The organism is Azospirillum aestuarii (assembly GCF_016632405.1).
Lineage (GTDB): Bacteria > Pseudomonadota > Alphaproteobacteria > Azospirillales > Azospirillaceae > Azospirillum > Azospirillum aestuarii.
The window spans coordinates 1-55,019 of sequence record NZ_JAEPIV010000029.1 but is presented as its reverse complement, the minus strand read 5'-3'; the positions used below and the strand labels follow the sequence as shown (position 1 = coordinate 55,019).

The following is a 55,019-nucleotide window of genomic DNA, read 5'->3' as shown; positions in this document are numbered from 1 at the left end:
TGGACCAGCAGGCCGCGCTGATGCTGCACAAGACCCGCGATTTGCTGGTGCGGCAGCGAACGATGCTGATCAACGGGTTGCGCGGGCACTTGGCGGAATTCGGAATCATCGCGGCCAAAGGGCCAGAAGGCGTGAAGGCGGTGACCGCAGCCCTCCATGAAGCACAGGACCGTCTGCCCGAACTGGCACGCTTGGCGCTGCACGGCATCGTCGATCAACTTCGGCAGCTTGAGGCCGAAATCGACCGGCTGGAGAAGCGCATCCTCGCTTGGCATCGGGCCAGCGAGGTCAGCCGGCGCTTGGCGACCATTCCCGGCATTGGGCCGATCACCGCGAGCGCCATCGCGGCGGCCGTGCCGGACGGCACGCTGTTCCGTTCCGGTCGGCAGTTCGCCGCATGGCTCGGTCTGACACCGAAAGCCCACAGCAGCGGCGGCAAGGAACGCCACGTCGGCATCAGCAAGCAGGGCGACGGCTACCTTCGGCGCTTGCTCGTCGTCGGCGCCACGGCGGTCATGCGGCTGGCCCGCAAGGACAACGCCAGCCGCAGTTGGGCGACGAAGCTGCTGGAGCGCAAACCGGCAAAGCTGGCCGCCGTGGCTCTGGCCAACAAGACCGCGCGCATCGCGTGGGTGGTGATGACGCGGGGAGTGACCTACGCGGCGCCGAGCGCGGCGTAGACGGCATTCGCCCTGTCGGCGTCGGATGGCTCGGCGGGGCGGATGGGCAAGGGTGGTGAGACGTGATGACGAACCGGCAGGGCCGGGGATCGGCCAAACCCACGGGGACCAAGCGCCACCGAGCGCGATGAGCTGATTTGGGCGTCGATCCGCGGAATTCATCAAGGCCAGCAGCCAGTGGCTGCGACAACAGGCCGGACACATGGATGCATCCTTCTCGGCCAGTCAGTGCGGATTTCCCTCTTGCGCCGGAGGGGCCGTCCACACATGGTCCCCGTTTCCCGGACAGATTTGCGGCTGGGATAAGCTTGGTTCAGGTTCGTGTTATGCCGCCAATCATGCCGCCAATCTGATCCTGTTGGGTGTACCCTCGTAGGCCTCGTCCGGGGTTCTGCCGCCGAGCGCCGAGTGCGGGCGGTCGGCGTTGTAGTAGTCGATCCAGCGGCCGATCCCGGCTCGGGCCTCGCTGCCCGTTTCGAAGGCATGGAGGTAGACGCATTCGTACTTCATCGATCGCCACAGCCGTTCGATGAAGACGTTGTCCATCCACCGGCCACGGCCGTCCATCGACACCCGGATGCCGGCCGCGGTCAAGAGGCCGGTGAAGCGTGGGCTGGTGAATTGGCTGCCCTGATCGGTGTTGAAGATGTCCGGGCGGCCGTGCCGCGCCATCGCCTCCTCCACCGCCTCCAGGCAGAACTCGACGTCCATGGTGTTCGACAGCCGCCACGCCAGCACCCGGCGCGATGCCCAGTCCATCACGGCGACCAGGTACAGGAAGCCGCGGCGCATGGGAATGTAGGTGATATCGCTGCACCACACCTGGTCGGGGCGGTCGATGGACAGGTCGCGCAGCAGGTATGGCCAGATCTTGTGCTCCGGATGCGGCACGCTCGTCTTCGGGCGCTGGTAGACCGCCTGCAAACCCATCCGCGCCATCAGGCGGCGAACCCGCTTGCGGTTGATCTCATGGCCGTGCCGGCGCAGATGAGGCACAATGTCACCGACCCATTTGGGTCGGGGCGTTGTGGTGGTGCACCCGTGGAATCGGGTGGCTGCGAGCGAACGCTTCCCAACCGCCGCAGGGTGGTTCAGAAACGGACAGCTCTTGCCGAACAGTCATTACTCCCAATACTCGATCCCTTCGAGCAGTCGACGGTACAGCAGAATGCCGGAGACAACGCCGAAGCCGATCGTGACGCACCATTGACCGTACCAAGTGGCATACCAGGGCAGAAGGCCCTGCCAGAGGCCGTCGTGGTCAATTGTCGATTGGGGAATGCCGGCGGCTCTGTATCCCAAATCATCCAGCACAGGCCACCAAACCGTCCAGACGGCCGCAATCAGTGCGCAAAACCAAGCCTCAGCAACGGGTAATGGGGACCAACGCCCTATGGCAAGGCTGAATGTCAGCCAGACAGAAGCGAGGGCCAACATTGTTCCATGGCGAACCTGGGTAAACAGATCGAAACCTGGAGCGGTATGTCCCGTCACGCTTCCGATGACGGCGGAGCCGACTAGGCACACCAGAAAGATAGCCAGCAAACAGCTCTGCAACGCAACCCGCATCGCGCTATTCTCCCGTTTTGGCGAGAAAAGACTACTTCAGCGCGTAGGGTTTGGAAAGCGCTCGCTGGCCACAACCGTCCCACCGATCGGCGCCGTCTTTGATCTCGCCGGCGGTCTCGGAAACGGAGACTTTTGACTTTTCAGCTGTTCTGCGCCTGGGAGTTATTCCCGCGCCGCCTTCCGAAACAGCCAAGCCGATGTGAGCCATAGCGCGGTGAAAAAACCGTTCAAGAAAATGGCAGCTCCTGGCAAGTCCGGCTCGACGGAACCCGATCCAGTCACCAAGGCGATCATGCCGACCAGTGCCTGAGCAAGCGCCGTAGCGGCCAACACTCCCGCCATGCCAAGGGGCTGGAAGCGCACAATGAAGGCGCCGAGCGACCCGAACGCGAGCACGCCGGCATACATCAGGTTGGCTGGGTTCTCCTCAGACCCGATGATGCCGACGGCAAGGTTTATCCAAATGAGGATGAATGCCGCCACGACCGCAATGCCGATAGCGGCTCGGTAGGCGCCACTCCCCGTCATCCTTGTCGTCAAATCATAGACGCCGCAAGCGCCGAACAGCATGGCGCCGAAGATCGCGAAGTCGGTCACGTCCCAGACCACGTCATCGGTGAAGCGCATTGCGATCAAGGGAAGCAACAACATGAGCGCCGCGATTCCCCAGGGCGCCATCCTCCAAATACGCCCGCGCCGGCCGCCGCCACTGTCCGTGTTTCCCGTCAAGGCCTTGCCTCCCCGCGCAGCCGTGGCCTTTCCCGTCAGGGCCCCTTCTGCTCCGCTTGGATCAGCAGGGACGCCTGCACCGAGGTGAGCTTGGTGTCGATCAGCGACGACAGTTTGCTGTATCGCTGCAGCTGCTGCTCAATGTGTCGACGCACCTCCGGGGAGGCGAGCGCGTCGGCCACCAGCGAGGCCAAGTACGGCTTCACGGCCCGATGCCGCCGGACGAGGTCGGGAGACCCGGCCCGGATGATCGCGCGCACGCGGTCCGGATCGGCTCCGGCCTTCAGCGCCGCGACGGCGACGACGCGGTCGACGGCGTCCGGATCGGTCAGACCGTAATAGCGCGCGATGGCGGCCTGCTGCTCGTAGACCTGCCGGGCCTGCTCCTCGGCGAGCGGGCCGTTGTACCCCGCGATGCCGTCCAGCTCGCCGATGGGGTCCACAGCGCCTTCGTAGGCCATGCTCCGGCTGTCCTCGACCCCCTCCACGACATCCGCGGCCCGCTCCAGAAGCATCCGGCCGGCCGGGGCGAGTCCGCCGTCGTCGGCATACAACTTGACCGGTGGCCCGCCGGAGAGCTGCCTCTTCGTCCCGACGACCATGCCTCCGCGCTGCCAGTGCACGGCGCGCGGGTCCTGGCCGGCGATGGCCGTCACGAGCCTGGCGGCGGCGGTCAGGACGCGTGGCGCCGTGCCGAGCGGGTCCCCCTTGGGGGCCAGACGGACGAAAGCGTCGTAGCGGGCGGACCCCCGGACCACGCAGGCCGGCTCCAGACCCGCCGCGGACAGCTTGGCCAGGCCGGGCTTGGTGACGCGGCTGATCACGACGAGACCGTCCGGCGCCTCGGGTGCGATGCTCACGTCGTAGCCGCTGTCGCTCCACTCCCGGACGAGGCCGACGGTGAACGCCGCAGCGGGCAAGCGGCGGCTCATCCGGCGCTCCGGATGGAAAGGGTCGGCCAGCCTGACCAGGAGTTTCTCCACCCGCAGGGCCGCGACCTGCTCCGGCACGCCCAAGCCGGCTCCCGGCCGGCGAAAGGAGCGCGCCGACGCAAAAGGCACTGCGGTCTGTTCACTCCCAAACGCCCTGTCCATCCCCATCACCAGTCGTCCGCCAAAGCCTCTGCCGTCAGCGACGGCTCGATGTGTCCCGGGAAGGCGGCCACCACCTGCAACTCGTGCGGCGGCGCCACGCGCAACTGCACCAGCCCCATCGCGGCGAGCCCCGAAGCCGCCCGGGTGTGCGCAGCGGCCGACGTCAGGACGTCGCCGCTGTACCGCCAGTATGCCACCACCGTGTGTTCGCCCGCCACCTCACCGTTCGGCGCGGCCCGCGCCCCGGTCCCGAGCAGGAACGCATCGATGTCCTGAACCAGGGCGGAGGGCTCCAGGCGGTCACGGTAGACGGCCACGCAGAGGAAGTCGGAAAAACCGCTTCTTCGGCGCGCCTCGCGGGCCGCCTCGAGCGTGCTGCCGCCGTCGACGTGGTCGACCAGCCCCGTGCGGGCGCCCGGATCGAAGCCGACCACGGTCCACATCATGGCCGGGTCACGCGGCCGGAGCCACGCGGCCGGCCAGATCGTCGGCCATGATCCGGGGAGCGAAGTCCTTGCCGTCACGCCGCGTGGGCATGTACTGCAGGCGCGCGTCGGTGATCTCGACGCGCACGCCGTCGTTGACGAAGCCGTTCGCCTCGATGGCCGCCCGGTCCCACACCACGACCTCGTGGCAGGCCCGACTCTGTCTGCCGTCCGGCGCCTCGACCACGGTTTCCAGATCGAAGGCCAGATAAGCCGCCTTGTCGCCGCGGCCTTCGCTGAAGCGCGGATCGCCGTGGACGACGCCTTCCAGATGAACGCGGTTGCAGTCCTGGACCCCCTTGGCCTCGTCGTCCGGAATCCGGCCGATCGAGCCGAAGTCGGCGTCGACCTTCACCCGGACACGCTGCGGGTCGCGGTCGCCTTCCCCCGGCTCGTAAGCGATCCGGCCATGGACCCGGACGATGTCGCCTTCGCGGAACTCGTCGCGAAGGTCGGTGGCGAGATCCCCCCAGACGCTGATCGGGTGGTAGCCCCGGATGTCCCGGTCGGCGCCCTCGAGCTGGACCTGGGTGTGCACCGACAGCCAGAGCGACGCGACCTTGCGGCCCTGGCTGTAGGTCGGCTCTCCCGCGACAGTGCCGACCAGTTCGATCTCGCTGCGCCCCGGATCGGTCTGCGTCCGGTCGTCGGCACGGCCGCGGTCTCCACGACCTCGCCCGCTGCCGCGATCCTCTCCGCCGCGGCCACGATCGCCCCGTTCGTTCCGGTCGCGGTCGCTCCGACCGCGTGCGCCGCGATCCTCCGCGCTGCGGCCGTGGTCGCCTCGATCGTTCCGGTCTCCCCGCCCTCGGTCGGTCGACCGACCGGAGCGGTCGTCGCCTCCGCCGCGCGCGCTCCGGTCGGCGCCGGAACGCTCCCCCGCACGCCCGTCATCGCGCCGGTCATCTCCCCGGCGGTCACCGCGGCCGTATCCCATGTCTTGCCTCCAGCTCATAGAATGGACGATGGAGGCAGCGTAGCGACGCAGGGATTCGCCGTTCGAGCACCCGCGTGCACCGGTCAGCGGACACGCCCTTCCCGACGTTCCCGGCGTGGCTGCGAGGGTGTGCCGGCACGCTCCGGTGGCATCGCGGCGGCCATGCGTTCCACGCGCGCGCGGATGGCGTGCACGAGATGATCCGCGTCTCCGGCGGGGAAGGTCCGATCCACGGTGTCGGCCAGAACGGCGAGTCCGTGACGGCGGGCGGCGCGGTCGCGCAAGGCTTTCGCATCGGTCGCGCTTGCCCGGGCGGCCTCCCAGCTCAATTCCCCGGGATCGCCGAAGGCCAGCGGGCGATGGGCGGCGTACCACGCCGCCAGCTTCGGGTCTTCCGCCGCCATCGCGTCGCGGGACCGGGCGGCTGCGGTGGGATCGACGGGGTGACCGTCCCGACCGGCCCGCGCCCGCTCGATGTAGCCGGACCCCCACGCGGCGGTCCAGTTCGGGACGCGGCGCTGCAGGTTGTCGAGCTCCTTCATCAGCGGCGGCTCCGCGTCCGGGCGGTCGCAGCGCCGCTCGGCGCTGACGTCGAAGCCGCTGGCCCGGGCGTTGCGGGCAAGGGCCGCGCGCAGGGCGTCGAGGACCAGGCCGTCGCGATCGAGGCGCAGCGGAGCGTCGGGCGGGGTGCCTATCACCGCATGGACATGCGGATGGTCGGCGTGATCGGTGTGCAAGGCCCAGAGCACCGTGTTGTCCCACACCGCCAGAGTCTCGCGGATCGCCGAGGCCACGGCGATCTCCACGCGCGGGGCGTCGGCCGGGTGGTCGACGGGAACCGTGAAGACCAGATGGCGCGCGCGGACCCGGTGATCATCGGGGCCCTCCATGGACGGCCAGGACGCCAGAACGGCGTCGATCTCCTGCGGCGGGACCGGGCGGCTCCACTCGTCGAAGACGGCGACGGCATCGCCCGGACGGATCACGCCGCCATCGGCAAGGGCGGCCTTCTGCTCCGCGGCGAAGTCCTCGGGGGCCAGCCGGTCGGCGCGCGCGATGTAGTCCACCAGCCGCGCCACCGAGGCCCTGGTGCGGCGTCCGGCACCGATCGACTTGACGACGCAGGGCCGCAGGCCGCGCTGCTGCGCCCCGGCGGCGATGCCCGCCCGCTCGAGAAGGGCCGCGCGCAACGCGCTTTGCAGGTTCAGGCTCACGTTCGGTCTCCTGATCAGCGGTGCGGCGGACGCCGCACGTAATCGCGTTGCGGCTTCGGCGAAAGACCGCCGGCGCGCCGGAAGCGCTCGGCGGTGCTCGTCACCGCGCCCTCGGACGACGGTGGAGCGGGCGGTTCCGGTGGGCGGTCCGAGGTCATGGGCGAGGTGACGGGTTTCGGAGAGCGACGTCCGAGAAGGTGGGACAATGGCCCGAGGACGTCCCGCTCGATGGCGACCAGCACGCCCTCGATACGAAGCCCGCTCACCTCCGCCGAGGGCCGCGAGCCGCGTTTCTCCAGATGAACGTCCCGGACGAGCTGGTTGAGGTTGGAGCAGGCGCCCGTCACCTGGGCGAGGATGCTGCGCAACGCCTCGGTTGCCGCCGGGGCCAGAGGCGGCGGCGCCGAGCGTGCCGGCGCGGGGTTCGTGGCCGGGGATCGCGTGTCCATGGGCCCGTCCATCGCCGCGCAGTCGGCCTTCACGATCGCACGGAGGTACCCGCTGACATTGGGCTTCCCATCACCGTCTAGAAAGCCACGCCGGCACGCCGCGTCTTTGAGCTGAGCCCGCTCGCTCGGCGAGATCCGGAACTGCACCAGCTCGTTCCGCTGCTCGCCGCGTGGCAAGGGAGGCCCTTCGGGGCGGGCGCTTGCACGACTGTAATGTGTTGTCACGACATGCACCTAATCTTGCCTGCACAAATCGTCTGTCGCATCGACCGCCTTGGGGTTGGGCGTCCACGCCGCAATCCCGGGTTACGGTCACCGCACCCTAGAGTCCAACCTTCGCGCGCCAACGACAACCCAGTGTACGGGCGGCGGCGGAAAATGCATCCGGTCGCCACCCACGGCTCAGAAATCATTCGGAATCCAGACCTGCCCCTTGGTCAAAGGCACGTCCGGAGGGACGGCTTCCAGAGCCGGGTTCAGGTCGTAGATGCGCTCCAGCCGGACGCCGTGCCTTTGCGCCGCCCGCGCCAGGGTTTCGTCGTCCCGGATGTCGGCCACGCGCCGCCGGGCGTCCGCGCGCGGCTTGACGGGGGCCGCCTTGGGGCCGCTGGAAGCCGTCTTGGGCGGGTCCTTCGGCTTGTCCGGCGCGGGTGCGGATGCGGCGGGCAGCCCGGCCAGACGCTTGGTCAGTTCCGTCTCCGCCGCGCTCAGCCGCTCCAGCGTCCGGCCGGCCTGGTCCAGCATGTCGGCGAAGCGGCGCACGGCCTCGGGCTCGACCGAAGGGGGCGGCGCCGCCGGCACGGCGATGAAGGGAGGCGACGCTGGAGGAGAAGGCGGTGCGGCGTCCGGCGGCGGCAACGCCGGCGGTGGCGACGGCGAGCGGTCGACCGGCTTGGCGTCGGCCGCGGCCTTTTCCGCAGCCGGTGGCGGTGGCGATTGCCCTCCGAAGGCCGGCGCTGGTGACGCCGGCGCGGCGGGTGGCAACGAGGCCACCTCGATGGCCGCCGCCGGCGGTGTTGTCTGCGGAGCCGCGAGGCCGGGAAGCACACTGCGACCGGCATCGCCCTCCCCTCCGGCGGACGACAGCCCAAGCAGCATCGGCGCCTCCCGGCTGTCGGCTTCGCTCGGCGGCGCCGTGACGCCGTTGCTCTGGGTCATGACGACGCCGAGGATGGCCATGGCCGCGGTGCTGGCGATAAGGACCATCGCGGCGTTCCTGGTGCCGCGCAGAACCGCCTTGCAGAAGCGGTCGACCCTGCCGCCCAGCTTGGACTGCGGTGAGGTCGGCGGCGTTACGGGCCGATCGGCGCGGACATCGGTGCCGGCCCGGCCGGCGGCATCCGGAGCGGACTCCATCCCCGGTATATCCCCGGCACCCCCAAAGCGGGCGCTCGGCGCCCCATGAACCGGCGTCGCCATCGTCCGCACGGAGGGATGCTCCGCCGCCATCCGTTCCGCCTGGAGCAGGCTTTGCCGCGCCGCCTCCAGAACCCCCTCCAGCTCGGTGATCCGCGCGTGCGCCGCGCCGAGCGCCTGGTCGGCCACCGTCAGGCGGCGCTGCAGATCGCTCGCATGGGCGGCGTTCTCCTCGCCCCGGCGCCGGACGTCGGCGAGAGCCGCCGCCTTCTCCTCGCTCTGACGCCGGGCATCAGCGAGATCCGCCGCCATCTCGCCCAGGCGGCGCTCCAGCTCCTGCAGCGCGCCTGGCGGATGAAGTTCGACGTCGCCCGGCCCGTCCTTCAGCAGGGCCGTGACCAGCAATCGGACGTTCGCCGCCCCGTCGCGCACCAGATTGGCGGCACGCACGCTCAGCGGGTCGCCGACCACGGCCAACCCCTGATCGGCGGCGAGCAGGTCCAGCAGACCGGCGGCGTCAGCCTCGCGGTTCTCCCGCGACAGTGTGGCGAGGCGCTGCGCCATCTCCTTCGCGGGAGCCGTTCCCTTGAAGTTCAGGCGGTGAATGCCGCTGTCGCCGTCGTCGGGCGGTGGACGCGGCGCGTCCATGGCCTCCGGTGAACGTGATGATCGCTTTGCCATGTTGGGGCTGTCTGAAGAACCGATGGCAGTACGGTAGCCGGGGTCGGCATGGGCGTTCGAGCACCGGCGGGAGGCTGGGCGCCCAATTTTTCGAGCTGGGCGCCCACTGGGCGCCCGAGCATAGGGCCCAAATCGGAAAAACTGTTTCCAGTCAGTGGGTTGCTCTTGGGCGCCCAACATTCCGAAGCGGGCGCCCAGTGGGCGCCTGAATGAAGAGGTTGGGCGCCCAGCCTCCACGCACGGAAGGCTTTTTCAGGCTCTGCGACCAAGGGAAGGCGCCCGCCTTGGGGATGGATGGGGGAAACGGGCGCCCACCTTGGCCACGCCGTCGGCGCGGGGGACGGAGAGCAGGTCGCCGGGACGTCCCTTCGGCAACCCGAGCGCGAACACGGGGCGGCAGAAGTCTCCCGTCGACGCGGGCGGCGGAAGCGGAAGGCGCTGAGCGCGCCCCGGCGGACGGTTGAGGACGTCCTGCGGACGTCCGGCGGATGTCCGCAGGAACGGACCAGGCTTTCCAACGAGCCGTGTCGTGGAGCCGGTGGCGTGCCGGGCGGACGGGAAAGCCGCACACCGGGACGGCGGACCGGAGGGCAAGGCGATGCCGCACAGCCCAGGATAGCGGAAGTGGCCGAACGCCCGGGGCAGCCGGCGGCCCGGCCCAGGCAGTGCGGCAGCTCCATTTTCAGGGCTTTGGGACGCACGGGGATGGAAACGTTCCGGGCAAAAAGCACCCCTGGCGGCGTCGCGGAACGGCCGCGGGCGCCCGCCTCGCCCGGAGCCGACACAAGGGCGGAATGCGGGGCGCCCAATGGGCGCCTGGACCTCCCGAAACGGGCCGGCGACGGAGCGTTTCTCCGCCGACGGTCCGTCCCCCGCCCCGTCCCGCCCCGTGATTGGGCGCCCAACATTCCGACGTGGGCGCCCAGTTTTTCGACCTGGGCGCCCAAGCATCCGGCCAAGATCGCAAAAGGCGTTTCCGATCATGCGGTTACCTTTGGGCGCCCAATTTTTCGAGCTGGGCGCCCACTGGGCGCCCGAGCATAGGGCCCAAATCGGAAAAACTGTTTCCAGTCAGTGGGTTGCTCTTGGGCGCCCAACATTCCGAAGCGGGCGCCCAGTGGGCGCCTGAATGAAGAGGTTGGGCGCCCAACTTCTCAGTCTGGGCGCCCAACCCGAAACGCTGGGCGCCCAGCGTCGTTTGCCGGGCGCCCAGTGTTCGAAACCGGGCATTTTTACCGAGCGACGCCCGGTCAAGCATCCAAGCCGACCGCTGGGGCTCGATTGGCGGCCGCAATGACGGGCATGGTCGACGAAGCCACCTCACCATCCCGGACCCCGACGTGTCATGGTGCCCTTGACCGCCGCCTGCATTGCCGCCGTTGCATTCACCTACGCGCCGCTGCTCGGCGATCCCCCTTCCCTGGTGGAGCAGGACCTCTACACGCTCTTTGGTGCCGAGCGCGGCCGCGTCGGCGAGTGCGTTCCCAACAAGGACCGGAAGACCGGGAAGATCACGTCGTGGGACTGTGGACCGTTTCAGATCAACACCGGGAACGGCCCAGCCCTCGCCAGGCTCTTCGGCACGACACCGGAGGAGGCCATGCGCCGGGTGACGAACGACGGGTGCCTGAACGCGCATGTCGCCGGCTGGCTGCTCGTCGAAAAGCGGCGGGCGGCCAAAGGCGACCGGCACGACGCCCTCGGCCGCTACAACAGCGCCACACCGGGGATCAAGGAAGCCTATCAGGATCTGCTGGAAAGGAGACGCCGGCAGCTGTTCGGAGACGCGGCCATTCCCGCAGCACGGGCCGACGGGACCACGCCCGGTGCGGCCCGTTAAGCGGGGTGTATGGATCTGCGCCTCATGGCAGTACCTCGCCCTTCAGGATCTCGGTCAACCGCATTCGGCTGCGCGCTGATGCGCTCCACAATGCGCCGGGCGCTGAGCTGAGCGGTTCCCCCGGATCATCGGCCGGTCGGCGCCGAGCGGCACACCGACACGGCTGAAATCAGGGCCGACGTCGCAGGTCCGAAATTTAGGACATCAGGGCTTTTAACCAATCGATAATCCGGTTGACCGGATTGGGAGTGCTGAAACCGACCACGATGAGGATCGTCAGGGCGATCGAGAGGAACCAGCCGTACACGCTGGCCTTCACTCCCGCCCAGGTCCGTGTGCGTCTTTCGACATGGGTGATGATGTTGGTCTGCAGCGTCGCCAGGTTGCCCGACACCTCGTCCAGCTTCGCCCAGATCGCCGTGCGCTGCAGACCGGGCTTTTCTGCTTCGAGGATCTTGGAGCTGTACTCCTGCAACAGCGTCCGCGCAGCGCGGCGCAGATTGTCAATGGTGTTCGAGCCCGGGTTGCGCGATGCGCCCGGCTGAACCGGTAGACCGCGCTCGCGATCCTCGGTGATGCTCTGTTTATAGAGAGCATACGCGAGCAGCCCTTCGATGTCCTTCGGGTTATCCCCCACGAAGTTCCGAAAGGCTTGGCTGAACGTGTTGGGCGGGGTAGCGGCCGGCGAGCCGTCCTGGTATGCCGGCGTCGGGTGATCCGGCGCCGGCGTAGTCCGGTCGGTCATGCAGCTCGGTCGTCGTGCTTGAGCCTGATGGCGTCCTGATATACGTCGTCGCGCACGATGGTGCGCCGCTTGCCGTCCACCACGATGGTGCGAACGGGCGGCAACGGCACGTCGCTGGAGCGCTTCATCGGCTTCAGTTGGACCTCCGGCTTCTTCCCGAACAAACCCGTGATAAACCTCACCGCGATCTCCATCGGTCAATCGACAGCACTTCATCATACCATAACATATGGCGCATGACTCTGGGCAAGTCATACCTCTTACACGCAAGAGGAATGATGATCATGCTGGCCGCCCCCCGGACGAAGGCCCGGCTTGCTTCCGGATGTCGGCATGGGCGGCGCTCCGTCGGGCCCGGCCCATCGCCCACCATTCCTCCGCGGTCAAGTCACAGGGGCGCGCGATACCGGGAAGATGAGCCACGAGCATGCCGCACTTCGGACAACGCTCACCGGTATCAGGCACCACGCCTCGGGGCACGATCAGGATCAACGTGCGGAGGCAAGCGCGTCCGCTGGCGCTTCATATGGCTTCCAAGGCAATCGCGGCGACCAAACGAAGGCATCCCGAGCGATCCCACGCCGAATGGCAATGTCTCTCGCCTCATCAGCCCTTGCCTTCGAAGTGCAGGCAGCGGCCATGACCGTCCAGTGCCGGTTCGAGTTCCGCGGTTCCCAGACCTCGACTGTCTGGTCTGGATAGCGTAGGTTGATCTCCTCCGCATGCCGGCTAGCAGCATTCCTTGTCAGGAAAGATCCAACGACTGTCCAGTGCGGCTGTTCAGCGATTGGCTGTCCGCACTGGAAGTAGCGACCTCGATAGGTATTCCGGTCAGAAAATGCGACATCGTACGACGGCCGCGAGGCATCGACGGCGAGCACGCAGGTGGTGTCCCTTGTCCTCAAGGTTCCATTGATGTCTTGCGTCGCAGGAAAAGGGTTATGTGGACATTCCGGAAATTTATACGCTGACCACTGTAGTTCACTACGCTCCCCCAGGGCACCGAGGACCCCTTGGGGGAATAAGGCAAGGAAGACGCGCTCACGCAAGAATGGATCGACCCAAAAACGGAACCCCTTGGTGTGATCCTGATGATAGTCGTGGCCATAGTGCAACTTCTTGGGAGACGGCGAAGCCACGCCAGTTCTCCTTGGCCAAGGCAATCCATAGGCCTGCCACTGGTGATTGCCATCGATACTGCGCACCATGTCGAACAGCAGGGTAAAGTTTCCAGGGACGTCTGGATAAATCCGGTTGCCGTAAAGAGGTGAGCCCTCAATGCCCGACAGATTCCGGGCAAGCTTGTTGAGCTGGTCGTGGCCTAGCAAGGTCATCTTGGCCAGCGTCACTGAGTGGCGGAGAGGGGCGAACCGGTCTGGATCGATCCGACCATCAATCAGAGCCAGATCTTTTTCGACAAAATCGTTCACATTATTAAAAACCAACAGGCCTTTACCGGAAGAATCCCCTGAGAAGACTTCGACCAGCTTTTCACGCGTCGCGTTTTCCGGGGCCGACAGCAGGGTCAGGAAGTCAGCTGTTGACCGGTTGGTTAGGAACTCGACAAGAGTGAATTCCGCCTTCTTGAGCTCCGGTTCGAGGCGCTTCATCACCAACTTCTGGGCCTCGCGCGAAGGGGCCACGACCCAGCGCAGTAGTTCCGGAAGCGAATCAATGGCGCGGTCGAACTCTCCTTTAATTCGTTCGATACCTTCCCGAACCAGACACCCTGCTTGCCCAATTTCTTTAGGCTGCGCAACAAACACTTGACCATAGCAGCGATACCAATCCCAGTATTCGCTGACAGGGTTGCCGGAGTTCAAAAGCATGATCGTTCCAACTTTATGGCTAGACTTTATGTATTCCTCGGACGCCACGCCGATATCCGCCTTCCAATTTCTTAGGAAAAGCGTAACAAGATTGTAGCTGTCGATTGCCCGTTTGATCTCGTCGATGGTGGCGCCTACCACGTCGAGCTCTCGCCTGATGCGGTCAACGACCTTCTCGGCTTCGGCAACGGCATTGCGAGCTTCTCGCGTGGCGACCTCCTGAAGGTCGAGATCCACCTTTGCAGCGGAAACTGCCGCTTCGTATGTACCATCGGCGAGGCCACGGACTGCTCTGTCATGGGCATCTTTTAGGTTGTTGATCGCTGCTTGCGTCTCGTCACGCAGACGTTCGGCATGCCGTACGGCTTCCTGGGCTGCGGCTTCGGCCGCTTTGAGCACGTTCAACTGACCTCGTAGTTCGTTGATTTTATCGTTCAGCTCATCGCACTCCGGCAGCACACCACCGATGATGTTACACACCAGCTTGCCAAGCTTACCGACCAAGCCGTCAATCGCTTTCTGGATATCGCCTCCTTTACCGGCAAGATCGCTGCTTGCCTTAGCCAAGGCGACTGTCGCATTGGATACAGCGTTCGTCTGGATGTCCAACAACGCTAATTGGGGATTGATGATCTCGGGGTATTTGTTGACTAGGTCTCTTGCCTCGTCTAGTCCCCCAAGAGCGGCCTCGTAGGCCTTACGGCGAAGTTTCAGAGCCTCCTCGTGTCCTTTCAAGATCAGTTCAGCCGCATCGAGAGCCGTCTTTCCCGTCGCAAGGTCGAGTTGCAGATCCAACTGCTTCTTAAAGTAGTCCGCGCCCCACCCGGTGATTCGCCCGACTATGTCTTGAGTCAGATTGTCGGCATAGTCGACCGCAGTCCTGACGTCAAACATGGCGGCGAGATGCTGTCCGGTGCTCAACTTCCTGTATTGGCTCGCGACCGCCGAGTTCAAAATTAAAGCATCGCGCGAAAAGCTGGTCGCCGTTCCGAACCCCGAAGTCCAAGGCATTGGATTGCCTGCGCCATCGCGCAAGTCCGGCGTCAGAGATTCGATGTATTTCTCAAGGACGAAGTGCCGTCGCTCGACCTCCACCTCGCCGTCAGTCAACTCGAAAATGTCTCCTGCATATGCATTGACATAAGTATGAGCAAAAATATCTCCGGCCGCGTGAGCGGCAAAGCCGTAGGCGAAGGCAATCTCCTCCGTATTCTTCGCCGCCCAAAGAATTTGTTTGAGCCAATCGTCCGTTTGCCAACCTCCAGCAATCCCTGGGTGCGTGGTAGTTTGTCCGACGATAGGATCTGGAAATACGTCTGGCCCCAAGCTGCCCATTCTGTAGCGCTCTGGGTGAGATCTCAATGCAGCGGCGACTTCTTGGGGAACAGGATACGATTGCCCACCCAATGTAACGGCACCGTCGCCTTCAACATCTTTGATGACCTCTTGCGCGATCCAGGCATGGGTTTTGAGCCCCCACGCCAATGCCTGCTCATGCTGGAGAATAAAAAACGCACATGCAGCAACGATAATGACGCGCTCGAATTGTCTTTTAAGAGATTTATGCATGACGCCCTCAATCATGATAACGATTGCTGCAGAGCAGGAGCAGGAGCAGGAGCAGGAGCAGGAGCAGGAGCAGGAGCATTAGGCTAGCATTGTAATGCTCAACGCGTGAGAAGCCTGCCTTCATCTCGTAAGGCAGGTTAGTCCAATTTTGGAGGCACGCCATCAGCATGCACAGATAACATTTACTAAGAAAGTGGAAATGAGTGGTAGGCAAACTTACTATTGGACTTGCAATTTTTACTGTGTTCGACACCTACCCACGTCGAGCATACTATAGTATGCGAGAACGCATACTACGGCGCCCCTGCAAAGGCACAGTGGGTTGAGGATGCGTCCGGTCCGAATGCCTATCTGAATTTGATCCTCCGGCACGAGGTCGGCCAAGGCTGAGGCCTTGAGGTGAAGGAACCCGCGCTCAGCGGTCAGGTACTCAGCACCTCGTTGCCGCGCACCACCAGCACGTAAGGAGGCCGGTAGCATGGCAGGTCGAATTGCTTTTCGAGCGCATCCGGTACCGAAGCGATCATCGCTCTACCATCGGCGGCCGGACGGGTGATGGATGGACACCGGTGCCGCAAGGAGCTGTGCCGTCGAGAGGTGACCGCCCAAGACTCATGAGCGAGCGGTTGGCCATCTCCAGCATTTCCGGCAGTGACCGGACACGGCCGTTGATCTTGAACAGCCCGGGCCCGGCGCCGACGATGGTGTGATCGCGGCTCATCAGGTGGCGGCGCGCCTGATCGACGATGCAATCGGACACCGGTGCCGTGACGGACGCGGCACGACGCATCCGCCCGCCACTCCATGCGGTCCAGCAAGCGTCGATGCGCAAGCGGCGCCTCCCGCCTGTTCGGCGCTCGACCTTGATGGTGCCGTCGTCTTCGAGGCTTTGCAGGAAACGCACGACCGGGGTTTCGCCGCAACCGACGACGTCCGCAAGCGTCGCCATACCCGGACAGGGGCGCTCGTCCCGGGCGACGGCCCGTAGATAGTCCAGCAGCAGCGCCCTGTCGGCGGCGGACAGCACCCTGATCCTCGGCGTCGAGGGCCGTGCCGGTTGATCGTCCATGGTACGCCTCGCTTCTCGTTCGTGGCTTGTCTTCGGTGGCGCGCCCCTGCGACAGGGCAATCAGGCGATAGGGACATCAGGCGTCCGGCCGCGGCGTGGGCTCGCCTTGCCGTGCGGCAAGGCGGGTCAGGGCGCCAAGACAAATGGTCACCGCCGCGGCATGCGCCGCCTGTGCGACGGCATGCTCCGCGTCCGTGAACGCCTCTTCCGGAGCCGATCCGAAGTGGACGCGCGCCGCCTCGATGTCTGGACGCGGAGCCGCGCGCAACGCGGCGAACAGCGAGCGGACGGACTGGAGCATCTGCGCGCGGGTCATCCAGGCGCCGGCCGAAGGCGTCGCGCGCAACGTCGCGGAGAAGGCCTGGGCTGATTCCATGATCGCGCGAAGCAGCGCACCGTCACCGACGTCCGGCGCCTGCCCCATGCCGAGTTCGTCGGTCGCCGCCTGGATCTCGGCGGGCATGGCCCGGCCCATTTGAAGAAGGAAGCTGAGGATCTCGGCCACCACGGGGTTGGCGTCCGGCGGATGACCCGCGGCAGAGTCCGGCGCGCGCTCGCAAGGGCCCCGAAAGGCGCTGTCCGGGGGTGCGTTCATCGGCATGGCGACCACTCCTTCGCTTCCCGTTTCATGCTGTTCCGGCCCCCTCGTCGGCCGGCTGGGTCATCCGCCGGCTGAAGCACCAGCATAGGAAAAGAGGGGAGACACCTTCGAGCACTCGCCATCCGAGCGCAGTGCCTGCACGGCTGCGGCGACGATGCCGGGCGCAGCCGCCTGAAAGGCAGCCATCACCGCGGCCGTCACGCGCTGCTCATCGAGCCGGCTCGCCGGCTCGGCCGCAGGCGCCGAGGTTCGGGCCGCCTGCGCCGGCGAATGGGTGACGGACCTGTCGCCCTGGACGGCTTCCAGGGCGGACAGGAGAGCGTGGCGCAGTTCCACATCCCCCACCGCCAATCCACGCAGAATCCCGTCATGCAGATCCGGAGAAGCCGTTTGCAGCACCGACACCGCCAGACTGCCCCGCCCCCGATCGCCGAGCAGACGCCCGGCCCGATCCAGCAGCGTCTGGGCGCGGCGTTCCGTCCTGGCGTCGGAAATCGTCCTGGCACCGGCGATGGGAAGCATGAACGACCGCTGGGCATCCGGCGGGCCGTTGCGGGCCTTGGTCCGCCGCTTCGCGCGCGCGGGGTTAATCCCAGGGTTAATACAGGGTTCGGGTGACACGGCTGTCACCCTTTCCGGAGCCGTTCTGTCACCCTTAACGGTCAAGCCTGTCACCCTAAGCCCGTCGAAGGCCACGTTACGATCGGTGTTGTCCACAGGGAGACGGGTGATGGCGGAGATGTCCACAGGCGCCGAAGCGTTCAGGGTGATGGAACTGTCACCCTGAACAGCAGCGGTGATGGTTGGAGCGACACCGCTGTCACCCTGAGGGCCGGTCAGGGCGACAGCGGCATCACCCGGAACCTCGTGAGGTGAGGCGATGGCAGGCTTCAGGGTGACAACCCCGTCACCCTGATCCGGATCGTCATCGGCATAGCCGAGCTGGGCGAGCCGGCCCCGCAGATCCCGCTCGACGTCCTCCAGCCACGCCAGATTGAAGGCAAGCTGCGCCGTGTCCTTCCGGCCCTGACCGCCGGGCTTGATCACCATCAGCACACCGGCCGCCTTCAGCTCGGAGCGGGCGCGCTGGACGGTTCTTCCGGATTCTCCCAGCGCTCCGGCCAGCCGGTCCACGCTGATCCAGGTCAGCAGCAGACCGGACGACGTCCATATCCGCCGGTTGACCTGCTCCAGCATGACCAGGCCGATTCGGCGGTCCCGGTCGGCCAGCCCCGGCGCCAGCAGAATCGCATGACGCAGCCGTCCGACGACCGCGCGGAACGTCTTGTTGCCGTCGGCGCTCATAATGCCTCCGGAGGAACTTGGGGTAGCCACCTCAACCGTTGCAACTCGCGCTCCATCGCGATGCAGGCGCACTCGGCGTCCGACGGGGACAGCCGGGCGGGATCGAGCCCCATGCCGCGCAGCCACCGGTCGGGCGAATCCCAGGACCGGGACAGCGGCGCGATCCGACAGGCCCCGCGCAACCGCAGCCACACGGCATCGACGCGGCCGTAAGCATCAAACATCGGCGCCCCCTTTTGTCGGATTGCGCCGGGGGCCGTCCATGATCGGACGCCCGGCATGCCGAAGACTCTGCGCACCACGTCGAGCCCCGTCGGACCACAGCGCCTTGCCGCGCCGAACCGACGTCGATGACGTGCATCACTGGGCCGACCGATCGGGGGGAAGCGGGGGCGCGTTTGAAATCTCCCCTGTCGCCACCACCTTGGATAAGGTACGTTTGAGGGGTATCTGCGCGTCGTTGAGGGTTGAGGAATCGACCGATGAGCAAGGACAACAGCGAGGTTCTGGCAAAGCTCGATCAGCTTACCACGCTGTTCGTGAACGAGTTCAACGGCCTCAAAACCGACGTGTCCGGTCTCAAGGCCGACGTGTCCACCCTCAAGACCGACGTGTCCACCCTCAAAACTGACGTTTCCGGCCTGAAGGCTGGACAGGCTCGCCTTGAAGAAGAGATGCGGAAAGTCAAGGAAGTGGTGGGCGTCACGCGCATGCAGGAGATAGCGCGGCTCGACGGTCGGATCGATCAATTGACCTTGGAAGTCATGCAGATCCGAAATGCGGCCGAGTAAAAGGGGGCTTCGGCGCCACCACGCACGCTGAGCGAAAACCGGATCATTGCCCACCCGGGGGGCCGACTCGATGAACGGTTGCGCAGGCCGGACGCGATCGTTCGGGCCTGCGTGACCGTGGCCGGCTGAGCCGCCCGGCTCCCCCACATATTGCTGCGCCGCACCCGCTCCCGTCATTCCGTCAACTCCTCGGCGCGCGCCGGCCAGGGCTGCCCTCGCCGGCAGTCCGAAGAGGGCGGCGAACCGTGCTGTGGACGTTCGGTTGGAGTGCTTGCGGTCTCACTGCGGTTTGCCTCGGACGTTGCCCCCCATCCCGGGGTCGCTGACCGGCTCGGAGCAGATGGGGAAGGCGTCATCCAAGGCATGGTCGACAAGAACGTTCCCCTGCCCTTCATGACCGACCACCGTTGAGGTCTCCTGCGCTGCCCGTCGAAAGTAGGTGACGACAAAGGCGCGGATCGCCGAGGCCAGTGGGTTCCTCCGGAAACCCTTGCCCCTCGCTGACCGGATGAGACAGCGCCGCTCGATGCAGTCCACCAAATCGCGGAGGGGAACGCCTTCGCGATCCGCAATATCCTTCATGGATATCTGAAAATATGGTTCCACAGACGATAAAACAGGCTCGGCTGGCTTGGTCGACTGAACGTTTCTTTGTAGATAATGCATAGTATTTTCCTCTTCATACCTGCTCACCGTCTTCTGCGATCCAGGACCAAGACCATCAGTGCAGAAGAAAGGTTAAATCACCCTTTCATATTCTCACATTCGAGAACTCTCCTGCATTCACTCTCAACAAAAATTATCACTCTCTGAGTCGTCCATCCAATTCCTCGCGCTGCACCATCGATATCGTCCCAGTATATCCGCTCAAGACAGATCGTGGTCCTTCCCCGAACCAACCTCACCTGCCGGGATATCTTCATGAAATCTTGATGAGACACCACATGAAAGCTCCACCCTTTGCTCGCTTGGTCCGCTTGCACCCCTAAGCCAGTTGTGGTTGAGGTGTATCGCTCCGGTGAACGCCGCGGAGCGGCCAGTGATGAGGAACGGAAACGGATTCCGTGCTCGGAATGCTCATGCGTCACGGGCCCCTGGTCGTTCCGGCGCGCAGCCGGACACGACAGGAAATGCGAGTTTGCGGCTTTTTGACTGCTTCCTGGACATAACGTGAACCTCTCAGAGGGTATTCTGCTGAGAACACTGTTCGCGAATATGATCACGCTGCGTGAACTTTCACAAGCGGTAGTTCACAGAACGTGAACAAGCCACTCGCGAACAATGCGTCATCATTCCAAGAGAAGCGCTCATGGATTGTGGTGCCGAGGCTTGACCTTGGCAGGAGGGCCGGCGCCGGATCTTGGGGTAAGGTGCTTAGGCTGGTGGCGTAGCCAGATGCTGCAGAATCTTCAGCCCCAAATCCATGGGCAGATGCGACGTGACTCCGCGGTAAATCCAGTCGAGGGATACGCCTTTTCGATCTGCAAGAATCAACATAGGGTTTAAGTCAGGGCGGCGGTTGCCGTGTTCATACTGCGACCATGCCTGCTTGGTGATCCCAAGCATGTCGCAAATTTCAGCTACGCTCATGCCAAGGGCATCACGCGTCGCCTTGAGGCGACGCCCAATTTCCTGGCGGCTTTGAGGAGGGTGCAGCGGTTCGTATAACACAGACGCAATCTGCCGTACCCAATCGGTGGTGTCAGTCAACGCTCTGATCCACTTGACGCGGTCAACTTGTTGTGAACTTAATCTCCGTGGACTTGAGAGCCGCTACATGTTGGGACGATGACCGACAAGACTGAAAAAGCGGATGGGATGAGCGACCCGGACGGTCGCCAGCTCGTGAAGGAGTTGGGAACCGGCAAGGTGGCCAAAGCTCTTCGGCGGCCGCAAGCGAATGTCAGCAACTGGCTGAAGCGGGGCGTTCCGAGGGCTGATCGGCCACTGGTTGCTCAACTTGCAGAGCGGCATGGCAGAGAAATCCCCCAAGGCTTTTTGCCAAAGCTGCCAGAGGCGGGGTTCGAGTAACATACAAGCAAGTAATCCGATTAATCGAAGGTAGTGTTAGGTAAAAACCATCTGCGACAGTTGGTACGTCGCCGATGATTTCAGGCGCATCCCTCCATCATAATCATGATGACGCTCGCCCTTAATGCCACCGGCTCCGTTCTGTTGCTCCAACATCGGCATGGCCGCAAAAGGGTTGGCCAAAGTTGACCAATTGATCATTGAATGGTAACATTGGTCAGAACAGACCAAAGGGTGACGCGGTGGAACCGATCAACCTCTACGACGCCAAGACCAACCTCTCGCAGCTTGTGGACAGGGCTGCCGCCGGCGAGGAGATCGTCATCGCCAAGTCGGGCCGGCCGATGGCCCGCTTGGTGCCGCTGCGCCGGCGCACCTCGCCACGACCGCTCGGCCTGGCGCGCGGTCAGGCTGCCTTGGAGGAAAACTTCGATGCGCCGCTCCCCGACGAGATGGCGCACGTTTTCCGGGGCGAAGCGCCGTGAAGCTGCTGATCGACACTCACATCCTGGTGTGGATGGCCGGCGAACCCGAACGCCTGTCGCCGGCAGCGGCGGCGGCCGTGGTGGACCCGGACAACGGGGTTTTCGTGAGCGCGGTCAGCGTGTGGGAGATCTCCATCAAGCGTGCTCTCGGGCGGCTGACCTTTCCCCTGGAACGGCTCGACGCCCTGCTCGCCGAGATGGGTGTCGAAGTGCTGGGCCTGACGGCTGCGCACGCCATCGCCGCCGGGGAACTCCCGCGCCATCATGATGACCCCTTCGACCAGGCACTGGTGGCGCAGGCGCGGATCGAGGGGATGACACTCGTATCGGCTGACCGGAACATCGCCAGATACGGTGTCCCAGTGATCCCGTAAGCAGAGGGGGCGGGTGGATTGCCGACGAGATGATGCAAAAACGGGCTCGGGGTAAAGCGTTGCCCCGCGACGAGATATCGGGGCAGAGCGGCACCGCATATCTGTAATGTACGCTTTAATTTCGCAATCTAATGAAGAATATGGGAATGCATATTCCAACTCACCTTTCTCTATCCGAAATAGAAGCGAGGGCTTTTTCTAACAAGAAAGGATTCCCTGCTGTAGAGTCATATGACTTGCTGCCGGCATGCAACATCTCGGTAGCGCCGTTAACCTTCGGTGACACAGATTTCTCGAAGCGTCGCATATTTGAACGGCCTTTCTCAGGCGCATGTCATGAGACAGAGTACCGCTCTGCCCCCGTACGCCTCTATAGAATCCGTGACGCTGTCGTTCATTCTTCGTCTGGTATCGTCATGGTGAAGCTATGCGAACCCGGTTCCAGCCAAACACGCCTGTGTCTGCTGGACGAAACCATCCAATACATTGATCTCGCCGAGCACGGCATTAATATAAACGAGAAGGCAGGCGAATTTACCGTTTCCAGTAATAAGCGTAGTCGCCTTCAACAAAGCGCCATCCATCTTCTGGCGCCCGGCGGAGCATACAATTACTACCATTGGAACATCGACGTGGTGTCACGCCTTTCTGTGCTACCAGACGATCATTTTAATGAATTATTCCTTGTTCCGCCACTGAACCTCCAATACCAATGGGATCTTTTGCATGGCATTGCAAAGAACAGGGCAATTCTGTTACAGGCTATTGATGGAGCCGAGACGGTAGAGGTTGATGAATTGATCCTTATCCCTAATATCGGGGATTTTGGTCGCTCGCCGCGTTCCGAGCAACTCCGTGTGTTCCAAAGCGTCGCTCGCGACATTCCAACCTTTGACCCGCACCGCCGAGTGTATATTACGCGACAGAATGCGAGCCATCGTAGGCTTGTGAATGAGCAAGATATCATCAACCTCCTGAGCAAAGCCGGCTACGCGATTATCGAGTGCGAGAAGCTATCTCTTTACGAGCAGATTCGTCTCTTTTCTGAAGCCTCCCACATCGTTGCTCCACACGGCGCTGGATTAACAAACCTTGTTTACGGTAACAGTCATGTGGCGTTGTGCGAACTGCAAATGGATTTGAACCTAAATTGGCTGTTCCGTCGTCTCGGCTCATTGAATAATCTGCGCTACGGCTGTGTTGTCGGCGAAAATGAAGGCTCTTGGGAGCCGTTGAGCCCTCACAACAAGTCGTGGCGTATTCCGATGAAACGGTTGGAAGATACACTTGCAGATGGAGGATTTATTTGAAATTGAGGGCAGCGACGAGTTGACTCCCATCCTCGGCACCGGCGCTACCGAATTAGCCGAGGATGGGAGCCTTGAGGTGGAAATCAGCATCCATTATCACGACGAGATCCAATCAAAGACTCATCGCTAGCAGATTTTTCAGCATAACAATAATGCTGATTCCAATTACTTTAGTTATATTTTTCTAACATGGGTTGTAGTATGTGCAGAACTGCGATCCAAGCAATTTCTGGCCATCACGCCAGAGAAAGCCCGCATTATCCGCGTTGGCGGAGTGTTCCGACCCCATCGTCACCAGTTGATTTGAAGCCACATACTGGCCAACGAGCGGCCCCCCGAAACCAGCCCATTGCTGCTTAAGCCTTTCCGAGTTTTCGGAATAACCAACTCGGAGATTGGAAGCCCAGTCGTAGCCGCCGGTGTAATTGTTGTACAACTGATTGGCTTGGCCAGCCGTTCCGGCCGTACCGGCAGTGTCGGAGTAACCGCTGCTGTCCGCGCGCGTGACGCTGACGTTGTTGACCCATTGCCAAGTGTTGGTCCGGGCATCCCAGATTTGAGACGCATAGTCGGCAGAACCGCTGCTTTGCGATCGTGCAGCGTTCGCCACCGTCCCGGTCACCTGACTTCCATCGATGGTCGCACCGGAAGCCAAGCCGTTCGCTTGGTTTGCTTCCAAGGATGTCCTGGCGTTCTGAACCACGCCGGTGATGCGCGAGCCGTCGATCGTCGCGTTGCTGTCCAGCAGCAGAGCACGGGCGGAGACGTCGGACGTGTCCGCCCGTGCCGCGCTGGAGGCGCGCAGAGGCGCCGAACCGACGGGTGGCGGGCGGATGGACGTGCTGTCCGGCCCCGCCATGGCAGGGGCACTCGATACGGACCCGAGGAGAGCGGCGGCGAGAAGAGCGGCGGTCGATCGTTTCATCATTGTCTCCCTTTCTCAGTGGAATGGTCAGGTCTGCTGGCATTTGCGCACGACCATGGCGAGGCCGTGCGGTCCGCTGCCGGCCGACTCCGTGCCGGTGCCGGCTGCGTTGGTGGTCCAGATCGGCACATGGACGATCCAGGTCGAACTGTCGGCCGGGTTGTCCTCGGCCCAGGGCTGCACGCCGACCAGGGGATGGCCGGTCCCGTTCCCGGAAAAGACGCCGCTGGCCATCCAGAGCCTCGGAACCCCATGGACGCAGGCCGGCTTTGGCAGGACCGCGCCGTCCTGGACGAGATCGATCTCGGAGAGCGCGGTCGACAGCCACTGGCCGTTGGACAGCCGGATGTCCATGACGTCCTCGATGGTGTTGCCGCCCATGTACTGGTTCGTCCGCATGGTGTTCGGCTCGGTGCCGAACTCGGGCATGGGAAGGCGCGACATGTAGGGCGACAGGACGGCCCCATCGTCGAAGAAGACGACGCTGACCAGGGAGCCGGGCGCGATGGCGCATCCGGCCACGCCGCCGAAGGCCGACGACGGCACCGTCCAGCCGCCAACGGCGCCGCGGATCGTCGCCGGGTCCGTGCTCGACACCAGTCCGGCGTGCTTGCCGGCCAGCGGCGCCAGACGGAACAGGACATCCTCGGGCATGGCCGCGCCGCAGGTCGCCACGGCGGCCTGAAGCTGATTTCCCGAGAGCCGGCGGACGAGCACGCGGTGGGTCTGACCGAAGTAGTTTCCGTCGGTGAAGGCCGGATCGAGCTTCCCGGTGGCCTGGAGCATCGCCGGCGTGATCTGGGCGACGGTTCCGCCGGCGGTGGCCGACAGCACCGCCCCGTAGTAGGTCCGGATGTATTCGACGGCGGAATCGGTCACCAGCGACGCCATGGACGCGGCGGAGTTCTCGAACGGCTGGTCGACGGCCCGGCGCAAGGCCGGCGCGGCCCCGATGAAGGCGGCGATGCTCAGCAGCGTGACGACGACAAAGGCGAACAGGTCCTTCATTCCAACGCCTCCATGCCGTCAGGGCGACGCAAGGGTGATGACGACGGGGGTGACGACGACGGGCGCGCCGTCGGGCACGGCGCAGGGAAGGGTCGCGCGGCTCTCGCTCCCGGCCAGCACCCGGCCGGAGCCGGAGACGCCGGCCGCCGGCCAGCCCTGAAGCCGCGCCCTCATCGCCCGCCCGACCTCGGCGGCCGGAGCTCCCGCCGTTTCGGTCGCCCAGGTCGCCACGCGCATCGCCGCCACGCAGGACGCGACCCCGTCGAAGCGTCTCCCGTTCGTCGGGCTCAGGGGCACAGCGCCGGTCGCCGAGGGATTCGCCGTCACCCAGCGCTCGGCGGCGCGGTGGGCGCTCAGAGTGGTCTCGGCGACCGCCGCGGCGCGCCCGCGGTCGGCGATCCGGTCGGACGGCCGCGGATCGGTGGCGACCTTGAGGGCGACGAGAGTCGCCGTCGTGACCGCGAACACGATGGCCCAGTTCATCAGGCGGCCCTCAACGGTCGGATCAGATTGCCGAGCTGGCCCAGGTTGCCCGCCCGGATGTGGCTGCGGCCGGTGTCGCCGTGCCCCTGCCCCAGCACCAGATGCTCGGTGACGACGAGGCGGCTGCGCCGGACGCCGCTCTCGACCCGGACGTGGAAGGCGGCGGCCAGTCCCGAGGCGAGCTGCTCGTAGGCGCGGGAGTCCACGCGCGCGGCCGCCGCGGAAAAGGCGATCAGCCCGGGGATGAGGCCCGCGCCATGGGCCGTCGACAGGCACACCGGGCCGGACAACGACGCCTGGACCACCGCGAGAATGGCCGGATCGAGACGGGGTTCGCCGAAATAGAAGTAGCGGGCGCGGCTGCGGCGGGCGGCGACGACGGCGTCCCCGTACTGTTCGGCGGCGATGTTCACCGAGATGCAGCATCCGCTGCCGACCGGTCCGTCCAGATCATGCTCGGGCGGATCGGCCCAGGCGAAGGCGATGCCTCCGTGGCGGACCAGCCACCGCTTGAGGAGGGTCGCGGCCAGGGTGCTCTTGCCGGCGTTCATGTCGCCGAGGACGAGCACGAGTCCGCGCCTTGCGGGGCCGCCCAGCTCCTCCAGCATGCGACAGACTGCCTCGGGGAGCCCGAGGTCCTCGAGGCGGTCGGTGACCGAGGGCGTGCGGACCAGGACGAGGGCCGCCCCCTGCGCCGTGTCGTACCGCTCGACGCGCCAGAGGCCGACGCGGTCGTCGGCGACCCGTCCGCCGCCCGGTCCGGGGCAGACCCGCATCGCCTCGCGCACGAGCGCATCGAGCAGAGCCCCGCCGTCCTCGACCGGCGCGCAGGCGCCGCCGCTCATGGTGGCGTGCGCGCTGCGGATCGCCCCGGCGGCGTCGACCAGGACATGCAGATGGGCCAGTCCGGGCAGAGCGAGATCCATCAGCCGCCCACGAAGCGGATGGCGTTGTTGCCGTTGGAGCAGACGTTGGCCGCCGTGTTCGGGCTGATCGGGAAAGCGTTGACCGTCGCGGCGCCGAGGCCGGACACGGAGGTGGCGACGCCGGCACCGGTGTAGCCCGAGCCGGGAGGGAAGCCGGTCAGCGTCGCGATGCAGCCGTCCTGCGGGATGGTGTCGGCGTCCCAGTGGAAGTTGCGGCCCGCTCCGGAAATCGCGTAGGTCCCGCCGAACGGGTTGCCGAGCGCGCTCGATGAGGCGTCCATGGCCTCGTCCGGCAGGACGCGCCAGGCGATGACGTTGGCGGCGGTGTAGGCGCCGGTCCCGAAGCGCGCGATGCCCATGTTGGCGAAGCGGGCCACGAGCGTGCTGCGGCCGGTGGTGAGCTGCTCGATCATGGTGTTGGCCCGTGAACCGGCGGCCAGCGATGCGTAGATCTTCGGGCCGAAGAAGGCGCCCGCCACCGAGAGGATGACCACGATGATGAACGCTAACAGGTCTTTCATGACGCTCTGCCTTCTTGTTTGACGTGACTCGTGACGGTGCGGCCGCAGCTACAGGGGGCCGAGGCCCGGAACCGCGCTCTTGTAGAGGTCCCAGCTCGCCCAAAGCAGCCAGCCGACCAGGCAGCCGATGAGACTCGCGCCGGCGTAGGTCGCGATGCCGGCGGCGGCCAGCATGCGGTCGGACAGATCCTGCTGCTGGTCTGCCGCCAGGGCCGCCAAGCCGTCCTGGGGCCGGTTGCCGCTCATGTAGACGCGCATGGCGCGGATCGTCCGGTCGTCCGGCCAGCCGAAGCCGGTCCGCGCCAGAGCGGCGCCGAGGCGCGCGTCGTCCTGCACCAGAAGCGCGTCGAGCCGCTCGGCGACGTAGGGCGAGGCGTTGACGCGCAGCAGCTGCAGAGCCTCCGGGATCTTCCGTTCGGCGCCGATCAGGAGGGCCATCGCCTCCAGCCACGACGCGCCCGTCCATTGCCGGTGCAGCGCCCATGGCAATGCCGGGATGCGGTCGAGGACGATGCGCACGCGTCCGGTCAGGTTGTCGAGCGACCACCAGACCGCGGCGATGAACAGGACGGCCCCGCCGCAGGTGGGCAGCCCCCAGTCCCGGATGAAGTCGGCCGCCTCCTTCAGGGACGCGGCTTCGCCGCGCAGCTGCATGTTGGGCAACGCCTTGAAGAGGTCCGGGAGCAGCGATACGCTGGCCGCGTAGAGGGCGCCGGCGATCACCAGCAGCATGAAGGCGACCGGCAGCAGCGCGTTGCGGATCTTCGTCCGCGCCTCATTGAGCCGCCGGATCGACAGGGCGAGCTTGCGCAGGGCGTCGCCGGTCATGCCCGCCTCGCCGATGGCGCCGATCATCTGGGCCTCGCGGCTCGGCACCATCTCGGCCAGCACCTCGTACCAGTCGTGGCCCGACTGGCGCATGGCGTGCAGCCAGTACGGGATGAGGATGCCCAGCGCCGACAGCTTCGTGGCGCCGATCCTGACCAGGTCGCCATCCTCCTCGCCGCCGGTTTCGATGGCGTAGAGCGTGGCGAGCGCCTCGGGCAGGCGGACCTCGCGGTCCAGGTAGACCGCCACCTCCCGGTAGAGATCGGCGCGGGCCTGGGCGCCGAAGCGGAACACGGCGTAGCGGAGGAGCCACGGCCGGTCCTTCGTCAGGCCGCCCAGCCGGGTCAGCTCCTCCAGCGCGTCCCCGTAGGCCCCGTCCTCATAGGTCATGCTCATGCCGCGATCCTCGCGCTGCCGGTCGTCACCGCGTCACGCGCCCGCAGGTCGAAGCCGATCTGCTCGGCGGACCCGCCGAACTCCGCGCATTCGTCGGCACCGATGACGCCTTCGAGAAGCAGGCCGTGGGCGACGAGCCGCATGCTCGTCCCGCCTCCGGCGATCCAGCGCCGGCGCGCCTCGTCCATGTCGTCGCGCAGAACCGTCATCAGTTCGGGCGTGGGCCGCACGCATTCGGCAACGAGCTGGCGGCGCACGAGCCCCGGCATCGGCACCCGCAGATCGGGATGGCAGCATTCGGGGCAGGGCTCCTTGCCGACGACTCCCAAACCCCGCACCAGGATGTTCTCGACGGGTATGCCCACCGCGCGGTAGCCGTCGAGCAGGGCGGCGCGGCGCTCGTCGCGCCGGGCGACGTCGGTCAGCCGTTCCGCACAGGTCCGGCACAGGCAAGGAATCAGCCGCTGGCCGGTCCAGCCGGCGTGACGGTGGGCCGCGTAGGCGGTCTCCCGCGCAATGCCGAGTTCGACGTATCGCGACGGGATCTCCAGCACCTGGTCGCAATGGAGCGTGGTGGCCACCAGCTTGCCGAAATTGGCGGTCTCGTAGGCTTTCTGCGCCTGCCAGGGCGTGCGGCACTCGCCGAGGCGCACCGCGTGGGGCGCCACGCGCAGGGCCGTTTCGAAGGCGACGTCGAGCGGATCGCGCCCGTCGGGCGCCCGCGACGGAACGGGAAAGTGAAGGATGCGGGGATCGAGCCCTTCGGGCGGGTCGTCGCAGGAGACGATGGTGAGCCGGTTGTTCCGGCTGTCGCTGAGGTCGCAGAGCCAGAAATGCAGGGTGGTGGATTTCCCATGCTCGGTCGGCGCGCAGATCGTCTTCAGCCCGCTCGCCCGTTGCTGCATGGTGTAGAGGTGGCGAAGCACATGCCCGGGGAGGCCCAGCGACGTCAGGGTCTGCCCGACACCCGGAATGACCGCGTAGCACAGGCGGATGTTGAGATGCCGCCCGTCGCCGAGCGGCGCGAACTGCATGCGCAGCGCCAGGACGTTGGCGGGAAGCAGCCGGCGGTTGGTCACCGACGACTTCTGGGCCTCGGCCGGCTTCTCGCAGGAATCGCTGTGGTCGGCGAGATAGAAGGCCGTGGTCATCAGCGCCTCGGCCTCGCGGGCGTGCAGCTCGTCGATCACGTCGGTCAGATAGCCGTGCACCTGGAAGCGCACTTCGGCGCGGTCACCCCGCCAGGTCATCTGGATGTCGCTGGCGCCCGCCGCCGCCGCCTGCTCGATGTGGTGCAGAAGCCTCTGGCGGGCGCCGGTCGCGTCGGGCAGGCGTTGAGTCGCGGATTCCCCGTAGGCCTGGAACAGACGCGGAAGGTCGACCGCTTCGGGAGGGCGGACCGGCACGTTGAGGCGCTCGTGCGCCTGCTTCTGGGTTTCGAGAATGCGCGCCGAGTGCAGGTGCGGACGGTGCACCAGGAAGGTGCCGTCGGAGTACAGAGCGCAGGCTTGGCGGACGTCGTCGGGGACGTCGAGGCCGCCGCCGGGTATGGTCAGAAGCCGCGGGCCGCGCTCGTCGCCATGCCGGGTTCCGGCCACGGCGGCGGCGGGCGATGCGATGGGCCCTTCGTGGAGCCGGACGATTCCGTCGGCGCCATCCACCGCGGGCGAGCGGGAGCCGCGGGCCGGAAAGCGGAAAAGGCGATGACCGAGATCCCTGAGCGTCATCAGCGCACCCACGGAAGCTGGACGCGGCGGCCGGCGGGGTCGAGGACCTCGACCTTGCGGCCGGCCGCATCGATGGCGACCACACGAGATCCGTCGGGCAGAACGGACGGGGTGCGGGACAGCGACGCGCCGTCCACCGTGATCGTGCGTCCTCCGCCGACCACCAGGGTCGCGCGGGCCTTGCCTTCGACGACGGCGATGCGGATCACACCGGCGGGTGGGCCGTCGGTCTGGGCCGCGGCGGCCTGCTGGCCGCTCCCGGCCTGCCCGGCACCGGCCCGCTGCACGCAGAGGTCGGGTGGGCCGAAGCCGGTGGTGCACAGATCCGCCTTGGCTTTGGCAAGCCGGTGAAGCTGCTGGATCATGGTCCGGTCGCGCTCGATGCGGGCGAGCTCCCGCGAGAGTTCCGGGTCCGGATCGCCCTGGTCCTGGCGCAGCGCCAGGGACGGTGGCGACGCCATGTCCGACAGCTCTGTCGGCGGCCCCATGACGAAGCCGGGCGCCCCCCCAACCGTCGCTCCGTCGGGAGCGACCGGAAGTGCGGCTGCCGGCAGAGCTGGCGCCGGCGCCGCCACCGCGGCGGAGGACGTCCGGAAATGGCGCGACGGGTCTCCGTCCAGAAACCCCGCGGCCGGAACGCCGATGGCGACCGCGGCCATGGCGGCCCACAGCCAGGTCTTGCCTTTACTCGTCGACATGGAGCACCCCCTGAATGGTCCACTGCCCGCTCGACGGGGTGTAGACCGCGCTGGTCATCTCGCCGGCCAGGAGCGGATGAAGAACCGAAAGCAGGTACGACGACGTCACCGCGGCGCTGACCGTCCATTTCAGGCGCACCGCGGTCGCCGGTCCGGCCGAAGCGGGCTGCGCGGATGCCGCGCCGGGGAGCGGCGCGGCGATGCCGTCGAGGCTCGCCGTGCCGCCGACCCGCTCCAGGGCGTCGCGCAGGTAAGCCGCGTAGTCCGCCCGCGCGCCGAGACGCGTGCCGGCCGGCCAGCTCGAGGGTGGCGGGGCGGCGTAAGGGCGCTGGACGGCCGCGGTTCCGGCCATGGCATCGATGGCGGCATCCGGCACCGCGGCGCGGAGAAGCCAGACCGGCCCTTCCATGCGCAGGCCGATCGTGGCGAGGCCCGGATCGCACCGGTACTCGGACACCGGCCAGCCCGGCAGGAGCCGCAGCCGGCCGTCGCGGACGTAGGCATCGAGGCAGGCGCCGAAGCCCGCCGCGGCCGGTGTCCAGCTCAGGGACACCGAAGGCGTGGACGGCTGGGTCGCCAACCGAGGCAGCGAGACGACGGTTGGTGTCCGGACGGTCGCCCACCAGAGTGCACCGCCGGCGGCGAGCAACGCGGCCAGCCCGGCCGCGGCGGGCAGCCGGCCGATTCCGGATTCGACGGACTGGAGCTGCCCCGCCTTGCTCAGCGCCCGGGCCTGCTGGAGCAGACGCTCCAGCGGCACCGGCTTGGCTTCGGCCAGTCCCCACTCCACAGGCACGTAAAGGTGCCGCCAGCTCGTCGAGGCGGTGACGGTCTCGACGTGATCGCGCGCCGCGGTCTCGTCGCCGAAGACACGATCACCGTCGGGCAGGATGCCGGACGGTCCGACCACGATGACGATGAAACGGGCATCGGGCAGGCGCCAGGCACCGACCCAGGTGCCGTGAATCGAGTCGGCCAGCACGGCCGCCAGGCTCCAGGCGCTCCGCGCCGCGGCACCCGGTGGAAGGGAAACCGTCGGGACGCCGTACTGCCGGGCGCGCTCGCGCAGCACCATGCGCTTGGCTCCCGCTCGCCGCGCGCCGGCCGTCGCGGCGCTTTTCAGCCGCACGGCCATGTCGAGGTGCGAGCGCCAGGCGAGGCCGGCGATGTACAACCGGCCGTCGATTTCGATCACGCAGGCCGGAGCGGGATCGGCCCTCCGGCCGGACCCGGCCGCATCGGCGTCGGCAACCACCGGCAGCAGGGCGTCGGCCGTCATGGACGCAGGCCCTCGGGCATGTCCGGCAACGCCCATTTGCCGGTCCCGTCGTCGGCGCGCAGGCCGTCGGCAAGCTCCACCGGCGTGATCAGGACGATCACCTGACGGCGTTCGACGCCGCCGGAAATGCCGCCGCCGAGTAGCAGGTTGTAGGGGTTGCCGGTGCCACGGGCGTCGCTGGTGGTGCGGTTCGACGCGAAGGAGCTCACGACGAGCGTGGCGCCCGACGGCAGGGCGATCTCGTTGCTCGCCTCCGACGCCGAGCCGCGCTCCAGCTGCACCGTGACGCCGCCCGTCTCGAAGGGTTCGAAGATGCTGGGATCGCTCAGCGAGATCCCGTACTGCAGCAGGATCTTGCCGTCCTCCTGGATGCGCGGCAGGAAGGTCGCGATGAAGCCGGTTTCGCGCGTGACGGTCCGGATGTCCGTCTCGGCTCCGCCGCCGGAGGTGACCGCCGATCCGGCCGAGCGGACGTAGTCGTTGCGCAGGACCACGCGCTTGGTCGCCAGCCGGTTGTTCGAGGTGGTGACCGACTCGCCGGAGTCGACGACGGCCCTCTGCGTCCCGGTGAGAGCCTGAACGGCGAGGGAGGAGCCGCGGAAGTTGCTGCCGGCGCTGTCGATGATGCCGATCGTGGCGGACCCGGTGCCCGTCGCCAGCCCCGACGGCGGCCCCGTGAACCGCAGGTTCAGGTCGGCCTGGCGGAACAGAAGGTTGAGGTCGAGACCGTAGGCGTCGCTGTCCTCGAGGCGGACCGACAGCACCTGGACGGTGATGGCGACGGTCCGCGACAGCCGCCGGTTCGTTTCGGCGATGAAGCGGGAGACCGAGCGCATGGCGCCCGGGGTCGCCGTCACCGTCACCGTGCCGGTGGACGGCGAGGTGGCGATCCGGGAGTCGGTGCCGGCGACGGTGGAGAGCGTCTCGCGAAGCTCATCCCAGAACTTGAGCTGCACCGAGCTGGTCGCCTCCTGCGAGAGGCCGGTGCTGGCGCTGCTGCCCGTGTCGCCGCCGGCTTGCCGGTTCTCGCCGCCACCGCCACCTCCGGAGCCGCCGCTCGACACGGTGTAGGTGTTGGTGGTCGGCAGCGCGGCGATCTGGAAGCTGCGCGTGACGTAACGGAACAGCTCGACGGCACCGCCCCGGTATTCCCATTCCATGCCGAAGCGGCCGGCCAGCGTGCTCAGAGCCCGCGAAAAGGGCCCCGCCGGAAAGTCGAAGACCATGGTCGGCTGACCGGAGCGCAGCGACGCTCCGGCCCCGGCGGCCGGTGCGGCTGCGACGCCCCCCATCCCCGGCAGCAGATTGGCGTTTGAGTTGGCGATCAGGGCGGCGATCTCCGCGTTCGGCCCCGGATTCCCCGACGGCGTGCCGGCCGCCCCCGGAGCCGGCGTCAGAGCGGCGTCGCGGATCCGGACCGGCACGCCGGTCTCCGCGGTGAAGGCGGCGGCCAGCTCGTGGACCGTCATCCCGACCTGGCTGGAGAAGCCGAAGCCGGTGGGGCCTTCCAGACGCGCGGGCAGGGGATCGCCGTGGACGGACGGGGTGAAGATGCTCCCGCCATAGGCGCCCCGGCTTTCGCGCAGGGGGTCCGCGGCGGCCGCCCGGGCCGGCCGTTGGGCCACCGCGGTCAGAGCCGCCGCGTCCTGGGCCTGGGCGGTGGCGGTGCGCTTGGCGTCCAGCGCCGTGCATCCGCCGAGCGCCGCCGCGGCGGCGAGGAGGCACCCGCCGAGGCGGGCAGCGTGAAAAGGCATGTCAGCCACCGGTGTCGTCGGTTGCGGGGGAGATGACGAGGGTGCGGTTGTCCGGGAAGGCCTCCCCGACCGGGCGGACCGGCGCCCGCTGGAAGGCGCGCAAAGCCGCGCGAACGGCGTCGCGCATTTCCTCGTCGGTGAACCGCGCGTCGACCTCCCATTCGTAGAAGCCGTGGATCTTCCACACGAGGCTCCAGCAGGCCTTGGCCGCCCAGCGGCGCAAGGTCGTCTCGAGATGCTCTCCCTGGCGTGCCCACCAGTCGCGGTCGTCGGACGGCACGCAGTCGGCCGGGGGCGTGAGGGGGATGGGGGCCGCGGCGGCCATCGCGGCGGGCGGTGCCAGCCGGACTTTCTTGTCGAGCGCCGCCACCTGCATCGACAGCTGGTCGACGCGCGAGCCGATGGCGTTGGCCGCAGCGAGCACGCTGTCGACCTGGGTCGCCTGGGCGGGGGTGCCGATCCGGCGGTCGAGGCCGTCGGCGGTCTCCGCGATGCGGTCGAGGTCGGGGCGCGTGTCGGGGATGGCGGCCAACTGGCCGGAGACGCCGGCGAGGGCCTCCTCGACCCCCGCGACGGACAGGCCGAGACCGGCCATGGACGCCGACAGGGTTCCACCGACCCGCCGAACATCGCTGCCCACGGCGTCGACGGCGGCGCCGACCTCCGCGACCTCGGCGCTGGTGGAGGACCAGCGGTCGTAAGTGAAGGCCGCCGCGGCGACTCCGAAACAAGGGATGGCGATCAGCGCCGCCGCTGCGGCGAAGCGGCGGCGGCGGCGCGTCGCCGTTGCCGTCTCGCGCTGCTGCGCCCGGGAGCGCCGTTTGCGTTCGGCGTCGAGACGGCGGCGCCGGTCCACGGGATGTTCACCGACAAACAGGACCGGATCGGCCGCCGGCGAAGCGGCCCGGCGGGCGACCGCCGATCCGATGGGGCGGATCGGCGCCGCCGGGGGGGCCTCGATGATCTCCAGCGGTTCTACGTCGATGACGAGAGGACGCCCGGGCTCCGTCACCTCCACACCGCGCTTCTTCGCGTCCACGAACGCCTCGCACTAAAGTGGTATCGAGGCTCAGTGTGCCGAGGCGGTGGAGCGGGGTTCGAGCACCCGCAAACGGATTTTCCGCTTTTTTTTAAATCTTGTGGTCGCCGTCAGCGGGCGGCGACCGTGTCCGCCTCACCGAAGGCCATGCGGCCGAGCAGATGCTCGCGCATGCGCGGCGCCCGCCAGCGTTTGGCCGCCGCGTCGGCGATCTCCACCGCGGTGAGAACGCCACCGTCGACGATCTGGGCGAGGAACGCCTCGCGGAGAGCCGGCGCATCGCCGCCGGCGAGATCGCAGATCGCCGCGAAATCCTCACGATCGGCGGGCGTCGTGCCGATGATCCACACGAGGGCTTTGGCCTGGAGATCGGCCCTGCCCCACTCCAACCCTCTGCCCTTGTTGCGCGCCTGGTTCCGGGGGATTCGGCCGAACGCGTCCTGAACGGCGAGGTCGAGGATGCGCATGGCGAGATGGATCGTGCTGTCGAGGGACGGCGTGGCGCCGCCATCCTCCCGGGCACGGTCGAGGGCCGGCGAGGCGACCGTGTTCTTCGCTGCTCCGGCCATCGGGCCGATGGCGGCGGTGGTCGCCCCGTCACACGGGGAATGCTGGGCGGCGAGGGTCATGTCGGCGGGCCTTCGCGACGGTCGAACGGTTGGAATGGACCCGTCCGACTCAGGAGGAGACGTCCAGGCTTGCCCTCTCAGGCTGCGCAAATTATCGGGCAAACTGTGTCGGAAGAGAACCGTGGCGACGGACGCGTGTCAGGCTTCAGAGGTTAAGGATTGGTTTTGTGGTTGTGGAAGCCTGAGGCTTCTGCAAACAAAGCGAGTCGCCGCAAGGGGGGGCGCGACGTCGCAACGTGCCCGGCTACCCGCCGATAGACCGGATTTTTCTAGAGTTTCGAAAGATTGTCAAAGGACCCGCGACATTATATGTCCCGTGTCATGACATGACATTTCCAAGCACAGAACTGCGACACTTTGCCGCACATCGCTTGGAGTGCTCACACATGAAGGGAAGCGAACGACCTCACTCTGCCGTCACAGTAGACTGCATATCATAGTATGTAGCGCATCCAAAGCGCTGTCTTTTCTCATTCATTGTTTCGCACTTATTCACGCGGAGGAACGACGGCCATCGTCAGAACCTCCGATCAAGCCTTGACGCTCGGCGCGGTCAAGCAACGCTTTGACCGAAGACGCCGACCAAGTCGTGCCACGGCGCGGCGTGCGGATGCGCAATTCCTCCAGGCGCGCGGCGATCGCGCGCAGGCTGATGGTCGGGTCTGCCCCCTTGATGCCGGCGATGACCAGCAGGAGGTCGTCCTTGGGCGGCTTGCGCGGTGCCGGCGCGATCAGGTCCGGCTCGGCCAAGCCTTCCGCGACAAGGCGGTGGACCGCGCGCGACAGCCGGTCGGCGGTCCAGGGCCGGTCGGGCGAGCCAAGCCGGCCGAGCGCCTTGGCCACCTTTTCCCAGGAGTTCCCTGGCCGAAGGGTCCGCACCTTGGGCAACCAAGCTTCCATCGTCGACAAGAGGTCGGCCACATACCGGCGGTCGCGGATGGCGGAGAGCGTTGCGATGGCGTCGGGATCGCGGCGCTTGAGCGCGGGATTGCCGCCGACCCGGCCGCGAGCCTTGGCCGCCCCCAGGCCGGCCTTGGTGCGCTCACGGATTAAGGCGCGTTCCAGCTCCGCCGCGGCGCCCAGCACCTGGAGGGCGAACTTGCCCTGCGGTGTGGAGGTGTCGATCGGGTCGCGCAGCGACTTGAAGTGGGCGCCGACCGCCTCCAGCCCCTCGATCACGTCGAGCAGGTGGGAGAGCGAACGGGCCAGCCGGTCGATGCGCGCTACGACCAGGATGTCCCCGCGCTTCACCTGAGCGACAGCCTTGGCGAGTTCCGGGCGTGCCCGGCTGGCGCCCGATGCCTTCTCCTCGAAGATTACCGAGCAGCCGGCCGCCTTCAGCTCGTCGAGCTGGCTGAAGGTCGCCTGGTCCTCGGTGGAGACGCGGGCGTATCCGATCAGGGCCATCGACGTGCTCGTCGGATCAGCCTGCCCGTGGGGCGTTTGGCCGCCATCAGAGGACCAGCCAGTCGACGGACGTGTCCAAGGCCTCGGCAAGCGCCTTGTAAGCCTCCACCGAACCGGGCTTTTTGCCCGCTTCGATCTCCGACAGGTAGCCTGCGCTCACACCCGCCTTTCCAGCGAGACCACGCAAGGACAATCCGCGAAACTCGCGCCATACCCGGACCGGGCTTTCTCCTTCCAGGATGCGTTTGGCCCACTCCAGGGGCATCGGCTGACCGCCATGCGCCTGCATGGCGGTGAGGATGTCCTCCAGGTCTTCGAGACGCGCGGTGAGAGCGTCGTACTCGGCACGGGGAATGGTGACGGTCTCAGTCATAAGCCTCTCTCCGATGGCGGACGCGATGCACCAGCATGACGGTCACGGTTCCGTCCGCGGCGACGGTGAACAGCACACGATAGTCGCCGACGCGCAGCCGGAACAGGTCGGAACCCTGCAGCGCTTTGACGTTGTTGGCCTGCGTCGTCGGGTCGGCGGCGTACTGCTCGATCTTCCCGAGAATGCGGGCGCGATCCGGCGGAGACAGCGCTTTGAGGTCCTTCACTGCCTTCGCCAGGATCTGAACCTGCATGATCAACTCCGCAACAACCCGCCGAATGTTCGCGTGTAGAGAACATTCCGTCAAGAGATGTGTTCTCTGTTGGCGTACGTTTGCGGGCGCTGTACAGAAAGGCCAGTTGTGAGAAAACGATCGTTTGGCCGCCTGTACAGCCGGTTTGAATAAACAGTAATGATGGACGCACAACACGGCTTCAGAACCTCCGTATCTTAGAATATGACATAGGAATGACGCCAATCAGCATCAGAATTATGCCGACAGTTCGCACCAATTACGACTGGCTCCCGCGCAAATTTCAGTCGACTAACCCTATTCTAAAATGCAACGGCATATTCAACGGTTCTCCACCACTTCGAAAGCCCGGTAATCTGCCGTATTCGCTGGAGCGGATCGGCTGAAACCTGATAGGTTGAGCGCGGCTTCAACCGGCGAAGGGGTGTCTTGGATGCCGCTGACGGAAAGGACCGCCCAGGGCGATTAGTATGTCCTTCCCGGCGCGGAACTCCGGACTGAGCCCGGCCTTCCCTACGCCGCCGAACCCGACGGTCAGCTCGCCCTGCATTTCTACGAACCTCCCCGTGCCGACGAGAGGGACCCCGGCAAACCGCCCCCTGTGCCGCGTCCGCTTCCCCACCCCACGCCGATCAACGACGGTCCGCTTGCCGGCCGCGTTGCTTTCTTTCCGCAGGTCATGAATGATGTGACCGACGCTCTCCGAGCTTTTTCCAGCGTGATGAAAGAACGCCAGGATTAAGCGTTCCGAAATCATCATTCGCTCCTGATCGTAGTCCACTGCCCCCGAGGAACAGCATTCATGCCTTTCGACAATCCGGCGGGCGACCGAGCCCGTCGGCAGCCACGGTTCGGCAAAGCAACCCAACGGAAAGCCGTGCAGGGAGCTCCCGCGCGAGCGCACCCAAAGGTCAACGGTTCCGCCCAGCAGAAGCACATCCAATGGCTCGCCCGTGCCGGCGACGCCGAGCGATCCGGTGATGCCGTTGAAGCCGAAACCTGCCGTCAGCACGCGGAGCACTGGTTCCGTGTGGCCAACGGCCGCAACGATCCCTGAGGATCCGTTGATCCACCCATATCAGTGTCCTCGTGACGTGGCAGCGCAAATCAATCCATTTGACCTCCGGTAAACTCCGCGCGGTTCAAGCTCAATGGCCTGTCCCCTTTTGGGGTGAGCCGGTCGCTCGGCGCGACCGGCCCGGTCAAACTAGAACCAGAATCGAACACCGGCTACGAAGGCCAAGTCGCTTGGGTCCTCGCCATGACCACGAGCAATGTTGGCGGTTTCGCCCAGCTTACGCTCCCAGGTTACACCAACATAGGGTGCGAACTCCTTGGCGAACTCGTAGCGCAGCCGCAAGCCGAGTTCGACATTGTTGATGCCTTGGCCGACATGGATTTCCGAGACCCGCTGAGCCGAGGCATTCACCTCAGCCACCGGTTGGAGGATGAGCTTCTGCGTGATGAGCAGATCGTACTCTGCTTCCAGGCGGGCGCTGAGGTCACCGTCCTCACTGACGAACAGCTGGGCGGTCACGTCGAAAAAGTACGGTGCCACCCCCTGAAACCCGAGTACGCCATAGGTCGTCTGCGGCTCGGGTCGCACGTCGTGCCGCACGCCGATCTGTGCATCCCAGAACTCCGAAACCATGCGGCTGTAGAGAAGCTGGAACTCGGCTTTTTCCAGCTTCCCGTCGACCACTTTGCTGCCCTTGGAATTGAACCAGAGCTTGTTGGTGTCACCGCCAATCCAGCCCTGTGCCTCCCAATCTACCGAGTTCTCACCGTCCCGCCAGCGGTGCTCCAGACGGTCGACCAGGAAGGTCCCGATGATCGACGGCTCCTCATGAAACCGTTCGGACTGGTGGTCGGGCCGAGGCTCTTCGGCGGCCCTTGCGACCGCCGTCGAAAGCGCCAGGGCGATGGTTCCGGCCACGAGCACAGCCCTTCCCAGGCTCGTCATTGTCGTTCGCATGTCTTGCTTCCCGCTCAGAGGCTCGCGGTCCTCGGCTCGACGATGAACCGCGTCATCATGCCGGAGGCCATGTGGTAGAGGAGGTGGCAGTGGAACGGCCATTCGCCGGGCTCGTCCGCCGTCAGCTGGACTGAGCTGCTCTGACCAGGAGGCACGAGGACGACGTGCTTTTTTGGCATTCTGTCCGTTTGCCCGTTCTCAAGCTCCACGAACATGCCATGCAGATGCATGGGATGAGCCATCATGGTCGTGTTGACGAACTTGATGCGGACGCGGTCTCCGTAGGCCACCCGAATCGGGGCGCCCTCATCAAACTTCTTGCCATTCAGGGTCCAGATGTATCGGGACATCATACCATTCAGCTGGACCTCGATCTCGTGCGAGGGATCGCGGAAATCCTTCCTCTTCGTGAGCGACTTCAAATCGGTGTAGGACAGCGCCTTCGCGCCGGGCGGCGTGCCCGCGTCGGCCCATCCAGTCGCCTGGTCCGTGCTCCCCATCGCACCATGGTCCATGCCCTTCATCGCCCCATGGTCCATGCCGGGCATGCTGCTGTGATCCATGCCCTTCATCGTTCCATGGTCCATGCCGGGCATGCTGCTGTGGTCCATGCCCTTCATCGTTCCATGGTCCATGCCGGGCATGCTGCTGTGGTCCATGCCCTTCATCGTTCCATGGTCCATGCCGGGCATGCTGCTGTGATCCATGCCCTTCATCGCCCCACGGTCCATGCCAGCCATCGAGCCATGGTCCATGCCGCCATGCGACATCCCCATGTCGGCCATCGTCAAGACGGCACGCGGGCGCCGCTCCGGGATCTCGCCCTCCACGCCCTGGCTGGTCGCAATCGTGGCCCGGGCGAAGCCCGTGCGGTCGATCGGCTCGGCGAAGAAGGTAAAGGGCTTGTCCTCTGTGGGCATGACGATGACGTCATAGGTCTCGCCGACGCCGAAGCGGAACTCGTCGACCTTCACCGGCACCACGTTCTGCCCATCAGCGGCCACGACCGTCATCGGGAGACCGGGAATACGGACGTCGAAGATTGTCATCGCGGAGCCGTTGATGATCCGCAACCGCACGCGCTCGCCTGGCTTGTGGAGCGCCGTCCAATTGTCCCGTGGCCCCTTACCGTTGACGAGGAACCGGTAGCCGGTCACGTCGGCGAGATCGGTCGCGTCCATCCGCATCTCGCCCCATTCGAGCCGGTCGCGCATGGTAGCTCCAAAGCCATCGCGGCTGGCGTCCCGAAAGAGGTCCACTAGGGTTCGCTTATTGTTGTTGTAGTACCCTTCGCTGACCTTGAGCTTGCGCAGCACCGCCTCCGGTGCTTCGGGAGTGTGGTCGGAGAGCAGGACGACGTAGTCGCGATCGGCCCGCACCGGGTCGCGATCAGCGGGCTCGATCACGATGGCGCCGTACATGCCCTCCTGCTCCTGCGAGGCGGAATGGCTGTGGTACCAGTAGGTCCCTGCCTGCCGGAGCTTGAAGCGGTAGGTGTAGGTCTGTCCCGGCATGATCGGCTGGTAGCCGTTGAAGCCCGGCGCCCCGTCCATGACGCCCTGAAGCAGCAGGCCGTGCCAGTGGATCGAGGTAGGCTCGTTCAGCCGGTTGGTCACATGAATGACCACCTCCTCCCCTTCGCGCCATCGGAGCGTTGGTGCCGGAATCGAACCGCCGATGGCAATGGCGTTGCTGGTCTCCCCGTCGATGGTGATGCGGGTTCGCTCGACCGCCAATTCGAGGGGCGGGCCGGAGGCCGCGAAGACATGGCGCCCAGGATAGGCCGTGACGATGCCCGCCAAGCCCGCCGCTCCGGCGAGCTTCAGGGCATCCCGGCGGGAGAGGCCGCGAGGTGCAATGTGCATGTGGTCCTCCCTCAGCGCTGCATGTCGACCTTGCCGACCATCCCGGACTCGTAGTGGCCGGGTATGTTGCAAGCGAACTCAAGGACGGCGTTCTTCGTGAACTTCCAGGTGAGATCCTTGGTCTTGCCGGGCTCGACGAGGACGCTGTTCGGGTCGTCATGCTTCATGGATGTCCCTTCCATGCTCGGCATCTTGGAATGGTCCATGTTGGCCATCTCCTTGTTTATACCGGTCGGGGTGAGCATCCCGTGCTCCATCATCATCGCCATCTCCTTCTGGTGGGCGGCGTGCATAGCGGCGGTGCCGATGTTGAACTCGTGCAGGAATTCGCCCTTGTTCGTGACGATGAAGCGGACCGTTTCGCCCGCCTTCACCTGGACGGTGTTCGGCTCGTAGTAGTTGTCGCCCATTGTGATCTGGACGGTCCGCGTTTTGGCGGTCGCCTTGGCAGGCTCGCCAATGGCGGCGGTGTCATGCTTGTGTCCGGCCCCGCCGGGGGCGGCGAAAGTCGCAGCCGGAGCAGCGAGGAGGCTGGCACCGATCATCAGCGCGGCGGCGGTGCACAGGGTCCGGTTGTTCAGGCGCATTTTGGGTGTCCTTCATCTGGTGACGATTCCACTGCGGAGTCGCCACAAGGGGTTCGCCTTCCGGTGCCGGTGTCGGTTGGTCGACCAGCACTGGAAGCGCCGAAATTGGTAGCGATGGAATGGCAGTCAGCGAGCAAACCGACGACGGCTGGGCACGAGAATAAAGCCGGCGAGCCCAGGCGAGCATCCCAGGTGGCAGGTGCCACTGAGGCTTGCGAGGCAATCGTTCCCGTTCAGAAACCGTGATCTGGTTCGACGCTGGGGTGGGCTCGTTCCGCCGATAGGACGAGCGCAGTAAGCCTCACTCCGCGTTGCTTACGCAGTGTGGCCTTAGGCAGCCGGTCTGGGCGGACGGCGCAAGGGAGAAACGGTCCGGTCGCGAAGCGTATCGTCGCCGAATAGAAGGCCGGCGGTTGTCCACTCGATGGGAATCATCTGCAGTTGGGTTGGCGCCAAGGCGGACATGCCGCAGGCCATCGCGCAGCACCCGTCGTGGGTGAGTTTGGAATGGTCCGTGCCGTGATCCTGATGTTCGCGGTGTTCAGCCTGCTGGTCACAGTCGACCGTAGCTTCGGCGCCCATCGCCATCGCTTGGTGTGGCATAGCGGCGACCGCGACGTTGGGCATGGCGAAGGCTCCCCAGCCGACGAGGAGGACGCCGAACAACACTGCCGTCAAGAGACGAGTGAGACGCATGCCTGCCGTTGAACCCATGTCCGCGGACCGTGCCCGTGTTGTTTCAACATAGCTGCGCTGACACTGAGAGCGCAAGTGCCTGACGAAAACGCAGAGGTTCAGCTGAGGATGCCATAAGAATGGCACCCCAATGCTCGTCGTGGCCACCCAAGAGTTGGAGACCTTGGATGCGCGACGGTGCTCGGGACGTTTCGGTTGCGGCAGTTTTACGCCGTCTCGCGAAGGTCGTGCTTGTTGGTGTCCTTGGCCGCCCGACGGACGGTGATTGCATCGACACCGCCGTCACCGCGCACGCCGCCGGCTGTCACGTTTACAAGAGCGCGTTCGTCCCTTGACACCGTCTCGACAGCCTTGGTGACAGCTCGAGCGCCGTAACCACAGGTTATCACATCGATCTTGAGTTCCGACATCCCTGCCTCCCTGATTAGCGCTGGATTCATCGTGATGCTTCCAGCCACTGGAAGGTAAAGATTTTTCTTCGATGGCTGTTCAGAGTACGTTCGTGGCGGGGAAGAATGATGATGTTACGCTCACGCCGCACCCATCTCGGTGCTCGTGCCGAGTGGTTGGTGCGGCGCGTCCGATGGACAGCGGATGCGATCAGGTGGCCGTGTGGGCGCCAAACCCAGCGTCCTCAATCGCGCGCCGCACTGCGGTTTCCTCGGCGTTGCCTTCAACTGTCACCTCGCCGGATTGCAGGTCGACCAACGCCCGTTCAACGGCGGGAACCCGCTCGACGGCGCGGGAAACAGACTTGGCGCACCCGGCACAGGTCATACCGGTGACCTTCAGCTTCAGCATGTTCTCTTCCTCAATAAGAGCTGGACAATGCAGTGCCTAAGCGCTCAGCCCGTACCATGACGAACCCGTGCCGACAGCCTTCCCTAACACGCTTGCGACCGGATCCTTGCCCAGCTGGATGAGATGGAAGCGATGGTGTCCGCAACCCTGTCCTTCCTTCGCGACGACAGCGGTCGCGAGGAGGCGAAGGTTCTGCACTTTGGCGCGCTGCTGGAAACCATCTGCAAAGATCTGGCCGACGCGGGGTGGCCGGTAACCTACGACGATCCGACCGACGTGACGCTGCGTGGCCGCCCGTTTGCTCTCAAGCGCGCCTTCACAAACCTGATCGACAACGCGGTGATGTTCGGGGGCAAGATCACCCAATTCCTACACCACGTTCAGGGACGTGACCCTTGCCACCACAGCGCCGGCTCCGATCGGTGGGCTGTCAGGACTCCATCAATCCACGTTCGGAAGGGCGCTACGGCGGTCAGCCCAACGCGGTGGAAACACAAACGGTCGCCGTAATTCAACAGACTGCGGCTGACAATGGCAAGAATCCCGGTGACATCCGACGACACGCTTAGGAACAAGGGGCCTCCGGAGTCTCCCTCACACACACTTCCATGCACCGTTTCAACGAGAAACTCAGATGTTCCCCACGCCCATACCGGCTCGTCCAGAGAAAGGACGCGAAGGTGCCCTGCGCCGAGCGTCCGGGACCAACTTTTATTGCCATACCCAGCGAGGGTTCCCCTGGCCGTGTGCCGCAGCGTGGTGTGTCTGGCGCGATCGACGGCATCCACGTCCAACAGAACGACGGGAGCGTATGTCGGGGGTACCGGGCGGTCCAGGAGCGCAAGGGCAACATCGCCGCGATCAATCTGCGTGTTCTTGCGCTCGTGCCAAACGGGTGCCGCAACGACATGAGCGGCGATGGCCGCGCCTTCTTCCATGCGATTTTTGGTGTCGGTCTGAAAAATGACGGTGACGGCCTCGTCCGCAGTGGCGCAATGAGCCGCGGTCATGACGGCGGTTCGTGTGACCACCACGCCCGTGCACAGCGTGTCCATTGCAGCATTGTAAACCGCAACGACGCTGTTCGCGACGGGGGACCCTTTCGGCGCGGGACGTCCACCCTCAATGGCCACCGCCGGTCCGAACACGACGATGAGGGCGCCAAGAACGGTCGAAACGATGAGCGTGAGCCTCATGCGAGGGCACCCTCGAGCACGGGTGGGTTCGTTCGCGACGGTTGGTACAACCAGGATTCTACGCCTGAACATGGCGATCCGCACGCGATCTGAAGGATGAGACTCCGGAAGCCAACGCACCGTGTCGCGGGTTGTGCCGCTCCATTTCTCGGCAAACCTGGAGGTGGCTGCGGCCGAAGCCCGCCGATGGGGTGGCAAGGCGTGTTTGTTACGAAACGTTACAAATGATCGTCGGTTGGCAACGCGCACCGCACGGCGCCTGTTTAGGGGCGTTGTGGGTGCGACCCCGTGTGCGCCTTGTGGCGCTCCCATCCACCCTGGTTAAAAACGGAGGAGAGCGTGCCGGAAGAAGCGACGTCGACATGCGCCGATGGGACCGTTGCGAACGGGGATCTCGCTGCGCAATAACTGGCGAAAGACGGGTTGAGGTTCGATTTCGGCTTGGGGGACGACGATCGCGGGGGTGGTGAGACGTCGGACCACATTTTCGGGCGCACCGGCAACGATCGCTACATTGGCTACGGCGACGACGACGAGCTGAACGGCGACGCCGGTGACGACCGCTTGGACGGCGGCGTGGGCATGAATCGCCTCGACGGGGGCACTGGCTAGGACACCCTGCTCGGCGGTGGGGCAATGGACGAGCTCATGGGCGGCGGCGACGACTATCTCGACGAGGGAGCAGGTCACGGCATGCTCGACGGCGGCATGGGCAACGACGCTTTGGTCGAGGACTCGGGCGCGGACGCCTTCCTTGTGGGGCCTGACAGCGGCGGCAACGTCGTACGCGATTTCGAGGCGTGAGGATCCGCCTTGGCAACCGGGGCACGACCCAACCATGGAGAGGCACATGCTTAAACTCGTTCGCACCGTGGTCGTGGTGACCGCGCTCGTGGCTCCCGTGGCCGTTCTGTCCACGGCGAGTGCCCAAACCTCGCAGAATCGCCAATCCGGCGGCACGCAGGGCCACAACATGTCCACCATGGACATGAACCAGATGATGGAGCACTGCCGGCAGATCCAGGGCATGGACCGTGCGCGGATGAACGCGGATACGAAGAAGATGGCGGCGCAGTGCGATCAGATGATGAAGGCGCACGGTGGGCAGTTCGGAACCTCCGGCGCGCAATCCGGCACGCAAGGCGGCACCACGTCGAAACAGCCGCCGCAGTGAGGACGGACCCCGCCCCACCTTCGGGGGGCTCGAAGCTGAGGGCCTTTCGGCCGGTCGCAAGAGCTCGGGCGGTGGCGCGATCGTTGTCACGGCCGCGCGGCCCCGCCCGGTCGGCCTCTACGTGGCGATCGCCCCCTTACCCCAGTTAAGGAGCGCCTTGAGCGTTGTGGTACCTGGGCCGGACGCTGGGGCGTTGGCAGTCCACCCAATGATTGAAGGCGTTTGGTAAGCTTCCCCCGCGAGAATGGGGGAGTGCCAAAGAGCGTGGAAAGAACTTTCGCTCGATCCGGCGCGGCATTCAGCAGGTGGCAGCTGGCATCGAAGCCGCCACGTTCGGAAACACCTACCACGGCTCATCGCTGGAGGCGGTCGTCCATTCCATCGCCGAGCAGCATCTGATCCTGTGCCGGTGCCGATCACAGACGGCTGGGGGGCTTTTCCTTCCGCGTGACCTTGAAAGGCAGGTCGAACAGCATGACCAGCAGCGCTGTGAACAGAGAAGGGGAGCAACAACCGCCACGAGCGGCCGACTGCGGACACAGGCGCCTGACGGAGTGCAGACAGGAAGAGACGCGGCGACCAACAGACAACATTGAGCAACCTCCTGGTCAGGGCAGCCCCGGCGGCAACCGGAACTGCGTTTAGATCTCTCCGTTTTCGGATCTTAAAGCTTCGACGGCTCACCAGGGCCTCCCCTTAAGAAGCCCTGGAGCGAGGTCGCCGCATGACGGACGAACACACCGGATCACAGCTTCAGTCCGCGCAGCCGAAGAGCGTTTCCGATCACCGACACGGAACTCAAGGCCATTGCCGCGGCGGCGATGATCGGGTTCAGCGTCCAGCCGAACAGCGGATAGAAGACGCCCGCCGCAACAGGTACACCGAGCGCGTTGTAGACAAACGCCAGAAACAGGTTCTGCCGGATGTTGCCCATAGTTGCCCGGCTCAGGGTTCGCGCCCGCGCGATGCCTGCCAAGTCGCCCTTTACGAGCGTCACCCCGGCACTCTGAATGGCCACTTCCGTCCCGGTGCCCATGGCCACGCCCACATCAGCTTCGGCAAGCGCCGGGGCGTCATTGACACCGTCGCCCGCCATCGCCACCACGCGTCCTTCGGACTTCAGCTTGCGGACGACCTGATGCTTCTGGTCCGGAAGGACCTCAGCCTCGATCTCGTCGATGCCCAACTGGCGTGCGACGGCCTCCGCCGTGGTCCGGTTGTCGCCGGTCAGCATCACGATGCGAACACCATCGGCCCGCAAGGTTTCCAGTGCCTGCGGCGTGCTCACCTTGATCGGGTCCGCCACCGCGATGATACCGCCAGGATGCCCGTCAATGGCGGCGTAGAGCGCCGTGGCACCTTCTCGCCGGAGTGCATCGGCGTCCCCCTCCAGGTCGCCAAGGGCGATGCCCTGATCCCGCATCATGGCGGCATTGCCCAAGGAAACCAAGTGACTGCCGACACCACCATGAACGCCCTTGCCGGTCACGGACCGGAAATCAGCGACCTCATGCACGGGCAGGCCTCGTTCCCTGGCCGCCGCCACGATCGCAGCGGCCAGCGGGTGCTCGCTTGAGCGTTCCAGACTTGCCGCCAACGATAGCAGAGTCACCTCGTCGACTCCCGGCGCTGGAACCAACGCGGTCACCCGCGGCTTGCCCTCGGTCAGCGTGCCGGTCTTGTCGACGACCAGTGTGTCCACCTTCTCGAACCGCTCCAGCGAGGCGGCATCCTTGATGAGCACGCCCGCGGTCGCCCCCTTACCCACGCCCACCATGATGGACATCGGCGTTGCCAGACCAAGCGCGCAGGGACAAGCGATGATGAGAACCGAGACGGCGGCGATCAGCGCGTAGGCGAAGGCGGGCTCCGGTCCCCAGATCATCCAGCCGGCGAAGGCCAGGATCGCCACGGCGATGACGGCCGGAACGAAGGTGCCGGACACCACATCGGCCATCCGCTGGATCGGTGCCCGCGAGCGCTGCGCCTCGGCCACCATGGTAACGATCCGCGACAGCATGGTGTCCGAGCCGACCTTGTCAGCCCGCATGATCAATCCGCCTGTCTGGTTCACCGTGCCGCCGATGAGCTTCGTGCCGGGTTCCTTCTCCACCGGCATGCTTTCGCCGGTGACCATCGACTCGTCGACGCTGCTACGCCCCTCCATCACCTCGCCGTCGACCGGCACGCCATCGCCGGGCCGGACGCGCAGCCGGTCTCCGACCTGGACCTGGTCGAGTTGAACCTCCTCATCTTCGCCGTTCTCCCGAATCCGGCGTGCAGTCTTCGGTGCCAAGTTCAGCAGGGCGCGGATAGCGCCGCCGGTCTGCTCCCGAGCACGCAATTCGAGCACTTGTCCCAGCAGCACCAGCACCGTGATGACGGCTGCCGCTTCGTAGTAAACTGCGACCACACCATCCATACCGCGGAAGCTTGACGGGAAGAGATTGGGCAGGAAGGTCGCAACCAAGCTGAACAGATAGGCGACGCCGACACCCAGCGCGATCAAGCTGAACATGTTCAAGCGTCGTCCCATAAACGACTGCCAGCCACGCTTCAGCAGCGGCCAGCCTGCCCACAACACCACGGGGCTCGCCAGGAGGAATTGAATCCAGACCGAGACCCGAGGCGGCACCATGTCATGCATGCCCAACGCCGGGATATGGCTGCCCATCTCCAGCACCAACAGCGGCACGCTCAACACCAAGCCGATCCAGAACCGCCGCGTCATATCGACGAGTTCGGGATGAGGCTCCTCCTCAAGGCTGGCGCCGACCGGCTCCAGCGCCATGCCGCAGATCGGGCAGTTGCCGGGTCCCTCCTGGCGGATTTCTGGATGCATCGGACAGGTGTAAATCACGCCCGTCTGCGGCGATGCCTGCGCTGCCTTCTCGGGCGCTGCGGGCATGGCTTCCGGCTTCAGGTACTGCTCGGGGGCCGCGACGAACTTTTCCCGGCAGCGCGCCGAGCAGAAGTGGAAGGTTTCGCCACGATATTCGACATGGTGCACGGTGCGTTCGGGAGCGACCATCATGCCGCAAACAGGGTCCTTCACCTTCGCAGAGCCATCAGGCCCCGCTTGGTGATAGCTGTGGTCATGGTGCGCGTCTTTCATATCCAGCACTCCCTTGGCGGCCTTCAACGTTGCGACCGCCACTCGACGGTGTCTCGTACGGCCTCCCTTGAAGGCTCCTCTCTCCAGTTATTGGAAGGTCAAGCCCTATAATGGTTGCCCGATCCCCATCTCATTTCTGAGCACGGTCATTCGTCTCGGCTTGCCGGCGGCGCGTGTCTTCCGGCCACGAGCTCTTGATGAAGGCCAGGACAGCCCAGATGTCGGCGTCGCTCAGGATGCCGGCAAAGGCCGGCATGTCGCTCTCGTAGCCCGGAGGTGCAAACACAGCGATGCCCTGCTTGGTGATTTTGAAGAGGTCGGCGTCCGGATGGTGCCACGTGTGGCCGGAGGCGTCGTGTGGCGGCGCCGGCAATCGGCCGTCCCGCTTGCGGCTCCGCCAGTCCGGCTGTCCCTCCAGCCGATCTCCGTGACACGACGCGCACTGTTCAGCGTAGACCACACTCCCTTGCTCGACCTGCGCCGTGTTCCGCGGATCGGCACCAGCCGCCGATGCGCCAGGCTGCCAAAAGTAGGCTCCGACCGTCCCGGCAATCAGCGCGGCTCCACCCGCCACCGCCCAGCGGAACCGGGCGGCCTTCCCATGGTCAATGATGTGCATAGACCATCGAGCCTCCGGAGGCGCCGAACGCGATCACCTCATAGGGCTGTCCCGGCATGTCCATGCCAGGTGCCGACTGCGGCATCCCCGGAGCGGCAAGACCCGTGACTCGGGGACGTTCTCTCAGAAGCCGCCGAAGGTCGCTGGCTGGCACGTGCCCCTCGGCGACGTAACCGTCCACCACCGCGGTGTGGCAGGACACGAGGCTGTCCGGAACGCCCTTTACGGTCTTGACCGTGTCCAAGGTGTCGACGGTATGGACCTTCATGCTGAAGCCGGCCAACCTCATGTGCTTCACCCAGCCTTCGCAACAGTCGCAGGCGCGCGTCTTCCAGACCTCAACCTCTTGGGCTAAAGCTGGCGCGCTGCCTAGGAAGGGTGGCGCCACCAACAGCCCGCCGCCGAGCAGCATGCTGATGAACACGGCGCTGAGGAGGGTTCGCTTGCATACCAAACGGGCTTTCCCTCGTACCTTCGGTGCCCGTGTCTGCTTGGAAATAGACGTCATCGCGTTTTCCTTATCTGCATCTGCCAGATGGCAGGGAACAACACAACAAGGCGCCGTCCCGGTGTCCTCGATCTCAGATGCCCGTTGCGAAAGCGGGTCGCGCGCCTTTGTGGGCGGTGCGCCCCTTTCATGAGGCGGGAGTGTTCAACTGAGCATGGTCAGGGTCGGACGCTGGTCGATCGGTGGCTTCCCGGCCGGCGTTCCCGTAAGGGCGCTCGGAGCCACTGTGCCGGACAAAGAGGGCTCCGCTCGGGCCTACTTCGGTGCCGGTCTCTCGACCCAGACGTCCATTCCAACAGCAGGAGCTCCGCACGCGTCCTACGCTTGGGCGCGGACTCAGGCACCGGAGGGCCCTCCAACAGGGGGGCGGCCTGGCCCATGTCTTGAAAAATGCGGAAACCAACCCGGCGTGGCCGCCGCGTAACGCTCGTACTCGGCGCCGAACACCCGCAGCGCTTCCTGCTCCTCGGACCGGGCCAGGCGGACGTACATCAGGACCAGCAGCGGGAACATCGCGAGCGTCAGGATGGTTGGCCACTGGAGCAGAAAGCCGAACAGGATGCCGACAAAGGCGATGTATTGCGGGTGCCGTACATAGGCGTACACGCCCGTCGTGGCGAGCCGGTCTTGTTTCTGCGCCGCGTGAAGCACTTTCCAGGCCGCCGAGAGCAGGACGAAGCCCGCGAGGATCAGGACGTTGCTGAGGATGTGCAGCACGTTGAAGTGTGGGTTGCCCTCCAGGCCGAAGACGGTCGACCAGAGGTGCCCGGCGTCGTGGGACAGGATGTCGAGGCCCGGGTAGCGGGTCTGGAGCCAGCCGGAGAGCAGGTAGATGGTCAGCGGAAAGCCGTACATCTCGGTGAACAGAGCCACGATGAAGGCGCTGAACGCCCCGAAGGACCGCCAGTCCCGCGGTGACTGCGGCTTGCCGAAGCTGAAGGCGAAGACGATGAAGATGGCCGAGTTGAGGGCGACCAGCACCCACAGCCCGTAGGCCGAGGCTTCGTGCGTCATGGCGAGCCTCCCTGGTTTGATCGGTCGTTGCCGCTCCCGCCGTGGCCGCCATGCCCGTGGCCGCCGTGCATGAACAGGTGCATCAGCGGGCACAGGAGCAGAACGAGAAGCGGAAGCGCGTCGAGCACATGGTTGACGTGGAAGAGCGACAGGTACACAGCCCCCAGGGCGGCGGCGCCGAGCCCGGCCAGTCCGGTCCAGGTCCGGTACCAGGGCGTGCGCGCCTGCGGCTCCGGCGTGTGGTGGGTGTGTTCGTGGTTCGTCATGGCCGCCTCCTCACATCATGCCCATGGGGCCGGTGAGCAACCGGTCGGCGAGCGTCTTCTGGTCGTCGGTCAGGACGGCGTAGAGGGGCTTGGCGACCGCCTCAAGCGCCCTCACGGCGTCAAGGCGCATGCCCAGCATCGTCTGCTGCGCCGCCAGGCGGTCGGGCCACGAGGACGGCATGCCGCCCTTGGTCATCTGCTCGTGCACCGCCTGATGGGCCTTGGCGTTCGAGCGCAGGGTGTCGGCGAAGGCGCTCCACGGTCCCGCCTGGGCCTCGGTGATCTTGAGTTCCGCCTTCAGGAAGGCGATGCGGCCTTCGACGTGCTCGAAGGGCAATCCCATGGCGCCATGCTGGCCCATCATCATCTGGCGCATCATCGGCATCATGCCCGGCCCCATCATGCCCGGCCCCATCATGCCAGATTGCCCGTCCTGCTGACCCATCATGCCGCCCATCATCGAGCGCATCTGGTCCATGTTCACCATCATGCCGGGCTGGCCACCCTGCGCCTGGGCGCCGGGCTGAAGGATGATGCCGCTGCCCATGCCCTGTCCGATCATCGGCGCGTTGCCCGGCGTGCCGGGCGTTGCGGCCGTAGCACCGTCGGGATGATGGGCGTTGTGGTCCTGATCGGTGGTGGTCTGGGCCTGCGCGACCGACATCATGGCGGCGAGTGCGAAGGCTGGGAGCAACGTGCGGGTGAGAGACGACATGGCGTCCTCCATCGGATCATCTGGTTCATGCCATCCCGGACGGACTCCATGAGGGAGCGCCGGGGACGCGAAAGCCAAGCGCACGACTCCGGAGTCGGCGTCCTTCGCCGAGCCGAGACTCAGGTTGGGCGCGGACGGACTCGTGGCGTTAGATGATCAGAGCGGGGGGCGGAAAGCCGGGCCGATGCCGATGCCATCCGGCGTGGCCAAGGCAGGCAGACGCTGGGACGTGTTCAGGCGCGGGATGAACGCCTCGACCACCACCGCGGGGAGGCCGCCGTGCATGGTAACGCACTGAGCGACGCTGCAGCAGGCCCCTTCGTCGAGCAGGCCAAGGTCCCCACACGGAGCTTCCTTGCGCTCGTGGTCCGGGACGGACGCGATGGCGTCGCCATGGGCGTCGACATGAACGTGCTCGTGAGAGGCCTGGGATGCATGGTGGGGCCTCTGGTTGGCGTGGCTTGGCGCGGCATAGACGAGCAGGGTGGCCAGCATCAACAGGCTCACCACCACCCTCCTCACCAACGACCGCGTTGCACGCCACATGGCAACCGCCTTCGTCCTTTGCGGAATGTCAGAACGGGAAGCCTTCTCCGCTCCGTCCTTCGTCGATAACCCTAAGCCGACCATGCGGCTTATTCAACAACAGGGTACTGCATGACGAGAGGAGATAGTATGGGTCCGAAGGAGGATGGGGCGGAATGTCACGCTTGGACCGGACCTGACGACGCACGGCGCGCCGGCCTGTTTCGGACCTTCGGCTAAGAAAGTTGATTCCTTCAGGCTCAAATCCGCCGGGAGAAGGACCCAGCCAACGATCGGTTGCCCTTGGGGAGGCATCTCAACCGGAGACGCGCGGGAGTGAAACCGTCAGGCGAAGGCCTCCTTCCGGCCGGTCGGAGAGCACGATGTTCCCGCCGTGAGCGCGAATGGTTGTACGGGCGGTGGTCAATCCGAGCCCGAAGCCTCCGGTCTCGCGGTTCCGGGACCGCTCCATCCGATAGAAGGGCTGAAACACCTTCTCGCGCTCCGCCTCGGGAATTCCCGGTCCTTCATCGAAAATATCCACAACGATGCGTTCCGCATCGGTGAAAAGAACAAGTTGTGCTCGTTGGCCATATTTGATGGCGTTATCGACCAAGTTCCGAAAGGCGCGGCGCAGTGCCATAGGCTGGGCATACAAGAGTGCGTGTGGATCGCCCGAGAACTCCACGTCGCGTCCCGCATCGGTCAACGTGTCGCACATCGTGGCTAAGGTGGCCGCCAAATCGATCATCATGCTTTCTTCCTGCACGCCCTCGTCGCGCAGAAACACCAGTGTGGCGTTGATCATCTCTTCCATCTCGGCGATGTCCGCCAGCATCTTGTCATGCTGCTCTTCGTCCTCAACGAATTCGGCACGCAGGCGCAGCACCGTAAGCGGGGTGCGCAGATCGTGGGACAGAGCCGCGAACATCTGTGTGCGGTCGGACAAGAGCCGCTTGATGCGTGCCTGCATCTCATTGAAGGCGTGCGCGGCTTGCCGCACCTCGGTCGGACCTTGCTCCGGCAGCGGCGGAGCGGTCACGTCGACGCCGAGCCGCTCGGCCGCACGGACCATAGTCCGCAACGGGGCCGTTGCGGACCGGATCAGCAGAATAGACAGAGCAAAGACCGCCAGTGCCATCAGCCCTGTCGAAATGAGGAGGTTGGTCGGCGTGTGCATCGCTGGATCGCCGAGCGAGGAACGCAGATTGAGCCACTCGCCACCCGGCAGCGGAGCCGAGATCAGCACCATGTTGCCGGTCGTTTCCGGATGGTCGGGATCGTCGGCCAAGGCAAGCCGCAGCGATTGCCCCTGCAGGTCGGGGGCAACCTCCAACAACCGGGCCCGTATTGCGATGAGTTGTGGATGCTCCGGCTCCCGCTCCTCGACCACGGCGGAGCGCCCCCATCGTACATCGAGCGCTCGCCGCGATAAGAGAGCGGCTGCCCGCTCGCGCTCGCTTTCCGGCGCCTGGAGGATCGCCGAGCGCGCGGCGACGAAGCGTTCCACCGTCTCCTGTTCGACGGACCGATCCGATTGCGCCAGCAAATCGATCCCGTAAGCCCCCATGCTGACGAGATGGGACAACGTCAGACCGGCCACCATCACCGCGATGGTGCGGGCTGCCATGCTGTCGGGAAACAGACGCATCAGACCCGCTCCACGGCAACCGTGAAGACATAGCCGACCCCCCGCACCGTCTTGATCATGCTCTGGTCCGGGTCGCTCTCGATCTTGCGGCGCAGCCGGCTGACTTGGACATCGATGGCGCGATCGAACGCCGATGCAGCCCGGCTGCGCGTGATGTCCAACAGCCGGTCGCGAGAGAGCGTCTGGTTGGGATTTTCTACGAAAGCGACCAGCAGGTCATACTCGCCGCCGGTCAGGTCGACCAGCGCACCTTCGGGCGAACGAAGTTCGCGACGGATGAGGTCGATCGTCCATCCGGCAAAACGCATGATGCGACCACCGCTGTTCGGCCGGTCGGAGTGCTCGGCAGCGGCTCCGGTCCGGCGAAGCACGGCCTTGATGCGGGCCAGCAGTTCGCGCGGGCTGAAGGGCTTCGTCAGATAGTCGTCCGCACCCATCTCAAGTCCGACGACGCGGTCGGTTTCCTCGCCCATCGCCGTCAGCATGATGACCGGGATCGCGGAGTCCGCGCGCAGATCCCGGCAGAGCCTCAGCCCATCATCACCCGGAAGCATAAGGTCGAGCACGATCAGATCAACCGGTCCGTTTCGCAGGCATTCCCGCATCTCGTAGCCATCGCGGGCGGTGGAGACCTTCAGATCGTGCTTGCGCAAAAAGCGACTTAGCAGATCACGAATCTCCGGATTGTCATCAACGACGAGGATGTGAAGCATGATGAAACGAGCTGTGTGGGAGAGGTTTCCGCAAGAGCGGTGGGGTTGCCACGATGATGGCGTCGACCGAGGGGCGCGTAAACCCTGATTTGTTGCTGTCTTTCGCGCCGCGTACGGGATGCCGCCGATGACCGCATGCCCTGCCCGGCGCTCTGCAACACTTCGTTACACTTCCTGCCCATCTTCGAAACACGGCGGGGCGTAGAACGG

General features: G+C 65.5%; 58 protein-coding genes and 1 pseudogene (1 of these 59 running past the window's edge). 11 read left to right on the top strand and 48 right to left on the bottom strand.

All coding sequences use genetic code 11. The features are described from left to right. Nucleotides 1-680 carry the 3' portion of an IS110 family RNA-guided transposase gene (locus JJL56_RS28170; protein ID WP_200487121.1) on the top strand. The gene continues 340 nt to the left of window position 1, outside the view, so only the last 680 of its 1,020 coding nucleotides appear in the window; its start codon lies off the left edge, out of view; the stop codon is at nt 678-680. Nucleotides 681-1,016: 336 nt separating this feature from the next. Here JJL56_RS28170 and JJL56_RS28165 read toward each other — a convergent pair. The 9 genes and pseudogenes from JJL56_RS28165 to JJL56_RS28125 all read right to left on the bottom strand — a co-directional run. Then, nucleotides 1,017-1,670, bottom strand: a pseudogene (locus JJL56_RS28165) (IS3 family transposase); the annotation flags it as partial. Between the two features lie 132 nt (nt 1,671-1,802). Continuing rightward, nucleotides 1,803-2,249: a hypothetical protein gene (locus JJL56_RS28160; protein ID WP_200487120.1), complete on the bottom strand. Its 447-nt coding sequence runs from the start codon at nt 2,247-2,249 to the stop codon at nt 1,803-1,805. A gap of 162 nt (nt 2,250-2,411) precedes the next feature. Then, the gene (locus tag JJL56_RS28155) at nt 2,412-2,978 is read right to left on the bottom strand and encodes a hypothetical protein (protein ID WP_200487119.1); all 567 of its coding nucleotides are present in this window, start codon (nt 2,976-2,978) and stop codon (nt 2,412-2,414) included. 35 nt (nt 2,979-3,013) lie between these two features. Continuing rightward, nucleotides 3,014-3,988, bottom strand: coding sequence for a RepB family DNA primase (locus JJL56_RS28150; RefSeq protein WP_345772654.1), 975 nt, complete (start codon nt 3,986-3,988; stop codon nt 3,014-3,016). An 89-nt stretch (nt 3,989-4,077) separates the two neighbouring features. After that, complete coding sequence (locus JJL56_RS28145) at nt 4,078-4,518, bottom strand: hypothetical protein (RefSeq protein WP_200487118.1); 441 nt, start codon at nt 4,516-4,518, stop codon at nt 4,078-4,080. Nucleotides 4,519-4,525: 7 nt separating this feature from the next. Continuing rightward, nucleotides 4,526-5,494: a single-stranded DNA-binding protein gene (locus JJL56_RS28140; protein ID WP_200487117.1), complete on the bottom strand. Its 969-nt coding sequence runs from the start codon at nt 5,492-5,494 to the stop codon at nt 4,526-4,528. An 83-nt stretch (nt 5,495-5,577) separates the two neighbouring features. Beyond that, complete coding sequence (locus JJL56_RS28135) at nt 5,578-6,708, bottom strand: hypothetical protein (protein WP_200487116.1); 1,131 nt, start codon at nt 6,706-6,708, stop codon at nt 5,578-5,580. A 14-nt stretch (nt 6,709-6,722) separates the two neighbouring features. Beyond that, nucleotides 6,723-7,157: a hypothetical protein gene (locus JJL56_RS28130; protein WP_200487115.1), complete on the bottom strand. Its 435-nt coding sequence runs from the start codon at nt 7,155-7,157 to the stop codon at nt 6,723-6,725. Between the two features lie 402 nt (nt 7,158-7,559). Beyond that, a complete protein-coding gene (locus tag JJL56_RS28125) occupies nt 7,560-9,161 on the bottom strand; it encodes a hypothetical protein (RefSeq protein ID WP_200487114.1) in 1,602 nt (533 codons plus the stop codon). A 1,378-nt stretch (nt 9,162-10,539) separates the two neighbouring features. Here JJL56_RS28125 and JJL56_RS28120 point away from each other — a divergent pair. Continuing rightward, nucleotides 10,540-11,034, top strand: a complete 495-nt coding sequence (locus JJL56_RS28120) for a lysozyme family protein (RefSeq protein WP_200487113.1) — start codon at nt 10,540-10,542, stop codon at nt 11,032-11,034. A gap of 196 nt (nt 11,035-11,230) precedes the next feature. Here the strand turns inward: JJL56_RS28120 and JJL56_RS28115 are convergent, their stop codons facing one another. The 6 genes from JJL56_RS28115 to JJL56_RS28090 all read right to left on the bottom strand — a co-directional run bounded on the left by JJL56_RS28115 (nt 11,231) and on the right by JJL56_RS28090 (nt 18,152). Beyond that, nucleotides 11,231-11,779, bottom strand: a complete 549-nt coding sequence (locus tag JJL56_RS28115; RefSeq protein WP_014242707.1) for a hypothetical protein — start codon at nt 11,777-11,779, stop codon at nt 11,231-11,233. Continuing rightward, nucleotides 11,776-11,973: a hypothetical protein gene (locus tag JJL56_RS28110; protein ID WP_041814770.1), complete on the bottom strand. Its 198-nt coding sequence runs from the start codon at nt 11,971-11,973 to the stop codon at nt 11,776-11,778. The genes JJL56_RS28115 and JJL56_RS28110 overlap by 4 nt, the downstream gene beginning before the upstream one ends. Nucleotides 11,974-12,267: 294 nt before the next feature. Beyond that, nucleotides 12,268-15,192, bottom strand: coding sequence for a zinc dependent phospholipase C family protein (locus tag JJL56_RS28105; protein WP_200487112.1), 2,925 nt, complete (start codon nt 15,190-15,192; stop codon nt 12,268-12,270). A 508-nt stretch (nt 15,193-15,700) separates the two neighbouring features. Continuing rightward, nucleotides 15,701-16,246 carry a hypothetical protein gene (locus JJL56_RS28100; protein ID WP_200487111.1) on the bottom strand — a complete coding sequence of 182 codons (546 nt, stop codon included), beginning with the start codon at nt 16,244-16,246 and terminating at the stop codon, nt 15,701-15,703. A 76-nt stretch (nt 16,247-16,322) separates the two neighbouring features. Continuing rightward, complete coding sequence (locus JJL56_RS28095; RefSeq protein ID WP_200487110.1) at nt 16,323-16,847, bottom strand: hypothetical protein; 525 nt, start codon at nt 16,845-16,847, stop codon at nt 16,323-16,325. A gap of 60 nt (nt 16,848-16,907) precedes the next feature. Then, nucleotides 16,908-18,152, bottom strand: a complete 1,245-nt coding sequence (locus JJL56_RS28090; RefSeq protein WP_200487109.1) for a hypothetical protein — start codon at nt 18,150-18,152, stop codon at nt 16,908-16,910. 482 nt (nt 18,153-18,634) lie between these two features. Between JJL56_RS28090 and JJL56_RS28085 the strand changes: the two genes are divergently transcribed. Then, nucleotides 18,635-18,943 carry a hypothetical protein gene (locus tag JJL56_RS28085; protein ID WP_200487108.1) on the top strand — a complete coding sequence of 103 codons (309 nt, stop codon included), beginning with the start codon at nt 18,635-18,637 and terminating at the stop codon, nt 18,941-18,943. Nucleotides 18,944-20,317: 1,374 nt separating this feature from the next. Here the strand turns inward: JJL56_RS28085 and JJL56_RS28075 are convergent. Continuing rightward, a complete protein-coding gene (locus JJL56_RS28075; protein ID WP_200487106.1) occupies nt 20,318-20,653 on the bottom strand; it encodes a helix-turn-helix domain-containing protein in 336 nt (111 codons plus the stop codon). 78 nt (nt 20,654-20,731) lie between these two features. On the opposite strand from JJL56_RS28075, the gene JJL56_RS28070 reads away from it, so the two are divergent. The 4 genes from JJL56_RS28070 (at nt 20,732) to JJL56_RS28055 (ending at nt 23,143) form a co-directional block, all read left to right on the top strand. Beyond that, nucleotides 20,732-20,974: a hypothetical protein gene (locus JJL56_RS28070; protein ID WP_200487105.1), complete on the top strand. Its 243-nt coding sequence runs from the start codon at nt 20,732-20,734 to the stop codon at nt 20,972-20,974. 242 nt (nt 20,975-21,216) lie between these two features. Then, nucleotides 21,217-21,459 (top strand): type II toxin-antitoxin system prevent-host-death family antitoxin, encoded by a 243-nt coding sequence (locus JJL56_RS28065; protein WP_200487104.1) that lies wholly within the window; start codon nt 21,217-21,219, stop codon nt 21,457-21,459. Continuing rightward, on the top strand, nt 21,456-21,833 hold the full coding sequence (locus JJL56_RS28060) for a PIN domain-containing protein (protein ID WP_200487103.1): 378 nt from the start codon (nt 21,456-21,458) through the stop codon (nt 21,831-21,833). Before JJL56_RS28065 ends, JJL56_RS28060 begins: the two co-directional genes overlap by 4 nt. Before the next feature lie 146 nt (nt 21,834-21,979). Next, on the top strand, nt 21,980-23,143 hold the full coding sequence (locus JJL56_RS28055; RefSeq protein ID WP_200487102.1) for a glycosyltransferase family 61 protein: 1,164 nt from the start codon (nt 21,980-21,982) through the stop codon (nt 23,141-23,143). A 184-nt stretch (nt 23,144-23,327) separates the two neighbouring features. On the opposite strand, the gene JJL56_RS28050 is transcribed toward JJL56_RS28055, so the two are convergent. From JJL56_RS28050 to JJL56_RS27980, 15 genes are all read right to left on the bottom strand, one after another. After that, nucleotides 23,328-24,002: a hypothetical protein gene (locus JJL56_RS28050; protein ID WP_200487101.1), complete on the bottom strand. Its 675-nt coding sequence runs from the start codon at nt 24,000-24,002 to the stop codon at nt 23,328-23,330. Nucleotides 24,003-24,095: 93 nt separating this feature from the next. Then, a complete protein-coding gene (pilV, locus tag JJL56_RS28045; protein WP_200487100.1) occupies nt 24,096-25,076 on the bottom strand; it encodes a shufflon system plasmid conjugative transfer pilus tip adhesin PilV in 981 nt (326 codons plus the stop codon). Between the two features lie 18 nt (nt 25,077-25,094). After that, nucleotides 25,095-25,559 (bottom strand): type IV pilus biogenesis protein PilM, encoded by a 465-nt coding sequence (locus tag JJL56_RS28040; RefSeq protein WP_200487099.1) that lies wholly within the window; start codon nt 25,557-25,559, stop codon nt 25,095-25,097. Then, a complete protein-coding gene (locus JJL56_RS28035) occupies nt 25,559-26,485 on the bottom strand; it encodes a hypothetical protein (protein ID WP_200487098.1) in 927 nt (308 codons plus the stop codon). Before JJL56_RS28035 ends, JJL56_RS28040 begins: the two co-directional genes overlap by 1 nt. Continuing rightward, nucleotides 26,485-27,006 (bottom strand): type 4 pilus major pilin, encoded by a 522-nt coding sequence (locus JJL56_RS28030; protein WP_200487097.1) that lies wholly within the window; start codon nt 27,004-27,006, stop codon nt 26,485-26,487. Before JJL56_RS28030 ends, JJL56_RS28035 begins: the two co-directional genes overlap by 1 nt. A 48-nt stretch (nt 27,007-27,054) precedes the next feature. Beyond that, nucleotides 27,055-28,230 carry a type II secretion system F family protein gene (locus JJL56_RS28025; RefSeq protein ID WP_200487096.1) on the bottom strand — a complete coding sequence of 392 codons (1,176 nt, stop codon included), beginning with the start codon at nt 28,228-28,230 and terminating at the stop codon, nt 27,055-27,057. Continuing rightward, nucleotides 28,227-29,957 (bottom strand): ATPase, T2SS/T4P/T4SS family, encoded by a 1,731-nt coding sequence (locus JJL56_RS28020; protein ID WP_200487095.1) that lies wholly within the window; start codon nt 29,955-29,957, stop codon nt 28,227-28,229. Before JJL56_RS28020 ends, JJL56_RS28025 begins: the two co-directional genes overlap by 4 nt. After that, nucleotides 29,957-30,655, bottom strand: coding sequence for a hypothetical protein (locus tag JJL56_RS28015; protein WP_200487094.1), 699 nt, complete (start codon nt 30,653-30,655; stop codon nt 29,957-29,959). The genes JJL56_RS28020 and JJL56_RS28015 overlap by 1 nt, the downstream gene beginning before the upstream one ends. Beyond that, complete coding sequence (gene pilO2 / locus JJL56_RS28010) at nt 30,642-31,934, bottom strand: type 4b pilus protein PilO2 (RefSeq protein ID WP_200487093.1); 1,293 nt, start codon at nt 31,932-31,934, stop codon at nt 30,642-30,644. The genes JJL56_RS28015 and pilO2 overlap by 14 nt, the downstream gene beginning before the upstream one ends. Continuing rightward, complete coding sequence (locus tag JJL56_RS28005; protein ID WP_200487092.1) at nt 31,931-33,688, bottom strand: secretin N-terminal domain-containing protein; 1,758 nt, start codon at nt 33,686-33,688, stop codon at nt 31,931-31,933. The genes pilO2 and JJL56_RS28005 overlap by 4 nt, the downstream gene beginning before the upstream one ends. A 1-nt stretch (nt 33,689) precedes the next feature. Beyond that, the gene (locus tag JJL56_RS33980; protein WP_200487091.1) at nt 33,690-34,727 is read right to left on the bottom strand and encodes a TcpQ domain-containing protein; all 1,038 of its coding nucleotides are present in this window, start codon (nt 34,725-34,727) and stop codon (nt 33,690-33,692) included. Nucleotides 34,728-34,837: 110 nt separating this feature from the next. Then, nucleotides 34,838-35,356: a hypothetical protein gene (locus tag JJL56_RS27995; RefSeq protein ID WP_200487090.1), complete on the bottom strand. Its 519-nt coding sequence runs from the start codon at nt 35,354-35,356 to the stop codon at nt 34,838-34,840. Nucleotides 35,357-35,848: 492 nt separating this feature from the next. Next, nucleotides 35,849-36,763, bottom strand: a complete 915-nt coding sequence (locus JJL56_RS27990; protein ID WP_200487089.1) for a recombinase family protein — start codon at nt 36,761-36,763, stop codon at nt 35,849-35,851. 46 nt (nt 36,764-36,809) lie between these two features. Then, nucleotides 36,810-37,136: a helix-turn-helix domain-containing protein gene (locus JJL56_RS27985; protein WP_200487088.1), complete on the bottom strand. Its 327-nt coding sequence runs from the start codon at nt 37,134-37,136 to the stop codon at nt 36,810-36,812. Continuing rightward, nucleotides 37,129-37,389 (bottom strand): type II toxin-antitoxin system RelE family toxin, encoded by a 261-nt coding sequence (locus tag JJL56_RS27980; RefSeq protein ID WP_200487087.1) that lies wholly within the window; start codon nt 37,387-37,389, stop codon nt 37,129-37,131. Before JJL56_RS27980 ends, JJL56_RS27985 begins: the two co-directional genes overlap by 8 nt. Nucleotides 37,390-38,191: 802 nt before the next feature. On the opposite strand from JJL56_RS27980, the gene JJL56_RS27975 reads away from it, so the two are divergent. Continuing rightward, nucleotides 38,192-38,446: a DUF4167 domain-containing protein gene (locus tag JJL56_RS27975; RefSeq protein WP_200487086.1), complete on the top strand. Its 255-nt coding sequence runs from the start codon at nt 38,192-38,194 to the stop codon at nt 38,444-38,446. 150 nt (nt 38,447-38,596) lie between these two features. Here the strand turns inward: JJL56_RS27975 and JJL56_RS27970 are convergent, their stop codons facing one another. The 8 genes from JJL56_RS27970 to JJL56_RS27935 form a co-directional block, all read right to left on the bottom strand. Beyond that, entirely contained in the window at nt 38,597-39,325 is a 729-nt protein-coding gene (locus JJL56_RS27970) for a copper resistance protein B (RefSeq protein WP_200487085.1), read from the bottom strand. Nucleotides 39,326-39,378: 53 nt separating this feature from the next. Next, nucleotides 39,379-41,229, bottom strand: coding sequence for a copper resistance system multicopper oxidase (locus JJL56_RS27965; protein ID WP_200487084.1), 1,851 nt, complete (start codon nt 41,227-41,229; stop codon nt 39,379-39,381). Between the two features lie 11 nt (nt 41,230-41,240). Beyond that, nucleotides 41,241-41,816 (bottom strand): cupredoxin domain-containing protein, encoded by a 576-nt coding sequence (locus JJL56_RS27960; RefSeq protein WP_200487083.1) that lies wholly within the window; start codon nt 41,814-41,816, stop codon nt 41,241-41,243. 330 nt (nt 41,817-42,146) lie between these two features. Continuing rightward, on the bottom strand, nt 42,147-42,443 hold the full coding sequence (locus JJL56_RS27955) for a hypothetical protein (RefSeq protein WP_200487082.1): 297 nt from the start codon (nt 42,441-42,443) through the stop codon (nt 42,147-42,149). 275 nt (nt 42,444-42,718) lie between these two features. Further along, on the bottom strand, nt 42,719-42,922 hold the full coding sequence (locus JJL56_RS27950; protein ID WP_200487081.1) for a heavy metal transporter: 204 nt from the start codon (nt 42,920-42,922) through the stop codon (nt 42,719-42,721). Nucleotides 42,923-43,112: 190 nt separating this feature from the next. Then, complete coding sequence (locus JJL56_RS27945) at nt 43,113-43,313, bottom strand: heavy-metal-associated domain-containing protein (protein ID WP_200487080.1); 201 nt, start codon at nt 43,311-43,313, stop codon at nt 43,113-43,115. A 36-nt stretch (nt 43,314-43,349) separates the two neighbouring features. After that, entirely contained in the window at nt 43,350-43,679 is a 330-nt protein-coding gene (locus tag JJL56_RS27940; RefSeq protein WP_200487079.1) for a hypothetical protein, read from the bottom strand. Between the two features lie 14 nt (nt 43,680-43,693). After that, nucleotides 43,694-44,509, bottom strand: coding sequence for a S1 family peptidase (locus tag JJL56_RS27935; protein ID WP_200487078.1), 816 nt, complete (start codon nt 44,507-44,509; stop codon nt 43,694-43,696). Nucleotides 44,510-44,932: 423 nt separating this feature from the next. On the opposite strand from JJL56_RS27935, the gene JJL56_RS27930 reads away from it, so the two are divergent. Genes JJL56_RS27930 through JJL56_RS27920 form a run of 3 tightly spaced genes read left to right on the top strand, consistent with a single transcriptional unit; the run spans nt 44,933 to nt 45,683 of the window. Beyond that, complete coding sequence (locus JJL56_RS27930) at nt 44,933-45,121, top strand: hypothetical protein (RefSeq protein WP_200487077.1); 189 nt, start codon at nt 44,933-44,935, stop codon at nt 45,119-45,121. 24 nt (nt 45,122-45,145) lie between these two features. Further along, nucleotides 45,146-45,313: a hypothetical protein gene (locus tag JJL56_RS27925; RefSeq protein WP_200487076.1), complete on the top strand. Its 168-nt coding sequence runs from the start codon at nt 45,146-45,148 to the stop codon at nt 45,311-45,313. A 46-nt stretch (nt 45,314-45,359) separates the two neighbouring features. After that, the gene (locus JJL56_RS27920; RefSeq protein ID WP_200487075.1) at nt 45,360-45,683 is read left to right on the top strand and encodes a hypothetical protein; all 324 of its coding nucleotides are present in this window, start codon (nt 45,360-45,362) and stop codon (nt 45,681-45,683) included. A 745-nt stretch (nt 45,684-46,428) separates the two neighbouring features. Here JJL56_RS27920 and JJL56_RS27915 read toward each other — a convergent pair. The 9 genes from JJL56_RS27915 to JJL56_RS27875 form a co-directional block, all read right to left on the bottom strand. Continuing rightward, entirely contained in the window at nt 46,429-48,840 is a 2,412-nt protein-coding gene (locus tag JJL56_RS27915; protein WP_425599153.1) for a heavy metal translocating P-type ATPase, read from the bottom strand. An 88-nt stretch (nt 48,841-48,928) separates the two neighbouring features. Further along, nucleotides 48,929-49,417: a c-type cytochrome gene (locus JJL56_RS27910; protein WP_200487074.1), complete on the bottom strand. Its 489-nt coding sequence runs from the start codon at nt 49,415-49,417 to the stop codon at nt 48,929-48,931. Beyond that, nucleotides 49,404-49,925 carry a DUF411 domain-containing protein gene (locus JJL56_RS27905; RefSeq protein WP_247891298.1) on the bottom strand — a complete coding sequence of 174 codons (522 nt, stop codon included), beginning with the start codon at nt 49,923-49,925 and terminating at the stop codon, nt 49,404-49,406. The genes JJL56_RS27910 and JJL56_RS27905 overlap by 14 nt, the downstream gene beginning before the upstream one ends. A 336-nt stretch (nt 49,926-50,261) precedes the next feature. Continuing rightward, nucleotides 50,262-50,939 carry a methyltransferase family protein gene (locus JJL56_RS27900; RefSeq protein WP_200487073.1) on the bottom strand — a complete coding sequence of 226 codons (678 nt, stop codon included), beginning with the start codon at nt 50,937-50,939 and terminating at the stop codon, nt 50,262-50,264. Next, nucleotides 50,936-51,205, bottom strand: coding sequence for a DUF2933 domain-containing protein (locus tag JJL56_RS27895; protein WP_200487072.1), 270 nt, complete (start codon nt 51,203-51,205; stop codon nt 50,936-50,938). The genes JJL56_RS27900 and JJL56_RS27895 overlap by 4 nt, the downstream gene beginning before the upstream one ends. A 10-nt stretch (nt 51,206-51,215) precedes the next feature. After that, on the bottom strand, nt 51,216-51,920 hold the full coding sequence (locus JJL56_RS27890) for a Spy/CpxP family protein refolding chaperone (RefSeq protein WP_200487071.1): 705 nt from the start codon (nt 51,918-51,920) through the stop codon (nt 51,216-51,218). Nucleotides 51,921-52,076: 156 nt separating this feature from the next. Further along, nucleotides 52,077-52,427, bottom strand: a complete 351-nt coding sequence (locus tag JJL56_RS27885) for a hypothetical protein (protein WP_200487070.1) — start codon at nt 52,425-52,427, stop codon at nt 52,077-52,079. A gap of 334 nt (nt 52,428-52,761) precedes the next feature. Continuing rightward, nucleotides 52,762-54,096 (bottom strand): ATP-binding protein, encoded by a 1,335-nt coding sequence (locus JJL56_RS27880; protein WP_200487069.1) that lies wholly within the window; start codon nt 54,094-54,096, stop codon nt 52,762-52,764. After that, complete coding sequence (locus JJL56_RS27875) at nt 54,096-54,809, bottom strand: response regulator (protein ID WP_200487068.1); 714 nt, start codon at nt 54,807-54,809, stop codon at nt 54,096-54,098. Before JJL56_RS27875 ends, JJL56_RS27880 begins: the two co-directional genes overlap by 1 nt. Nucleotides 54,810-55,019: the final 210 nt, after the last annotated feature.

What these genes read in the sequence shown, in the direction of transcription:
- JJL56_RS28160 (WP_200487120.1), bottom strand. Translation starts at nt 2,249, where the DNA reads ATGCGGGTTGCGTTGCAGAGCTGTTTGCTGGCTATCTTTCTGGTGTGC.
- JJL56_RS28145 (WP_200487118.1), bottom strand. Translation starts at nt 4,518, where the DNA reads ATGATGTGGACCGTGGTCGGCTTCGATCCGGGCGCCCGCACGGGGCTG.
- JJL56_RS28140 (WP_200487117.1), bottom strand. Translation starts at nt 5,494, where the DNA reads ATGGGATACGGCCGCGGTGACCGCCGGGGAGATGACCGGCGCGATGAC.
- JJL56_RS28130 (WP_200487115.1), bottom strand. Translation starts at nt 7,157, where the DNA reads ATGGACACGCGATCCCCGGCCACGAACCCCGCGCCGGCACGCTCGGCG.
- JJL56_RS28125 (WP_200487114.1), bottom strand. Translation starts at nt 9,161, where the DNA reads ATGGACGCGCCGCGTCCACCGCCCGACGACGGCGACAGCGGCATTCAC.
- JJL56_RS28120 (WP_200487113.1), top strand. Translation starts at nt 10,540, where the DNA reads ATGGTGCCCTTGACCGCCGCCTGCATTGCCGCCGTTGCATTCACCTAC.
- JJL56_RS28115 (WP_014242707.1), bottom strand. Translation starts at nt 11,779, where the DNA reads ATGACCGACCGGACTACGCCGGCGCCGGATCACCCGACGCCGGCATAC.
- JJL56_RS28110 (WP_041814770.1), bottom strand. Translation starts at nt 11,973, where the DNA reads ATGGAGATCGCGGTGAGGTTTATCACGGGTTTGTTCGGGAAGAAGCCG.
- JJL56_RS28105 (WP_200487112.1), bottom strand. Translation starts at nt 15,192, where the DNA reads ATGATTGAGGGCGTCATGCATAAATCTCTTAAAAGACAATTCGAGCGC.
- JJL56_RS28100 (WP_200487111.1), bottom strand. Translation starts at nt 16,246, where the DNA reads ATGGACGATCAACCGGCACGGCCCTCGACGCCGAGGATCAGGGTGCTG.
- JJL56_RS28095 (WP_200487110.1), bottom strand. Translation starts at nt 16,847, where the DNA reads ATGCCGATGAACGCACCCCCGGACAGCGCCTTTCGGGGCCCTTGCGAG.
- JJL56_RS28090 (WP_200487109.1), bottom strand. Translation starts at nt 18,152, where the DNA reads ATGAGCGCCGACGGCAACAAGACGTTCCGCGCGGTCGTCGGACGGCTG.
- JJL56_RS28085 (WP_200487108.1), top strand. Translation starts at nt 18,635, where the DNA reads ATGAGCAAGGACAACAGCGAGGTTCTGGCAAAGCTCGATCAGCTTACC.
- JJL56_RS28070 (WP_200487105.1), top strand. Translation starts at nt 20,732, where the DNA reads ATGACCGACAAGACTGAAAAAGCGGATGGGATGAGCGACCCGGACGGT.
- JJL56_RS28055 (WP_200487102.1), top strand. Translation starts at nt 21,980, where the DNA reads ATGCATATTCCAACTCACCTTTCTCTATCCGAAATAGAAGCGAGGGCT.
- JJL56_RS28050 (WP_200487101.1), bottom strand. Translation starts at nt 24,002, where the DNA reads ATGGCGGGGCCGGACAGCACGTCCATCCGCCCGCCACCCGTCGGTTCG.
- pilV (WP_200487100.1), bottom strand. Translation starts at nt 25,076, where the DNA reads ATGAAGGACCTGTTCGCCTTTGTCGTCGTCACGCTGCTGAGCATCGCC.
- JJL56_RS28040 (WP_200487099.1), bottom strand. Translation starts at nt 25,559, where the DNA reads ATGAACTGGGCCATCGTGTTCGCGGTCACGACGGCGACTCTCGTCGCC.
- JJL56_RS28035 (WP_200487098.1), bottom strand. Translation starts at nt 26,485, where the DNA reads ATGGATCTCGCTCTGCCCGGACTGGCCCATCTGCATGTCCTGGTCGAC.
- JJL56_RS28030 (WP_200487097.1), bottom strand. Translation starts at nt 27,006, where the DNA reads ATGAAAGACCTGTTAGCGTTCATCATCGTGGTCATCCTCTCGGTGGCG.
- JJL56_RS28025 (WP_200487096.1), bottom strand. Translation starts at nt 28,230, where the DNA reads ATGAGCATGACCTATGAGGACGGGGCCTACGGGGACGCGCTGGAGGAG.
- JJL56_RS28020 (WP_200487095.1), bottom strand. Translation starts at nt 29,957, where the DNA reads ATGACGCTCAGGGATCTCGGTCATCGCCTTTTCCGCTTTCCGGCCCGC.
- JJL56_RS28015 (WP_200487094.1), bottom strand. Translation starts at nt 30,655, where the DNA reads ATGTCGACGAGTAAAGGCAAGACCTGGCTGTGGGCCGCCATGGCCGCG.
- pilO2 (WP_200487093.1), bottom strand. Translation starts at nt 31,934, where the DNA reads ATGACGGCCGACGCCCTGCTGCCGGTGGTTGCCGACGCCGATGCGGCC.
- JJL56_RS28005 (WP_200487092.1), bottom strand. Translation starts at nt 33,688, where the DNA reads ATGCCTTTTCACGCTGCCCGCCTCGGCGGGTGCCTCCTCGCCGCCGCG.
- JJL56_RS27995 (WP_200487090.1), bottom strand. Translation starts at nt 35,356, where the DNA reads ATGACCCTCGCCGCCCAGCATTCCCCGTGTGACGGGGCGACCACCGCC.
- JJL56_RS27990 (WP_200487089.1), bottom strand. Translation starts at nt 36,763, where the DNA reads ATGGCCCTGATCGGATACGCCCGCGTCTCCACCGAGGACCAGGCGACC.
- JJL56_RS27985 (WP_200487088.1), bottom strand. Translation starts at nt 37,136, where the DNA reads ATGACTGAGACCGTCACCATTCCCCGTGCCGAGTACGACGCTCTCACC.
- JJL56_RS27980 (WP_200487087.1), bottom strand. Translation starts at nt 37,389, where the DNA reads ATGCAGGTTCAGATCCTGGCGAAGGCAGTGAAGGACCTCAAAGCGCTG.
- JJL56_RS27975 (WP_200487086.1), top strand. Translation starts at nt 38,192, where the DNA reads ATGCCTTTCGACAATCCGGCGGGCGACCGAGCCCGTCGGCAGCCACGG.
- JJL56_RS27965 (WP_200487084.1), bottom strand. Translation starts at nt 41,229, where the DNA reads ATGCACATTGCACCTCGCGGCCTCTCCCGCCGGGATGCCCTGAAGCTC.
- JJL56_RS27960 (WP_200487083.1), bottom strand. Translation starts at nt 41,816, where the DNA reads ATGCGCCTGAACAACCGGACCCTGTGCACCGCCGCCGCGCTGATGATC.
- JJL56_RS27955 (WP_200487082.1), bottom strand. Translation starts at nt 42,443, where the DNA reads ATGCCCAACGTCGCGGTCGCCGCTATGCCACACCAAGCGATGGCGATG.
- JJL56_RS27950 (WP_200487081.1), bottom strand. Translation starts at nt 42,922, where the DNA reads ATGTCGGAACTCAAGATCGATGTGATAACCTGTGGTTACGGCGCTCGA.
- JJL56_RS27945 (WP_200487080.1), bottom strand. Translation starts at nt 43,313, where the DNA reads ATGCTGAAGCTGAAGGTCACCGGTATGACCTGTGCCGGGTGCGCCAAG.
- JJL56_RS27935 (WP_200487078.1), bottom strand. Translation starts at nt 44,509, where the DNA reads ATGAGGCTCACGCTCATCGTTTCGACCGTTCTTGGCGCCCTCATCGTC.
- JJL56_RS27925 (WP_200487076.1), top strand. Translation starts at nt 45,146, where the DNA reads ATGGACGAGCTCATGGGCGGCGGCGACGACTATCTCGACGAGGGAGCA.
- JJL56_RS27920 (WP_200487075.1), top strand. Translation starts at nt 45,360, where the DNA reads ATGCTTAAACTCGTTCGCACCGTGGTCGTGGTGACCGCGCTCGTGGCT.
- JJL56_RS27910 (WP_200487074.1), bottom strand. Translation starts at nt 49,417, where the DNA reads ATGCACATCATTGACCATGGGAAGGCCGCCCGGTTCCGCTGGGCGGTG.
- JJL56_RS27905 (WP_247891298.1), bottom strand. Translation starts at nt 49,925, where the DNA reads ATGACGTCTATTTCCAAGCAGACACGGGCACCGAAGGTACGAGGGAAA.
- JJL56_RS27900 (WP_200487073.1), bottom strand. Translation starts at nt 50,939, where the DNA reads ATGACGCACGAAGCCTCGGCCTACGGGCTGTGGGTGCTGGTCGCCCTC.
- JJL56_RS27895 (WP_200487072.1), bottom strand. Translation starts at nt 51,205, where the DNA reads ATGACGAACCACGAACACACCCACCACACGCCGGAGCCGCAGGCGCGC.
- JJL56_RS27890 (WP_200487071.1), bottom strand. Translation starts at nt 51,920, where the DNA reads ATGTCGTCTCTCACCCGCACGTTGCTCCCAGCCTTCGCACTCGCCGCC.
- JJL56_RS27880 (WP_200487069.1), bottom strand. Translation starts at nt 54,096, where the DNA reads ATGCGTCTGTTTCCCGACAGCATGGCAGCCCGCACCATCGCGGTGATG.
- JJL56_RS27875 (WP_200487068.1), bottom strand. Translation starts at nt 54,809, where the DNA reads ATGCTTCACATCCTCGTCGTTGATGACAATCCGGAGATTCGTGATCTG.